General features: G+C 69.7%; 54 protein-coding genes and 1 pseudogene (1 of these 55 cut by a window edge). 25 read left to right on the plus strand and 30 right to left on the minus strand.

Features of this window, described 5'->3' with window-relative positions:
- Positions 1-118: pseudogene (locus tag ACMGFE_RS23495) on the plus strand (carbohydrate ABC transporter permease); the annotation flags it as partial.
- 352 nt (positions 119-470) lie between these two features.
- Here ACMGFE_RS23495 and ACMGFE_RS23500 read toward each other — a convergent pair.
- The 4 genes from ACMGFE_RS23500 to ACMGFE_RS23515 all read right to left on the minus strand — a co-directional run bounded on the left by ACMGFE_RS23500 (position 471) and on the right by ACMGFE_RS23515 (position 5,833).
- Entirely contained in the window at positions 471-1,709 is a 1,239-nt protein-coding gene (locus ACMGFE_RS23500; RefSeq protein WP_436927706.1) for an ABC transporter permease, read from the minus strand.
- Positions 1,710-2,534 (minus strand): ABC transporter ATP-binding protein, encoded by an 825-nt coding sequence (locus tag ACMGFE_RS23505; protein ID WP_436927707.1) that lies wholly within the window; start codon positions 2,532-2,534, stop codon positions 1,710-1,712. It lies immediately after the preceding gene.
- A gap of 25 nt (positions 2,535-2,559) precedes the next feature.
- Positions 2,560-2,919, minus strand: coding sequence for a hypothetical protein (locus tag ACMGFE_RS23510; RefSeq protein ID WP_436927708.1), 360 nt, complete (start codon positions 2,917-2,919; stop codon positions 2,560-2,562).
- A gap of 94 nt (positions 2,920-3,013) precedes the next feature.
- Entirely contained in the window at positions 3,014-5,833 is a 2,820-nt protein-coding gene (locus ACMGFE_RS23515) for a DUF1508 domain-containing protein (protein WP_436927709.1), read from the minus strand.
- A 260-nt stretch (positions 5,834-6,093) separates the two neighbouring features.
- On the opposite strand from ACMGFE_RS23515, the gene ACMGFE_RS23520 reads away from it, so the two are divergent.
- Positions 6,094-7,230: a DUF4367 domain-containing protein gene (locus ACMGFE_RS23520; RefSeq protein ID WP_436927710.1), complete on the plus strand. Its 1,137-nt coding sequence runs from the start codon at positions 6,094-6,096 to the stop codon at positions 7,228-7,230.
- 25 nt (positions 7,231-7,255) lie between these two features.
- Here ACMGFE_RS23520 and ACMGFE_RS23525 read toward each other — a convergent pair whose 3' ends face one another.
- The 4 genes from ACMGFE_RS23525 to ACMGFE_RS23540 all read right to left on the minus strand — a co-directional run bounded on the left by ACMGFE_RS23525 (position 7,256) and on the right by ACMGFE_RS23540 (position 11,408).
- Positions 7,256-8,482 carry a tryptophan--tRNA ligase gene (locus ACMGFE_RS23525; protein WP_436927711.1) on the minus strand — a complete coding sequence of 409 codons (1,227 nt, stop codon included), beginning with the start codon at positions 8,480-8,482 and terminating at the stop codon, positions 7,256-7,258.
- Between the two features lie 226 nt (positions 8,483-8,708).
- A complete protein-coding gene (locus tag ACMGFE_RS23530) occupies positions 8,709-9,533 on the minus strand; it encodes an MBL fold metallo-hydrolase (protein WP_436927712.1) in 825 nt (274 codons plus the stop codon).
- A gap of 71 nt (positions 9,534-9,604) precedes the next feature.
- Positions 9,605-10,564 (minus strand): RodZ family helix-turn-helix domain-containing protein, encoded by a 960-nt coding sequence (locus tag ACMGFE_RS23535; RefSeq protein ID WP_436927713.1) that lies wholly within the window; start codon positions 10,562-10,564, stop codon positions 9,605-9,607.
- 115 nt (positions 10,565-10,679) lie between these two features.
- Positions 10,680-11,408 carry a sugar phosphate isomerase/epimerase family protein gene (locus tag ACMGFE_RS23540; RefSeq protein ID WP_436927714.1) on the minus strand — a complete coding sequence of 243 codons (729 nt, stop codon included), beginning with the start codon at positions 11,406-11,408 and terminating at the stop codon, positions 10,680-10,682.
- A gap of 265 nt (positions 11,409-11,673) precedes the next feature.
- Here ACMGFE_RS23540 and ACMGFE_RS23545 point away from each other — a divergent pair, with 265 nt between their 5' ends.
- Positions 11,674-12,207: a gamma carbonic anhydrase family protein gene (locus tag ACMGFE_RS23545; protein WP_436927715.1), complete on the plus strand. Its 534-nt coding sequence runs from the start codon at positions 11,674-11,676 to the stop codon at positions 12,205-12,207.
- Here ACMGFE_RS23545 and ACMGFE_RS23550 read toward each other — a convergent pair whose 3' ends face one another.
- Positions 12,208-12,594, minus strand: a complete 387-nt coding sequence (locus ACMGFE_RS23550; RefSeq protein ID WP_436927716.1) for an SHOCT domain-containing protein — start codon at positions 12,592-12,594, stop codon at positions 12,208-12,210.
- 145 nt (positions 12,595-12,739) lie between these two features.
- Between ACMGFE_RS23550 and ACMGFE_RS23555 the strand changes: the two genes are divergently transcribed.
- On the plus strand, positions 12,740-13,408 hold the full coding sequence (locus ACMGFE_RS23555) for a DUF2270 domain-containing protein (RefSeq protein ID WP_436927717.1): 669 nt from the start codon (positions 12,740-12,742) through the stop codon (positions 13,406-13,408).
- A gap of 94 nt (positions 13,409-13,502) precedes the next feature.
- Here the strand turns inward: ACMGFE_RS23555 and ACMGFE_RS23560 are convergent, their stop codons facing one another.
- Complete coding sequence (locus tag ACMGFE_RS23560) at positions 13,503-13,952, minus strand: hypothetical protein (protein WP_436927718.1); 450 nt, start codon at positions 13,950-13,952, stop codon at positions 13,503-13,505.
- 296 nt (positions 13,953-14,248) lie between these two features.
- Entirely contained in the window at positions 14,249-14,812 is a 564-nt protein-coding gene (locus ACMGFE_RS23565) for an OsmC family protein (RefSeq protein ID WP_436927719.1), read from the minus strand.
- Between the two features lie 267 nt (positions 14,813-15,079).
- On the opposite strand from ACMGFE_RS23565, the gene ACMGFE_RS23570 reads away from it, so the two are divergent.
- Positions 15,080-16,699 (plus strand): glutamate-cysteine ligase family protein, encoded by a 1,620-nt coding sequence (locus ACMGFE_RS23570; RefSeq protein WP_436927720.1) that lies wholly within the window; start codon positions 15,080-15,082, stop codon positions 16,697-16,699.
- A 184-nt stretch (positions 16,700-16,883) separates the two neighbouring features.
- A complete protein-coding gene (locus ACMGFE_RS23575; RefSeq protein WP_436927721.1) occupies positions 16,884-17,357 on the plus strand; it encodes a DUF6789 family protein in 474 nt (157 codons plus the stop codon).
- A 13-nt stretch (positions 17,358-17,370) separates the two neighbouring features.
- On the opposite strand, the gene ACMGFE_RS23580 is transcribed toward ACMGFE_RS23575, so the two are convergent.
- The 4 genes from ACMGFE_RS23580 to ACMGFE_RS23595 form a co-directional block, all read right to left on the minus strand.
- Positions 17,371-18,432 (minus strand): dipeptide epimerase, encoded by a 1,062-nt coding sequence (locus ACMGFE_RS23580; RefSeq protein WP_436927722.1) that lies wholly within the window; start codon positions 18,430-18,432, stop codon positions 17,371-17,373.
- Between the two features lie 5 nt (positions 18,433-18,437).
- Positions 18,438-19,460: an N-acetyltransferase DgcN family protein gene (locus ACMGFE_RS23585; protein ID WP_436927723.1), complete on the minus strand. Its 1,023-nt coding sequence runs from the start codon at positions 19,458-19,460 to the stop codon at positions 18,438-18,440.
- Positions 19,461-19,906: 446 nt separating this feature from the next.
- Positions 19,907-20,806, minus strand: coding sequence for a Vms1/Ankzf1 family peptidyl-tRNA hydrolase (locus ACMGFE_RS23590; protein ID WP_436927724.1), 900 nt, complete (start codon positions 20,804-20,806; stop codon positions 19,907-19,909).
- A 109-nt stretch (positions 20,807-20,915) separates the two neighbouring features.
- Positions 20,916-21,392 (minus strand): DUF5802 family protein, encoded by a 477-nt coding sequence (locus ACMGFE_RS23595; protein ID WP_436927725.1) that lies wholly within the window; start codon positions 21,390-21,392, stop codon positions 20,916-20,918.
- A 161-nt stretch (positions 21,393-21,553) separates the two neighbouring features.
- Here ACMGFE_RS23595 and ACMGFE_RS23600 point away from each other — a divergent pair, with 161 nt between their 5' ends.
- Entirely contained in the window at positions 21,554-22,213 is a 660-nt protein-coding gene (locus ACMGFE_RS23600) for a DUF1405 domain-containing protein (protein ID WP_436927726.1), read from the plus strand.
- Between the two features lie 95 nt (positions 22,214-22,308).
- Entirely contained in the window at positions 22,309-22,956 is a 648-nt protein-coding gene (locus ACMGFE_RS23605; protein WP_436927727.1) for an ArsR/SmtB family transcription factor, read from the plus strand.
- A gap of 25 nt (positions 22,957-22,981) precedes the next feature.
- On the opposite strand, the gene ACMGFE_RS23610 is transcribed toward ACMGFE_RS23605, so the two are convergent.
- Both ACMGFE_RS23610 and ACMGFE_RS23615 read right to left on the minus strand, forming a co-directional pair.
- Positions 22,982-23,329, minus strand: a complete 348-nt coding sequence (locus ACMGFE_RS23610; RefSeq protein WP_436927728.1) for a hypothetical protein — start codon at positions 23,327-23,329, stop codon at positions 22,982-22,984.
- A gap of 26 nt (positions 23,330-23,355) precedes the next feature.
- Positions 23,356-24,003: a DUF8526 domain-containing protein gene (locus ACMGFE_RS23615; RefSeq protein WP_436927729.1), complete on the minus strand. Its 648-nt coding sequence runs from the start codon at positions 24,001-24,003 to the stop codon at positions 23,356-23,358.
- Between the two features lie 155 nt (positions 24,004-24,158).
- Between ACMGFE_RS23615 and ACMGFE_RS23620 the strand changes: the two genes are divergently transcribed.
- From ACMGFE_RS23620 to ACMGFE_RS23645, 6 genes are all read left to right on the plus strand, one after another.
- Positions 24,159-25,007, plus strand: coding sequence for an alpha/beta fold hydrolase (locus ACMGFE_RS23620; RefSeq protein WP_436927730.1), 849 nt, complete (start codon positions 24,159-24,161; stop codon positions 25,005-25,007).
- 168 nt (positions 25,008-25,175) lie between these two features.
- Positions 25,176-25,952 (plus strand): SRPBCC family protein, encoded by a 777-nt coding sequence (locus ACMGFE_RS23625; RefSeq protein WP_436927731.1) that lies wholly within the window; start codon positions 25,176-25,178, stop codon positions 25,950-25,952.
- A 41-nt stretch (positions 25,953-25,993) separates the two neighbouring features.
- Positions 25,994-27,163 carry a zinc-dependent alcohol dehydrogenase gene (locus ACMGFE_RS23630; RefSeq protein WP_436927801.1) on the plus strand — a complete coding sequence of 390 codons (1,170 nt, stop codon included), beginning with the start codon at positions 25,994-25,996 and terminating at the stop codon, positions 27,161-27,163.
- Between the two features lie 89 nt (positions 27,164-27,252).
- Positions 27,253-28,506: a Glu-tRNA(Gln) amidotransferase subunit GatD gene (gatD, locus tag ACMGFE_RS23635; RefSeq protein ID WP_436927732.1), complete on the plus strand. Its 1,254-nt coding sequence runs from the start codon at positions 27,253-27,255 to the stop codon at positions 28,504-28,506.
- 9 nt (positions 28,507-28,515) lie between these two features.
- Positions 28,516-29,475: a GNAT family N-acetyltransferase gene (locus ACMGFE_RS23640; RefSeq protein WP_436927733.1), complete on the plus strand. Its 960-nt coding sequence runs from the start codon at positions 28,516-28,518 to the stop codon at positions 29,473-29,475.
- Between the two features lie 488 nt (positions 29,476-29,963).
- Positions 29,964-30,359, plus strand: a complete 396-nt coding sequence (locus ACMGFE_RS23645; RefSeq protein ID WP_436927734.1) for a PaaI family thioesterase — start codon at positions 29,964-29,966, stop codon at positions 30,357-30,359.
- A gap of 362 nt (positions 30,360-30,721) precedes the next feature.
- Here the strand turns inward: ACMGFE_RS23645 and ACMGFE_RS23650 are convergent, their stop codons facing one another.
- A complete protein-coding gene (locus ACMGFE_RS23650) occupies positions 30,722-31,723 on the minus strand; it encodes an LLM class flavin-dependent oxidoreductase (RefSeq protein WP_436927735.1) in 1,002 nt (333 codons plus the stop codon).
- 139 nt (positions 31,724-31,862) lie between these two features.
- On the opposite strand from ACMGFE_RS23650, the gene ACMGFE_RS23655 reads away from it, so the two are divergent.
- Entirely contained in the window at positions 31,863-32,381 is a 519-nt protein-coding gene (locus ACMGFE_RS23655) for a GNAT family N-acetyltransferase (RefSeq protein WP_436927736.1), read from the plus strand.
- A 31-nt stretch (positions 32,382-32,412) separates the two neighbouring features.
- Here the strand turns inward: ACMGFE_RS23655 and ACMGFE_RS23660 are convergent, their stop codons facing one another.
- The 3 genes from ACMGFE_RS23660 to surE form a co-directional block, all read right to left on the minus strand.
- Positions 32,413-33,681, minus strand: a complete 1,269-nt coding sequence (locus ACMGFE_RS23660; protein ID WP_436927737.1) for a M24 family metallopeptidase — start codon at positions 33,679-33,681, stop codon at positions 32,413-32,415.
- Positions 33,682-33,788: 107 nt separating this feature from the next.
- Positions 33,789-34,802, minus strand: a complete 1,014-nt coding sequence (locus ACMGFE_RS23665; RefSeq protein ID WP_436927738.1) for a COG1361 family protein — start codon at positions 34,800-34,802, stop codon at positions 33,789-33,791.
- Positions 34,803-34,886: 84 nt separating this feature from the next.
- A complete protein-coding gene (gene surE / locus ACMGFE_RS23670; RefSeq protein WP_436927739.1) occupies positions 34,887-35,678 on the minus strand; it encodes a 5'/3'-nucleotidase SurE in 792 nt (263 codons plus the stop codon).
- A 110-nt stretch (positions 35,679-35,788) separates the two neighbouring features.
- Here surE and ACMGFE_RS23675 point away from each other — a divergent pair, with 110 nt between their 5' ends.
- From ACMGFE_RS23675 to ACMGFE_RS23685, 3 genes are all read left to right on the plus strand, one after another.
- Positions 35,789-36,520, plus strand: coding sequence for an EthD domain-containing protein (locus ACMGFE_RS23675; protein ID WP_436927740.1), 732 nt, complete (start codon positions 35,789-35,791; stop codon positions 36,518-36,520).
- Positions 36,520-37,149 (plus strand): HD domain-containing protein, encoded by a 630-nt coding sequence (locus tag ACMGFE_RS23680; protein WP_436927741.1) that lies wholly within the window; start codon positions 36,520-36,522, stop codon positions 37,147-37,149. Before ACMGFE_RS23675 ends, ACMGFE_RS23680 begins: the two co-directional genes overlap by 1 nt.
- Positions 37,150-37,278: 129 nt before the next feature.
- The gene (locus tag ACMGFE_RS23685; RefSeq protein ID WP_436927742.1) at positions 37,279-38,004 is read left to right on the plus strand and encodes an SIMPL domain-containing protein; all 726 of its coding nucleotides are present in this window, start codon (positions 37,279-37,281) and stop codon (positions 38,002-38,004) included.
- A 41-nt stretch (positions 38,005-38,045) separates the two neighbouring features.
- Here ACMGFE_RS23685 and ACMGFE_RS23690 read toward each other — a convergent pair whose 3' ends face one another.
- The 3 genes from ACMGFE_RS23690 to ACMGFE_RS23700 all read right to left on the minus strand — a co-directional run bounded on the left by ACMGFE_RS23690 (position 38,046) and on the right by ACMGFE_RS23700 (position 42,066).
- Positions 38,046-39,014 (minus strand): NAD-dependent epimerase/dehydratase family protein, encoded by a 969-nt coding sequence (locus ACMGFE_RS23690; RefSeq protein WP_436927743.1) that lies wholly within the window; start codon positions 39,012-39,014, stop codon positions 38,046-38,048.
- A gap of 191 nt (positions 39,015-39,205) precedes the next feature.
- On the minus strand, positions 39,206-40,909 hold the full coding sequence (locus ACMGFE_RS23695) for a thiamine pyrophosphate-binding protein (protein WP_436927744.1): 1,704 nt from the start codon (positions 40,907-40,909) through the stop codon (positions 39,206-39,208).
- Between the two features lie 167 nt (positions 40,910-41,076).
- Positions 41,077-42,066, minus strand: coding sequence for an ornithine cyclodeaminase family protein (locus tag ACMGFE_RS23700; RefSeq protein WP_436927745.1), 990 nt, complete (start codon positions 42,064-42,066; stop codon positions 41,077-41,079).
- 145 nt (positions 42,067-42,211) lie between these two features.
- Between ACMGFE_RS23700 and ACMGFE_RS23705 the strand changes: the two genes are divergently transcribed.
- Together ACMGFE_RS23705 and ACMGFE_RS23710 are read left to right on the plus strand one after the other, a co-directional pair.
- Positions 42,212-42,763 carry a universal stress protein gene (locus ACMGFE_RS23705; RefSeq protein WP_436927746.1) on the plus strand — a complete coding sequence of 184 codons (552 nt, stop codon included), beginning with the start codon at positions 42,212-42,214 and terminating at the stop codon, positions 42,761-42,763.
- A 130-nt stretch (positions 42,764-42,893) separates the two neighbouring features.
- A complete protein-coding gene (locus ACMGFE_RS23710; RefSeq protein ID WP_436927747.1) occupies positions 42,894-43,805 on the plus strand; it encodes an alpha/beta fold hydrolase in 912 nt (303 codons plus the stop codon).
- On the opposite strand, the gene ACMGFE_RS23715 is transcribed toward ACMGFE_RS23710, so the two are convergent.
- A complete protein-coding gene (locus tag ACMGFE_RS23715) occupies positions 43,806-44,333 on the minus strand; it encodes a TspO/MBR family protein (protein WP_436927748.1) in 528 nt (175 codons plus the stop codon).
- Positions 44,334-44,722: 389 nt separating this feature from the next.
- Between ACMGFE_RS23715 and thsA the strand changes: the two genes are divergently transcribed.
- Both thsA and ACMGFE_RS23725 read left to right on the plus strand, forming a co-directional pair.
- Complete coding sequence (thsA, locus tag ACMGFE_RS23720; protein WP_436927802.1) at positions 44,723-46,402, plus strand: thermosome subunit alpha; 1,680 nt, start codon at positions 44,723-44,725, stop codon at positions 46,400-46,402.
- A gap of 361 nt (positions 46,403-46,763) precedes the next feature.
- Positions 46,764-47,189, plus strand: coding sequence for a hypothetical protein (locus ACMGFE_RS23725; protein ID WP_436927749.1), 426 nt, complete (start codon positions 46,764-46,766; stop codon positions 47,187-47,189).
- A 154-nt stretch (positions 47,190-47,343) separates the two neighbouring features.
- On the opposite strand, the gene ACMGFE_RS23730 is transcribed toward ACMGFE_RS23725, so the two are convergent.
- Entirely contained in the window at positions 47,344-49,170 is a 1,827-nt protein-coding gene (locus ACMGFE_RS23730) for a hypothetical protein (RefSeq protein ID WP_436927750.1), read from the minus strand.
- 110 nt (positions 49,171-49,280) lie between these two features.
- On the minus strand, positions 49,281-49,736 hold the full coding sequence (lrp, locus tag ACMGFE_RS23735; RefSeq protein WP_436927751.1) for an HTH-type transcriptional regulator Lrp: 456 nt from the start codon (positions 49,734-49,736) through the stop codon (positions 49,281-49,283).
- A gap of 127 nt (positions 49,737-49,863) precedes the next feature.
- On the opposite strand from lrp, the gene glnA reads away from it, so the two are divergent.
- From glnA to ACMGFE_RS23750, 3 genes are all read left to right on the plus strand, one after another.
- The gene (gene glnA / locus ACMGFE_RS23740; protein ID WP_436927752.1) at positions 49,864-51,234 is read left to right on the plus strand and encodes a type I glutamate--ammonia ligase; all 1,371 of its coding nucleotides are present in this window, start codon (positions 49,864-49,866) and stop codon (positions 51,232-51,234) included.
- A 220-nt stretch (positions 51,235-51,454) separates the two neighbouring features.
- A complete protein-coding gene (locus ACMGFE_RS23745) occupies positions 51,455-52,228 on the plus strand; it encodes an endonuclease/exonuclease/phosphatase family protein (RefSeq protein WP_436927753.1) in 774 nt (257 codons plus the stop codon).
- A 615-nt stretch (positions 52,229-52,843) separates the two neighbouring features.
- Complete coding sequence (locus ACMGFE_RS23750; protein WP_436927754.1) at positions 52,844-53,509, plus strand: CDP-alcohol phosphatidyltransferase family protein; 666 nt, start codon at positions 52,844-52,846, stop codon at positions 53,507-53,509.
- A 30-nt stretch (positions 53,510-53,539) separates the two neighbouring features.
- Here ACMGFE_RS23750 and ACMGFE_RS23755 read toward each other — a convergent pair whose 3' ends face one another.
- From ACMGFE_RS23755 to ACMGFE_RS23765, 3 genes are all read right to left on the minus strand, one after another.
- Complete coding sequence (locus tag ACMGFE_RS23755; RefSeq protein WP_436927755.1) at positions 53,540-54,319, minus strand: PHP-associated domain-containing protein; 780 nt, start codon at positions 54,317-54,319, stop codon at positions 53,540-53,542.
- A gap of 176 nt (positions 54,320-54,495) precedes the next feature.
- The gene (locus tag ACMGFE_RS23760) at positions 54,496-55,026 is read right to left on the minus strand and encodes a ribonuclease BN (protein WP_436927756.1); all 531 of its coding nucleotides are present in this window, start codon (positions 55,024-55,026) and stop codon (positions 54,496-54,498) included.
- A protein-coding gene (locus ACMGFE_RS23765) for a YihY/virulence factor BrkB family protein (protein WP_436927757.1) crosses the window boundary here: on the minus strand, positions 55,023-55,078 show its end. It continues 808 nt past the right edge of the window; the window shows 56 of its 864 coding nt (coding positions 809-864); its start codon lies off the right edge, out of view — the gene reads right to left on this strand; the stop codon is at positions 55,023-55,025. The genes ACMGFE_RS23760 and ACMGFE_RS23765 overlap by 4 nt, the downstream gene beginning before the upstream one ends.

The raw sequence follows: 55,078 nt of genomic DNA on the forward strand, positions 1-55,078 counted from the left end.
GTCGGGGATCGACTTCGGCCTGCGGATGGCCGGCGCGCTGTTCGCCGCGCTGCCGACGATCATCATCTACGTGCTGTTCGCCGAGCAGTTCGCCAAGGGCCTCGCCTCCGACAACTGACTGGAGAGGGCCCAATCGTATCTTTTGCCGTAACATCATACAGATGTGTCAATTCCATTCTCGGCGCATTCGGCAGAAGTCCACCTCTTTCGATCGCGCAGTTTCGTAGAATCCTTATTTAGCCGCTATTGGGCGAATTTTCGGCTATTCTGCGAGCCGAAGTGTGGTTCCGGACGGCTGTCGACCGTGAACGAACACTGGCGTCGATCTATGAACGGAAATCCAATATCGTGGGCTCTTGAGTCGCCTGCGAAGAATTTACTGCAAGGCTGCCATCGCGACGTCCGTTCACCGCCTAAAACCATAATTCTTCTGTACTATTGACGGTTATACCAGATCATCTATTAGAAGATCACTCGTAGCGGAGCGCGTCGATCGGGTCGACGCGGGCCGCGCGCCAGGCGGGGTAGAGGCCGGCCACGACGCCGGTGAGGACCCCGACCGCGACGGCGGCGGCGAACCACCCCGGTGCGAGTGTCAGTGGGATCTCCGCGTAGCGGGTCGCGACCCAGCCACCGGCGACGCCCAGCGGGACGCCCAGCACGGCGCCGAGCGCGCCCAACAGGACCGCCTCGGCCAGGAACAGTCCCATCACGTCACGGCTGCGCGCGCCGACGGCCTTCATGATCCCGATCTCGCGGGTCCGCTCGGTGACGCTGACGAGCATGATGTTGGCGATGCCGACGGCGCCGACGACCAGCGCGATGACGGCGATGCCGGTGACGAAGCGGGTGAGCCGGGAGACGATGCGCTCGATGCGCTCGACGAGGTCGTCGTTGGTCTGGGCCGAGACCGCGTAGCCGTCGGGGACCAGCTGCGCGGCGTCGGACTCGTCGCCCGCGAAGTACTCGCGGACCCGCTCTTTGGTCGCCGTGGTGTCGCCGGGGTCGGTGACGACCGTCACCTGCGGGTAGACGAACTGGTTGCCGACGGCGTTCGGGCTCTCGACCACCGACTGGTAGAACGGGTCGGCGGGCAGGAACACGCGCGGCCGGTCGCTGAACGAACTGAACGGGAGCTGGCCGCCGGTGCCGTTGACGACGCCGACGACGGTGACGTTCTCGCGGCCGCCCGCGGCGAGGGTCACCGTCAGCCGGTCGCCGGCGGAGAGGTTCCCCTCGAACAGCCGCGCCGCGGGGCGGTTGACGACCGCCTCCCGCTCGCCGTTGCGGAACGATCGGCCCTCGTCGAACGTCGCCGTCTCGAACGCGGTCGCGTTGGTCGCAGTCACCTGGCTCCTGGCGACGGTCTGGTCGCCGTGGCCGACGGCGCTGACCGGCACGATCCCCCGTGGGACGACCCGCTGGACGCCCTCGATGTCGCGCAACTGCCCGAGGTCGTACTCGGTGAACACCGGCTGGCCCGCGCCGCCGAAGCCGCCCTCCTCGGCGTCGCCGGCGACGAGGTAGATCTCGTTGGCGCTGGAGCCCTCGATCTCCGAGACGACGTCGGCCTTCAGGCTCGCGCCGAAGGTGGCGAAGGTGACGACCGCGGCGATACCGATGACGATTCCCACGACGGTCAGCGCCGCGCGCAAACGGTGGGCGCGCAGCGAGCGGACGCTGATCCGGAGCGTCTCGACGAGGTCCATCTATTCGGTCTCCGCTCCCGTACCCGCCCCTCCACCGTCCACGTCCCCATCCCCGCTCTGGGTACCATCCGCCACCGTCTCGACGCCCTCGATCTGGCCGTCGCGGACGTGGACGATCCGATCGGCGTGCTCGGCGATGTGACGCTCGTGGGTGACGAGCAGGATCGTGTTGCCCGCCTCGTGGAGTTCCTCGAACAGCGCCATGATCCGTTCGCCGGTCTCCGTGTCGACGTTGCCCGTCGGCTCGTCGGCCAGCAGGAGCGCGGGGTCGGCCGCCAGCGCCCGGGCGATGGCGACGCGCTGGCGCTGGCCGCCCGAGAGCTCGGTGGGCCGGTGGTCGAGTCGGTCGCCCAGTCCGACGTCGGCCAGCAGTTCCTCGGCGCGCTCGCGGCGGTCAGCGCGCCCCCACCCCTGGAAGACCAGCGGGAGGGCGACGTTCTCGACGGCGGTGAGGCGCGGCATCAGGTTGAACGTCTGGAAGACGAAGCCGACCGTGCGTCCGCGCACCCGCGCGCGATCGTCGTCCGACAGCGACGCGAGGTCCTGTCCGTCGAGGCGGACCGTTCCCGCGGTGGGGGTGTCCAGTCCGCCGACGAGGTTGAGCAGGGTGCTCTTGCCCGACCCGCTGGGTCCCATGACGGCGGTGTACGAGCCCTCGGCCAGCGAGAGCGAGACGGCCGACAGCGCCTCGACCGTGGCGCCGCGCTCGTAGGCTCGCGTCACGTCCGCGAGTTCGACCACCGGCTCGGCGTCCCGGGGTTCCGGCCGTCCGGCTCCCGACGGCGGGTCGGCCCGTGCGTCCGTCGTCTCGGTCGCGTCGGTCACACCCGTTTCAGGTGCCCCACTCAAATCAATCATCGGTCGCGCGGAGGGTCGCGCCGGCGACGCCGGCGACGAGACAGAGGGCGATGCCGCCGTAGAGTCCCAGATGCACCGGGCTGTCGGGCGCGATCGCGACGGCGATGGTAGCCATTCCGATGGCGTACGCGATCGTCGCACCGAGGGCGAACTCCCGTAGTCGAACGTCCGTGATCGTCGCGAAGGCACCGCCGAGACCGACCGCCAGGGCGACCACGACTCCCAGCGTCGGTCCCTCGCCGATCCGTTCGGCTACAGCGGTCCAGTAGACCGCACGCGGCGGCCACAGTGCGACGCCCGCGACGGCGGCCACCGCCCCGCTGACCGCGACCGCCCGGAGGTTCACGTTCACGGCGTCGGGTTCGACGCCGCCGCGGAAAGTAGTTGGCGGGGTCGTCCAGGACGAGACCCGGTGCGCGGCGATATTCGGCCGGAGACGCACCCACCTACTCGGCGGTGGAGACCCAGGCGTCCGGGCCGAGCGATTTGATGGTCGAGAGGTCCTCCTGGGCCTCGACGCGGCTCGAGAAGGTCGCGATGCTCTCGGCGAGTTCCTCGCCGTGGTCGTCGACGAGCCGCCAGGTCCAGCCGTCGTCCGTGCGGTGGAACTCGAAGGCGGCGGAGTCGATCTCGAGGACGCTCGCGTCCGCGAACGCGTCGCGGGCCGCCTCGACGTCCCGTTCCGCGGCCTCCCGGGACTCGTGGTAGCCGGCCGCGGCCCCGATGACGCGCTGTTCCTCGTCGACGAGCCGCCAGGTCCAGCCGTCGTCGGTCTCCTGGAGTTCGAAGGCCACGTCGTCGTAATCGAGGACGTCCGCGTCCGGGGCGAGTCCGCTCACCCGGCTGACCGCGGACTCGACAGCCTCGCGCCCGTCGTAGGTCGCCGACGCGCGAGCGATCGGCTCGTGGTCGGCGTCGACGAGCCGCCAGGTCCAGCCGTCGTCCGTGCGGTAGCAGTCGAACGCGGCGCTCCGGATCTCGTAGACGGTCGTGTCCGCCGCCGAGGCCTGCAGATCCGAGATCGCCGTCGAGACCGCCTCCCGGTCGTCGTAGGCCACGCGGCCGGTCGCCACCGGTTCGCGGTCCGCGTCGACGAGTTCCCAGTGCCAGTCGTCCGGGTCGAGGCGGACCGCGAGACTGCCGACGGTCGCGACCGGCGCGTCGGTCGCGTCGGCCGTCAGCGACTCGACGGCCGCTTCGGCCTGGTGGCGGGTGCCGAACTCCGTCGGCGATTCGGCGGCGATCCGACCGTCGGGGCGGACGAACCGCCACCACCACTCGTCGTCGCCGTCGGCGTACACCTGGAAGATGCCCTCGCCCATCCGGCGCTCGTCGATGTCGCCGACGGAGCCGACGAGCGTGTCCATCGCCTGTCGGGCGGCCTCCTCGGAGTCGTAGCGCGTCGCGCTGTCCGCGACGGTGTCGCCGATGTCGTCGACGAACCGCCAGCCCCAGCCGCGGTCGTCCTGGAACAGCTCGAAGGCCGCGTTCTCGATCTCGAGGTGCTCGGCGTCGGGCGCGTTCTCCTGCAGGGTCAGCATCGCGCTCATGGCGTCGTCTTTCGACTCGTACTCGCCCTGCCCGCTGTCGGCCATGACGTTGCCGTCCTCGTCGATGAGGCGCCAGCGCCAGGCGCCGCCCTCGGCCTCGTACACCTGGAAGGCGGCGTTGTCGAACTCGATGAGGTCCGCCTCGGGCGCCTCGGTGCGGACGCGCTCGACCGCCGCGGCGGCCTCCTCCTCGGACTCGTAGTCGTCCGTGCTCCGGCCGTGGACCGCCCGCTCCGAGTCGACGAGCCGCCAGTGCCACGCGCCGTCGTGCTGGTACGTCTCGAACTCGCGGTCCTCGATCTCGACGACCTCGGCCGACCCGGCGTGTGCCTTCAGCTCTCGGGCGCCGGCGGCGGCCGTCTCCGCGTCGCCGACCGGTTCGGTGCCGCGAGCCACGGGCGAGCCCGCGTCGTCGACGAGCCGCCACGCCCAGTCGCTCCCGGTCCGATAGACGTCGTACGACGGCTCGCCGGCGACGACGGTGGTCGCGCCCTCGACCCGTTCGAGGAGGTCGTAGACGGCCTCTTCGGCGACGCCTTTGGACTCGTAGGCGGCCGTGCTCGACGCGAGCTGGCGGTGGCCCTCGTCGCGGAGATGCCAGCGCCAGCCGTCGTCGGCCGAGCGGAGCTCCACGCCGTAGGAGTCGACGACGAGTTCGGTCGCCTCGCCGACCCGGTCGCGGAACGCGTCGAGGTCGTCGCGCACCCCCGAGCGGTCGCTCCGGGTCTCGATGCATTCGGCGAGGGGCTCGCGGTCCGCGTCGACGAGTCGCCAGGTGAAGTCCGAGCCCCGCTGCTGGATGTCGAAGGCGGCCTCGTCGCGGACGATGACGTCGGCGTCCGGGCCGTGGTCTTTGATCAGGTTGATGGCCGACTCCGCGGTGTCTCGCGACTCGAAGTCGCGCCCGCCCTCGGCCACGGCGCCCCCGTCGTCGCGCAGGAGGTGCCACTGCCACTCGCCGTCGCCGCTCTCGTACAGCCGGAAGGCCGCGTGCTTGATCTCGAGCAGGCCCGCGTCGGCGACCTGCTCTTTGACCGCCTCGACCCGCTCCTCGGCTTCGAGTCGGGAGAGGAACGACCCCGTGCTGCCCGCGACCGCGTTCTGGTCGATGAACCGCCAGCTCCACTCCGTGTTCCGCTTGAACACCGCGAACAGCCCGCCGCGCTCGGTCTTCCCGACGGCGATGTCGGGGTGTTCGTACTCGTGGCCGACCGTCGTCTCCGAGAAGTAGCTCCGCTCGCCGGTGACGACCGGGACCATGATGACCACCCCGGCCACGACCGCGACACCCGCGGTGTAGACGGCGATGATCTGCCCGCTGTAGCTCGGCGTCCCGAAGTGCCAGTTCCGCGGATAGTACATCCCGAACATCGCGACCGCCGCGAGCCCGATGATCGTCCCGGTGACGGCCGCGTAGAGGCTCCGGTTGGTCACCGGTAACAGCGACACGATCCCCAGTAACGAGATCAGCAGTCCCGGTGCGGCCAGCAGCACCGCGACCTTCCGCACCAGGTACACGGTATCGGTGGACGCCCCCGACCCGCTCGGTCCCAGCAGGTAGACGAGCATCCCCCCGATCGCCAGGAGGTACCCCGTCACGAGCAGGGTGTACCCGTAGACGTCTATCTTGGAATCCGGTTCGCGCACGTACTTCGTGTACAGTTCGAACAGCTGCCCGTCGTAGGGCGTCCCCCCACTGTTCGTTTCTGTCGCCATGGCCGACCGCACAGCGGAGCTACTAATAAGTCTTCAGACGGTTCATCCCGCTCTGGGACTGATTGTAAATCTCGAATATCCGGGACACAGCCGATCAATAACTGATATCGATGCGCTCGGCTCCTGACCTCGTCCGTCCAGGTTCATCCGCGCCCGGGAGGGCTCTCGGGTCGATTCCCTGGCGGCCGGTCGCCGACCGGGTCACCGGCGACCAGCCGCTCGACCGGGCCGTTAAGCCGTTCCGGGCCTAACCCGCGACAATGACGGACGAACGAGGGTCCCTGGGGACGCGGGTCGCACCGCTGGCCGTCGGCGCGGTCGTCATCGCCCTCCTGGCGGTCGTCGCGGCCGGCGCCTTCCCGACCGGCGAGGCCGCGCCCGACGGGGAAGACGTCCTGGAGCGGGTCGAACAGCGCTACGACAGCGCGGAGACGGTGGCCGGCGACGCGACCGTCACGGCCGAGAACGCCACCGCCGAGCGCTCGCTGAACCTCTCGTTCGTCGTCGAGAAGCCGAACAGCACGCGCGTCTCGGTCTTCGGAAACGACAGCGAGCGCGTCTTCGGGACGAACGGGACGGTCGCGTGGGCCTACGACCCTGCCAACGACACCGTCCGCGTCCGCGAACTCCCCGAGAACGAGAGCGCGTGGAACGGCTCGGACGCGGCCGGCAATCACTCCTGGAACGGGACCCACGCCTGGAACGGAACTCGTACCTGGGCCGACGCGAACGACACCGGCCACCCGTCGAATTTCTCCGTCGAGCGGCTCCTCGCCGAGAACGTGAGCGCCGAGGTGCTCCGGACGACGACGCTCGACGGCGCGGAGACGTACGTCGTCGGTCTCGAACCCGAGAACGAGTCCCACCACGGCAACGCGACGCTGTGGGTCGACACCGACGACTACCGCGTCCACAGATTCCGCGCGAGCGACGGCGAGAACCGGACCACCGTCGACTTCGACGGCGTCCAGTTCAACGCCACCGTCCACGAGAGCACGTTCCGGCCGCCGAACGCGTCCTCGGTGACCACCGTCTCGCAGGAGCGGTACGACAGTTTCCAGGCCGCGCAGGACGCGACCGCGCTCGAACTCCAGCGCCTCGACGCCGCGGGCTACGACTTCGACGGGACGACCGTCGTCACGCGGAACGGGCAGACCGTCGTCGCCCAGGCGTACACCGGCGAGGCGAACGTGACCGTCGTCGCCACGGCCGACGACCTCCCGTACGAGTTGAACGCGAGCGACGGCGAGACCGTCACCGTGAACGGGGCGAACGCGACCTACGTCGAGCGCGACGACCGCTCTGCGGTCGTCTGGGAGACCGACGGCGTCACGCGGGCAGTGGTGGGCGACCTGCCGCGCGAGGAGCTAATCGGGCTGGCCGAAGCGGTCCGGTAACCCCGCGGCAGTTGTCGTCGGCTCCTCACTCGAACACCGACGGCCGCAGCCGCGCCCGCTCGTCGTCAGTGAGTCGATACGGTTCGAGTTCTGCTTCCAGGTCTCCGAGCGACGCCCGCCGCTCTCGATGCTCGGCCAGGAAGTCACCGATACGCTCGGCGGCGACCTCCTTCAGCTCGCCCGTCAGCAACTCTCCCGACCGATACCGGGCGGCCAGGTCCTCGACGCGCTCGTCGTCGGGCTCGAAGAACGTGTGGAGGTACTGGTAGGCCACGTCCACGGACGGGTCACCGCCGTGCTCGCGGTGCTCGTCGATGTCCACTCGACCGCCGGAGTGAGCGTACTGCATGATCTTCTCGCGGACGGTCTCGCGGTCGTCGGTCAACTCGATCGCGGGCGCGTTCGTCGAGGTGGACATCTTTCCGGGCCCGTCGAGCGCGGGGAGGAACTTCCCCAGTAGCGCGCCGGGCTTGTCCACCGCGAAGCGCTCCTTGGCGGCGACGTCGCGACAGACCCGGACGTGCGGGTCCTGGTCGACGGCGATGGGGACCAGCGTCGGGTGGCGCCCGTGGACGAGTTGCGGGAGGAGCAGGTGCGTGGCCTGCATCGCCGGGTAGAACGAGAGGCCGACGTTGTCGGGGTCGCCGTAGGTCGCGTCGACGGTGGACTGGGTGATGTCCGCCGCGACGCGGGCGGCCTGCGGATACAGGACGTCGGCGTCCAGCCGGTCGACCACGATCCGGGTGCGTTCGGGGTCGAAACCGACGGCGAGCAGGTCCCGGAGGTTGCTGCGAGTCGCCGCCTCGATCTCCGAAAACGAGAGGTCCTTGGCGTAGAACTTCTCGTCGTCGGAGAGCGGGACGTAGACGTAGGCGCCCGTCGCCTCCTGCAGTCGCTTCGCGAGGTAGAAGACGAGGACGTGGCCGAGGTGCATCGGTCCCGACGGGCCGACGCCGGTGACGACGGAGTGGGTTTCGCCCGCCTCGGCGGCGGCGAGATACCGGTCGACGTCTCGGCCGGCGTAGAAGACCCGCCGCCGGAGCATCGGGTGGTCGGGGAACCCGCGGATCTGCTCGTCGGTGAGGCGGTCGGCGCCGAACTGCTCCAGCAGACGGTCGTAGTCGACCGTCCCCTCCACGTCGTAGGGCGTGACGGTGAACTCGTCGGTGGCCGCCGAGCGGTCGGAGCCGCCCGTTTCGGTGGTGGCGTTCTGATCGTCGGGCTGTGCGTCGGTCGCTGTGTCGTCGTGCATGTGTATCTGTGGGGGCTGCGGTGGCTGGCGGGCGAATCGGTCGGGAGAACGAGTGAGCACCGCGCCCGGCGCGGCCGGGTTAGGCCCGGACGCCCGCGGTCGCGACACTGTCCGCTCTCGGAGAATGCGGGCGCCAGCGCCACGCGAGAGCGGGCTCCATTCACCGCTTGGTACGCCGCTGGTGCGAAAAAAGATTTCGACCCGAACGGAGCCGGAGCCCACCCGCTCAGAGCTCGAACCGCTCGCCGTCGACGGCCAGGGGGTCGTCGAACGCGCGGTCGGCGTTGAGGAAGTGCGAGACGTGGACGACGCGCGTCTCGTCGGCGTGCAGGTCCTCGCCGAGCGCCTGCGCGCCCTCGACGGTCATGTGTTTCGTGCCGAAGGTCCGCGCGACGCCGTCGTCGTCGAAGTGCGCGCCGCCGGCGGGGTGGTGCTCGCAGTACGCGGCGGGCACGATCCCGTCCGCGAGCAACAGGTCGGGGTCGTCGAGGACGGCGCGCGACGCTTCGCCGACGCCGTAGGTCGTATCGCCGGAGATCGAGAACTTCGCGCCGGTCTCGGGGTCCTCGACGGCGAGGCCGTAACAGACTAGCGGCGGGTGGTCGACGGGGACGAGCGTCACCTCGAAGCCGCAGGTCTCGACGGGTTCGAACGGGGTGGTCGGGAACACCTCGACCTGGTCGAGGTAGTCGTAGCGGCGGCGGACGGTCTCGGCGACGCTCTCGCCGGTCTCGGGGTCGGTCTCGTCGGCGGCGTAGACCGGGAGGTGGTCGAGCAGGCGGTAGGCGTGGCCGAGGCCGTCGAGGTGGTCGAAGTGGATGTGCGTGACGACGGCGGCGTCGGGCAGGGGGACGTCGCGGGTGAGGAACTGGTGGCGGAAGTCGGGGCTGGCGTCGACGAGGAGCGATTCGCCGGTGCGCTCGTTGCGGACGTGGACCGAGAACCGGGAGCGCTCGACGCCGAGTCTCTCGGCGCGCTCGCAGGTGTCGCAGTCGCAACCGGGGGTCGGCGTCCCCGTCGTGTCGCCGGTACCGAGGAGCGTGACGTCCATCGCCCGAGCCAAAGCGAGCGACGGGCCTAAAGGGTGCGGTCGACGGCGAGGTCGGGCCCGACCACCTGCCGCTACGGCCGCCGCTCGATGCTGACGGCGAACGCGTTGGCGTGTGTGAGGATCCGGTCCGTCTCGGTGCCGAACTCCCGGATCGCGGCTCCGAAGGTCGGGGGCACGAGCGCCGGTTTGCCGGACGTCTTCTTCCAGTCGGCCAGCGCCGGGTCGACGCGATCCCTGACCGCCGGATCGACGTCCGAGAGGCGGAGCGTCGGCGGATCCGCTGCGTCCTCGACGGGTGACAGCGAGAGGACGTACCACGCCTCGGTGCTGAAGAACACGGCGTCGGTCCCGTGGACTTCCCTGCAGCGGTAGGTTGTCCCTTCGTAGCGGACGTACTCGCCGAAGCAGTGCTCGCGGACCCACTCGCCCCTCTCGGTCTCCGGATAGACCGAGGGACGGTCGCCCGACCCCTCCAGGGCGTCGACGACGAGGTCGCGGTACGCTTCGGGGAACGCCGAGACAGGCGTCGCGGACTCCCCGTCGGGCACCTCCGCCTCCTCGGCGTCGAGGTACATCTCGTGGCGGGGGCCGCCCTCGGCGTCGACCTCGTAGACGCCGCCCGCGTCGCCGTCGGGGTCGACGAGTTCGACCGCGTCGAACCCCGGGAGGACGGGCGTCGGCGCGTAGACGAACGCCTCGGCGCTCGCGCGGACCGTCTCCCCGGACGTCGCCGCGTCCCTGAGGATCTCGACGAGTTCCGCCGGGTAGACCGTCAGTGGGACCGCGCTCGACGGTTCGACCGGCGCGAGCACGAGCGACGGCTCGACGGGCGAGGGCGTCCCGCTCGGCTCCTCGGCCGCCGTTTCGGTCCGCGTCGCTCCCGGCGGCTCCGTCGCCTCGGGCGTGGCGGTCGGAACCTCGGTCGACTGCTCGCCGGTCGGCGTCCCCTCGTCCCCGCGACCGAGACAGCCGGCGACTCCCGCCGCCGCGCCCGCGAGCAGTCCGAGATAGCGTCGTCGGTCGGACTCCATCGTGTCCGGAGTCGAGGGGGGACGGAAAGTACTTTCAGGTGACTGAAGCGGTCGTTTCATCGTCGCCGAGCCGTCGCCAGGCCCGCTCACGGCGTGCGCGGGCGCCCGACGGCGCCTAACAGAGGTCGTTCGTCCGCGACCCCGCGCGCTCCAGCGACGCGAGCGGGTCCGCCCCCTCGTACTCGTATATCAGCCAGTCGCTGTCGTTCGCTGCCACGGCGTCGGCGATCCCGTCCAGGTCGAGGTCGCCCTCGCCGACCGGGACGGACTCGCCCGCCTCCACGTCGTAGTCTTTCAGGTGGACCAGTTGGGACCGATCGCCGAGCGCGCGCAGGCGCTCGACCACGTCGTCGCCCGCCGCGAGCGCGAGGCCCAGGTCGAGTTCGATCCCGAACGAGGTCTCGTCGACGAACGCGTCGAAGCCCGTCTCGTCTCCGAGGTCGGTGAACTCGTGGTCGTGGTTGTGGTAGTGCAGCGCCATCCCGTGGGCGGAGAGCTCGTCGGCGAGTTTCGCGAGGCGCGCGGCCGCGGCCTCGACCGCCTCGACGGACTCGAAGTGCTCGGCGTCGAGCCACGGGACGACGACGTTCTCGACGCCCAGGTCGTCGTAGAACGCGACGGTCTCCTCGAAGTCCTCCTCCAGCTGGTCGATGGGAACGTGGGCGCCGGCGACCTCCAGCCCCGTCTCGTCGAGCGTCTCGACGACCTCATCGGGGTCGGCCTCCGTGACGCGGTAGGCGAACTCGACGCCCTCGAACCCGGCGTCGGCGACGAGTTCGAGCACTTCGGTGAACGGCCGGTCGACGTCGCGGAGCGTGTACAGCTGGACGGCGGAGCGAGTCATATCCGAAGCGTCTGCCGGCTGGCTGAAAGGCGTTCGCGTCCCGGTGGGCCGCTCCGGTTCCTCCTCCGGGTCGTTCCGACCGCGTCCCGCACTCGCCGGCGGCCCCGCCCGTCGCGGACTCGATCGACGCCCCGCCCGGAACCTGTCAACTCGACCGGTTCCACTCGAAACGAGGGGCGGTCCGGCGCCGTGAACCGCGAGTGCGGGCCCGGCCGGCGCGCGCGACGGGTCAAGAGTTTAGGTGTGCGAACCCGTCGCATACTGCATGGACAGTCGCGAGTACGCCTTCGAGGGAGCGCAACCGGACGTCCACGGCTACGCTCACGTCAGTCGCGAGGCGACCGTCGTGGGCGACGTGACGGTCGAGGCCAACGCCAACGTCTGGCCGGGCGCGGTCCTCCGGGGTGACGTGGGGCCGGTCCGCGTCGGCCGGCAGTCGGCCGTCGGCGACAACGCCACCGTCCACGTCTCGGCGATCGGCGAGAAAGTGATGGTCGGCCACGGCGCCGTCCTCAACGACGCCACCGTCGAAGACGGCGCCCTCGTCGGCTTCAACTCCACCGTCAGCGACGCCACTATCGGCTCGGGCAGTATCGTCGCGATGGGCACCGTCGTCCCCCCGGGGTACGAGGTCCCACCCGAGTCGTTCGTCCGCGGGATGCCCGCTTCCGTCACCCCGCTCTCCGAGACGACCATCGACCCGGAGGCCGTCTTCGAGGCGTTCAACTCCGGCGACTACGCGAATCTCGCCGAGCGCCACGAAAACCTGTTCGCGCCGTCGGACGGAGACGACGAGTAGTCACTCCCGCTCGATGGATAGCTCTCGCTCCGCCGCACTCGAATCGCCGCCGCTCACGTCCACGTCCTCCACCTCGATCAGTCGCTCGACCCGGCGCTCGAACTCGACGTCGTCGATCTCGCCGCGTGCGTAGCGCGCTTTGAGTTGCTCCAGCGGGTCGTCGGCGTCGTCGTCGGCCGACGCTCGGTCAGTACTCCCCGACCGCTCGCGGAGCGCCGGCCAGATCTCGTTGCCGACGATCGGGATCAGCGGCGTGAGGAGGAACCACCCGACGATGAACACCACGGCCGCGGCTTCGAAGCCCACGAACAACCCGGCGAGCAGTCCGAGCGGGAGCGTGAGGATCGCGACGACCGCCGCGACCCCGCCCAGTAGCCGGTGGTCCATACGTGACAGTTCCGACGACGATCTGAAAACGATTGTTGTCAGGTACCAACGACCACTGACGGGTCCGTGCGGAGCGCCGGCGGCCTCGAACACGCCGGTAAGGACCCGCTAGCTTTGCGGGTGGCGGCCGAACGCGACCGCAGCGATGGCCGAAGACGGCACCGACAACACAGAGGACCAGTTCGATTCCCACCCGAAAATCATCGACACGGAGGAGGCGATGGCAGGCCTGACCGGGAACTTCTACCGCGGCGAAGTCGAACGGACGGCCTCCTGGCGGGGGCGCCTCGACCAGACGACGAACTGGGCCGTCGTGGTCGTCGGCGCGATCCTGACCTGGGCGTTCTCCAGCGGCGACAACCCACACTACGTCATCCTGATCGGGGTGTTCGGCGTCTCGGCGTTCCTCGTCATGGAGGCCACCCGGTACCAGGAGTACGACGTCTGGCGCAACCGGGTCCGAATGCTCCAGACGGGCCTCTTCGCCGAGATGTACTCGCCGTCGGCGGAGGGGCCGGACTGGCAGCGTCACCTCGGTGACGACCTCCGGGACCCCGAGTTCCACCTCTCCATGCGCGAGGCGCTCACCCACCGACTCCGGCGGTCGTACCTCGCGCTGCTCCTGATCCTCCTCGCGGCCTGGGTCGCCCGCGTCACCGTCTACGAGGCCTCGGAGTCGTGGACGGAGACGGCGTCGATCCTCGGCGTCTCCGGCGTGATCGTCGCGGCCGTCGTCGGACTGTTCTACGCCGTCGCCGTCCTCGTCGCGGCGGTGTCCATCCGCGGCGAGACGGTGATGGAGTTCCAGGAGTAACCCGCGGCGACGCGGTCGGATGCTACGCTCGGTCGCGATTCGGTCGCGGAGAAATCGGTCGGTTGGGCGAGCGTCCGTACGGTGAATCCGCCGCTCAGAGCCCGCTCTTGTTCATCACGCTGGACACGTCCCGCCAGTTGCGGACGGTCCAGTAGCCGAGGCCGGAGGCGATCATCGCCGCCGAGAGCAGGTACGCAGAGAGGTGCGACGCGACGACGGCGTCGGGGTTCGTCAGCCCGTAGACGACGCCCTCCGTGCCGAGGCCGATCATCACGAAGCCGACGACGCCGACGACCGCCGCGGTGACGAGCGCCTCGCGGCCGTAATACTGCGAGTGCTCGGCGGCGAGCAGGGCGGCGACGAAGCCGACCGACCCCGCGAGCACGTAGATCGGGAGTCGCCCGACGAGGCCCCCCGCGTTGCCCGACGCGATCCCGACGATGCCCAGAAAGGCCGCCGTCAGCGCCAGCGTCGTCGCGCAGATCAGCGGCCCCGCCTGTACCAGTACGTCCCGTTCGAAATACCCGTTCGCCGACGTAGCCATCGCCCTAACAACGGCCGTTCCCCCACAAAAACACCCGTCAGCCACACGTCCGACACCATCTTTTTCGCTGGGGGGTCGCCTGCGGCGACCCCCCAGCCAAAAACATGGGTGAAAAAGGCCGGAATCTCGCTTCGCTCGATTCCGGTGTCCGCGGGAGTGAGCACCGCGAACGACTGCGGGCTCGTCAGAGCTTCGCTCTGACAGTGAATTGCGCTCGCTTCGCTCGCGCGAATGCGCGGTACAGACTCCCCACAGAGCGTGGACGTCTTCGTGTACCCTCCCGAAAAGAAGTGAGATTATTCGACGACGAGTCGAGTTTCGAGTGGTACCTCGTTCGTGATCGCGTCCACGAGCGGCGAGGTCGCCTCGACGTGTTCGCGTAATTCTGAGAGGTCGTCCGCAGAGCTATCGGACGTTACGTACGCCGTACAGGTGACCGAATCGAAGCCCGGGCGCACGTCTTCAGAGATGCCGAGGAAGCCACGGAGGTCGACGTCACCCTCCATCTCGAAACGCAGGTCGTCGAGTTCGATTCCCATTGCGGCGGCGTTGGCCGCGTAGCCGACGCTCAGGCACGACCCGAGCGCACCGAGCAGCAGTTCGACGGCGTTCGGCCCGGCCCGCTCGCCGAGGATCTGTTCGGGTTCGTCACCCTGGAGCGTGAACTCGCGGGTGTGGACGGTCTCGCCCGCCTGGTCGAACTCGTCGATACTCGTCACGGACTTGAGCGCGTCTTCCCACTCGGTTTCAGCCCGGAACCTGAACATCCCGACGTCGGGATCGTCGCCTATCGTCTCGATTGCGCCCTCGAGGGCGGAGACGTCGACGCCGTTGACTGCCGTTGGTTCGGTGGTTGCCATTCTGGAACACCGCTACTCTGTACGACCCGCGAGAGATTAATTCCGTATTGACAAACGATGCCCACTTTCGCAACGATGCATGAGATATGTTCGCACGATATTGCACTCCCTGTGTCCGACAGTTGGAGGTGTTTCAGGTCGGAATCGGGCACCTCGCAGACGGACTGCGCATTCATCCGGCGAAGCGGGCCCGACTCACTGCTCGCGACGACGGCGCGAACGACATTTCCACCCATGTTTTTAGCCGCGGTGGTCCACCTCACACCAATGACCGACCACGTGTCGCTCGTCCGGCGCTCGCTCGCCGGGACGGACGAGTTCGACCGCCGCGTCCGCGACCAGGGCGACCGCCTCGCCGCCGCGCTCGAGGAGGGCGCCTTCGACAACGACGCCGCGACGCTCGGCCTCGAACTCGAAGTGTACGCCCTCGACCGGACGGGCGAGTCGCCGACGGTCGCGCCCGTCCCCGACGCCGTCTACGAGGGGCCGGCCGACAAGGAACTCGGCCTGCACAACGCCGAACTCAACGCCTCCCCCAGCCGGTTCGACGACGCCGGCATCGCCGCGCAGGCCGACGAGATCGCCGCCGACCTCGCGGCGACCCGCGAGCGAGCGCGCGAACACGGGCTGGAGGTCGTCCTCGACGCGATGCCCGCCGTCGCCCCGGAACCCGGCACGCACGCGTACCTCGACGACGTGGAGATCCGCGGCACTGAGACCGGTGAAAACGCCGGTGAAGCTGCCGACCGTCCGGTCGTCGTCCCCGGAAGCGGGCCCGACGACCCGGTGCTCGTCGCCAGGAACATGCGCAAGGACCCGCGGTACGGCGCGCTCGACAACGTGGCCGTCCGGCGCGCGGGCGGCGAGATCGAGTTCACGGTGCCCGGCGCGACGGCCGGCTATCGAACGATCCTCTTCGAGTCGCTCGCGACCTCGATCCAGCCCCACGTCCAGGTGCCCGACCCGAGCGAGTTCCCCCGGTATCACAACCTCGCGGTCCGGACGCTCGGGCCGCTGCTGGCGCTGTCGACCAACTCGCCGTTTCTGCCCGGCGACTGCTACGGGGACGGCGTCGACCCCCGCGAACTCGTCGAGGAGACGCACCACGAACTCCGGATCGCGGCCTTCGAGCAGTCGATGAACCAGGGCTGCCGGAAAGTGCGCGTGCCCGACGACCTCGACGACGCCGCCGACGCGGTCGAACACGTCGTCGCCGACGACTCGTTCGCGCCGTTCCTGCGCGAGTGGATAGAGGACGAGGACGACGTTGAAGAGGAAGGACAGAAGGGCGGTGACCCCACCAGCGCGGCCTGGGAGTTCGACTACAAGCGCGGGACGTTCTGGCGGTGGGTCCGCGGGGTCGCCGGCGGCGACGCGGTCGAGGGCGCCTGCGACGAGCGCTCGCTGCGCATCGAGTACCGCCCGCTCCCGACACAGCCGACCGTCCGCGACATCGTCGGCTTGCAGGTGCTCACCGCTGGACTCTTGCAGGGGCTCGTCGCCGCCGACCACCCGCTCGGCGACTTGCCCTGGGACGCCGCCGAGGCGAGCTTCTACGCGGCCGTCGAGGACGGTATCGACGCCGATCTCGCGTGGGTCACCGCCGGCGGCGAGCGGACGAACGACTCCGAGACAGTGTTCGCCGAAGTCTTCGAGTTCGCCCGGCGCGGCCTCGACGAACAGGGCGTCGCCGCCGAGACCCAGGATCGCTACCTCGACCCGATCGAGGCGCGCTGGGAGGCGGGCGTCACGCCGAGCGTGTGGAAGCAGCGGCGGGTCCGCGACAACCTGGACGACGGCGCCGACCTCGAACGGGCCCTCGCGTCGATGCAGGAGGAGTACGTCGAACTGAGTCGAGAGCGCGAGTCGTTCGCCGAGTGGATCTGAGGGCGGAAGGTGCTCGCCGGGTGGATCTGAGCACGGAGGCCGCCGATCCGCGGGTTTCGTGCCGCATTCGCGCCGATCCGTTGCGGGATCGTTGTCCGCCATAACCGTACCGCGTTCGTGCGCCGTGACGTCACGGACACACGCTCGCGCCGGCTATTTTCGGTCGTCGGGAGTCGCTTCGACCATGTCCACTGCAACCGAGACAGCGGGACAGACCGAGACGACGAACGAGTCCTGGCAGGCGGGCGTCGTCGGGGGGATCCTCGGCGCGCTCGCGATGGGTGCGCTGATCCTCGCCATGAACGAACCGACGCTCGCGGTCGCGATCCCCTCGCTGTACACGCTGGCGCCGCCGCCGAACGTCGCCGCGGGGATGTTCGTCCACGTCTCCCACGGCGCCGTGCTGGGCGTCGCCTTCGCCGCCATCGTCGGCGCGCTCGACCTCGATTCGACGGGGAAACTCGTCGGCGCCGGCGCGGCGTGGGGCGCCGTCACCTGGGCGGTGTTCGCCGCGCTGGTCATGCCCGTCTGGCTCTCCGCGGTCGGATCGCCCGCCTCGCCGCCGTTCCCGAACTTCGCGCCGCCCTCGCTGCTGTGGCACCTCGTCTACGGGGTCGTCCTCGGCGGCGTCTACGCCGCGACCGTCGACCGGCTGTAACCACCGGGAGGCCTCAATCGTCGGCTTCGATCGCGCCGGTCCCCGGACGGTCGGTCGCCGCGAGGTCGATGTCGCCGCCCGGCATCGGCACGCCGTCGAACGGGTCCGCGGCGAGCAGGAGCGAGCCGTCGAGGTCGACGTAGTCGAACAGCGGTGCGAGGTGGCAGCTAGCAGCGATCGCGGCGTCGGACTCGACCATACAGCCGAGCATCGCTTCGCACCCGTGAGCGTGCGCGACGGCCGCGACCTCCCGCGTCGCCCGCAGACTCCCGCACTTCTGGACCTTCGCGACGACGACGTCGACCGCGTCGGCGACGCGCGCCACGTCCGCCGCAGTCTCGACCGACTCGTCGGCCGCGACCGGGACGGCCCCGTGTTCGCGGACGTGTCTGAGCCCGTCGACATCGTCGGCCGGGACCGGCTGTTCGAGGAACTCGACGCCGTGGGCGGCGAGCGCGTCGGTCTTCGCGACGGCTTCGGCGGGCGTCCAGGCGCCGTTGGCGTCGACCCTGATCCGCGCCTCGGGCGCGCCCTCGCGGACCGCCGCCAGTCGCTCGGCGTCTCGACCCGTCCCCAGTTTCACCTTGAGAACGGAGTACCCCTCGGCGACCGCGCGCCCGGCCTTCGCGCGCATCTCGTCGGGGTCGGCGGACCCGATGGAGAACGACGAAATGGGGGCCTCTGCGGGGTCGAGCCCCCACTGGCGATACAGGGGCACGTCGAGGCGTTTGGCGGCCAGGTCCGCGAGCGCGATGTCCACTGCGGCCCGCGCGGCGGGATTGCGGCCGAGGACTTCCCGCGTCTCGCGCTCGATCCGCTGGCGGGCGTGCAGGTCGCCGACGGCTTCGACCACTCCCAGCAGGTCCGGCAGGACGGCCTCGACTGTCTCGGGCGTCTCGCCGTAGTACGAGGAGGGCGCGGCGGCACCGATCCCTTCGTAGGTCCCGTCCGAGATCCGGACGAGGACGTTCTCGGCGGTCTCGGTCGTCCCACGGGCGATGGTGAACGGGTCCGCCAGCGGCAGGGAGAGCCGTTCGAAGTCGGTGTCGAGACCATCGTCGGCGTTCGGAGCCATCGGATTCACTCCTCCCCCAGCGCCGCGGGCAGAATCTCCGCCGCGTCGAACCGGACGGGATCGGTCGCCGGGGCGCCGATGGCCTCGCCGTACTCCTCGACGGCCGCGCCGGCCGCGTCGTCGTCCAGGCGCTGGGTGTTGAGCGAACCCGCGACGACCTCGGCGGGCGCGACGGGGCCGGCCATCGACTCGTACAGCGCCGCGTACTCGCCGGGCGGCGGGATCGATACGTGCTCGTAGCCGTGGACCGCCTCGCGGTCGGCGACGTGACAGAGCACCAGCCGGTCGGGCATCGCGCCGTGCAGGATGGCCGTCGTCACACCCGAGTAGGCCGGATGGGCGATGGCTCCCTGCCCCTCGACGAACAGCACGTCGTACTCGGCGGCGCGCTCCTCGACCATCCGCTCGACCGCGCCCGCGGCGAAGTCGGCGACCACTCTGTCGACGGCGATGCCGTAGTTCTCGATGGCGATCCCGGTCTGGCCGGTGGGGACGACGCCGGCGTCGACGCCCCGCTCGCGGGCCGCTTCGGCGAGTTCGAACGTCGTCGTCATCTTCCCCGACGAGCAGTCGGTGCCGACGGTGAGGACCACCTCGGCGTCGACCTCGCTCGCGGTGCCGTCGCTGACGGTCAGGTCGTCGGGTGGCCGGCGCAGGTCACGGAGTTCACAGCCGTGTTCGTCGGCCAGTCGGGCGAACTCCTCGTCGTCGGCGAGGAAGTGGTGGAGCCCAGCGATCACGTCACAGCCGCGTTCGAGCGCGCCGCGCACGTCGGGCCGCCAGGTCTCGTCGAAGCCGCCGCCGATGGGCGCGATGCCGACGAGGAGGGCGTCGATGGGTTCGTCCACGTCGCCGATACCGGCGACGATGGGCGCGTCCTGGACCTCGGTGACGTGGTCGCGGACGCGCTCGCCGGCGCGGGTTCGATCGAGGACCGCCGCCACCTCGTCGTCGCCGTAGCGCAGGACGCCGACGGCCGTCTTCGCGCGGTCGGGAAACTGCTCGTGGGCGAGGATGGCGACGCGCATGGACGTGTGTTGGTCGTCAGGCGATTTAATCGCACGGTGGTTCGAGGCAGTAGATCTACGGCTACCACGGCAACCGACAGCACCGCTTACTCGATGGTGGCCAGGAACAGCGTGAAAGCCCCGACGCGTTCGACTCGCGCGCCTCGCTGCGCGCGCTCCCTACGGTCGCGTGCTTACGTCGTCGTGCTTCGCCGAACGCGTCGCCCCTTTCATTCCCACCCGTGTCGGTCGGTTCAACAGTCTATGTGGGTGGGAACGAAAGGGGCCGTCCGTTGCGGGAACCCGGGCGACGTAAGCACCACAGCCGAGCGCAGCGAGGCGAGGAGCGCAGCGAGCCCCGGGACCGCAACGGACGGGGGCTTTCACGCTGTTCGCGGTAGCTCTCGCAGTCGCGTCGACCGCCGTTCACCCCGAAGTAACAGAACCCTCGTCCCGATCGCGTTCACCTACAACGATCGCAACTGCACCCGCCAGAACTCCCGGAAGGCCTTCTCCAGCGCGGGTTCGGGGTCACCGCTCGCGGACACGGACGACACCGTGTCGGCCACGTCCTCGAACTCGTCGAGGACGGTGCGCTCGCCGACGACGATCAGCCGGTCGGTCTCGCCGTCGTCCAGCGCGACCTGGCACCGTTCGAGATGGTTGTCGATCTGCTCGTCGCGCAGGCGCTCGAAGCGGGCCTGCGAGTAGCCGCCCTTCGAGTGTTTGCTCTTCAGGTCGGAGTCGAACCCCTGGAAGGCGACCCGCTCGGCGCCGTCGTACTCGCCCATGGCGAAGAGATCCGAGCGGACCAGGGCGAAGGTGAACGAGCCCGCGGGCTCGAACCACGACCGTTCGAACGCGAACGCGTCGTCCCACGTCGCGAAGGGCTCCGGCGGGTTCGGGACGGAGAGGCAGGCGTCGACGAGCGCGGCGTCGTCGGTGACGGCGAGGCAGGGCGCAGCCCGCCCGACGAGCGCGGCGCGGTCGCCGAAGGCCTCCCGCACTGACTCCGAGAGGTCGTGGCCGTCGGGGACGTAGGCGGTGAAGGCGCCTTCCGGGTCGGTCTCCACGGACTCCAGGCGGTCGAGGACCGCCCGGAGCCGCCCGTCCTGGAGCGTCTCGGTGCGGGCGAACGAGCGGTCGACGCCGGCCTCGTCCGACCGGCGGCGTTCGACCTCGCCTTCGAGTTCGGCGATGCGGTCTTCGAGGCGGTTGACCCGCTGTTCGGCCTCCTGGCGGTCGCTAGCGGCGTCGGCCCGCCGCTCCTGCTCGGCTTCGAGCTGGCGCTCGCGGTGTTCGAGCTCCTCCTCGAGTTCCTCGATGCGCTCTTTGAGCTGGGCCCGGCCGAGCACCCGGTCTAACATCACCGGATGGGGGCGCGGCTGGCGGTTAAAACTACAGGTCTCCGGCGAATCCCTTCTGGGGGTGCGGTCCGCTGGGGGAACCGCCCGATCCCGGGAACGGCGCGGCCGGTCAGATCCCGGTCGGGTCGTCGAACGAACCGTCGTCGAACGAACCGTCGTCGAACGAACCGTCGTCGAACGAACCGTCGTCGAACCCGCCGCCGACGGGGTCGTCGGGGACGAACTCGTCGATCGCCTCGTCGCTGGTGGGCGTCCCCGCCGCGACCGAGAGCAGTTGCCTCGCCCGCTCGGCCTTGGCGAGGAACACCTCCCGGAGCGAGGGCGGGTTGCTGATGCGCGTCTCCTCGACGAGTTCCTCGGGCACGGCGACGGTGTCCGCGGGGACGCTGTCGTCCCCGTATACCGTGAAGTGTGTGTTCTCCAGTTTCATCACCAGGGGGAGGTCCGTCCGCTGGATCCCGCCGTCCGCGTACAGTTGCCGATTGACCTGCTCGTGCTGGGCGCGCGAGATGACCGCCGCGTCGCCCTCGCTGGGCTCGACGTAGAGTCTGCCCAGGTAGTAGCCGCTGGAGAACTGTTCGAACATTGCTGTGCGAGTGTATCACACGCATGGATGCTGATAAGGCTTGCCCGGTACGCTTATATCGGCGCGCTTTCAGACCGCCCGACGCGGCGTTGACGCCGCCGTTTCACGGCTCGCCCTCCCGGTTCGACACGGCTTTGTGTCCGGCAGCCTCCTCGTCGGGCATGGAGTGGCCGCTGGCCGCCGACGGCCGAACGGACGTGATCCCGCGGCGGTGGGCGCGGTACTACCTGGAGAACGCCCCCAGCCTCGTCTGGCTGATATTCGCCAACGTCGCCGGGATCTTCGTCGGCGTCTTCTTCTACCTCGAAACGCTCCCGGAGGTGGAGACCCTCCTCTGGCCGCTGTACATGGACTCGCCGGTCGCGACGCTGCTGATGGCGCTCGCGCTGGCGACGCTGCTGCCGAACCTCGGTCGCCGCCTCGACGCCGCACCGAGCAATCTCGTGCTCGCCTACCTCCACACCGTCACGTTCGTCTGGCTCGTCGAGACCGGCCTGTGGACGGCGCTGGCGCTCAACCTCCACGTCGGCCTGTACTTCCCCGACCTCTGGCGGTACTTCGGCGTCCTCGTCACCCACGTCCTCTTCGTCCCGGAGGCGTACCTGCTGCCGCACTTCGGCCGGACGACGCCCGGCGCACTGGGCCTCGCGCTCGCACTCGCGCTCGGCAACGACGTGCTCGACTACGGCTTCGGGCTCCACCCGCCGCTCCGATACGAGCCGGGGGTCGTCCTGATCGCCGGGAGCGTCGCGACCTCTCTGCTTGCCGTGGGGCTGGCCGCCCACGCGTTCGGACGGCTACCCGCAGGGACGGGGGAGTGAGAGCCCTCCGGCGGGCGCCGCGGGTCACGGACGCCGCTGGACGGCGTCGACGCGGTGGGATACGCTTATCAGGCTCGACCGCGAACCTCAGGTGAATGGACTCCGCCGAACTGCTCGACCTGCTCGGCAACGCCAACCGTCGGCGGATCCTCCGACTGCTCGCGCACAAGCCCTGTTACGTCACGGAGATCAGCGAGTACATCGGCGTGAGCCCGAAGGCGGTCATCGACCACCTCGAACGCCTGGACGACGCCGGCCTCGTCGAGAGCAGCGTCGACGACCAGCGCCGGAAGTACTTCCGCATCGCCCGGAACCTCCGCCTGGAAGTCACCGTCTCGCCGTACCAGTTCGGCACCAAGAGCGCCTATCCCGGCAGTTCCATCGACGTCGCGTCCTGCCGACACGTCTCGATCGACGCGGAGGTCGAGGAGGGCCGCGACGCCCGCGAACTCGCCGCGGAACTCGACCGCCTGCAGGACCTCGACAGGGAGCTCTCGCTCGCCCAGCGGTGGGTCCACGGCCGGCTCTCCGAGGTCATGGAGGAGCTCACCGACCAGTTCGAGGGGGAGGACGCTCGCCTGCTCGGCGACGTGGTCTCGGCGCTCGCGACTCGGTCGGGGTCGGTCGCGGAGGTCAGCCGCCGCGTCGAGGCGCCGCCGGAAGTCGTCGAGGAGGCTCTCGAACGGCTGGCCGAGGAAGGTATCGCCGAGCGCGACGGTGACGAGTGGCGACTGCCCGAGTGAGGGCCCGTCGCCGACAGCACCGCGGTCACGCGTTTTCGATTTCGTATTCGCGCTCTGCGTCGCGTGGGAAGACGTTCCGTTCGACGAGTTCCGGGACCATCTCGTCGTCGTCAGCCCCGGTGACGGACACGACACCGACGAAGACGACACCGCCGGCCACGCCGATCAAGAGCGAATCAGTGAGGACGCCGTAGCCGAGGCTAGCAATCGCGACGACGCCGGCGACCAGGTACCGCAGGAGCCGGCGCTTGCGGAGTTCTCGTTCGTGCGCGTCGACGACGACCTCGCCCCGGCCCGCCTCGATCGTCCGGTAGACCGGTCCGTCGCCGGTCTCGTAGCGGAGCACGTCGACGGGGCCGCCGTCGGATACCATGGGCCGACCGTGGTCGCGCCGGTGAATTAAACGTCCCGGGTGAGCCCGTCGCGCAGGTCCCGGCCGAAGTAGTGGCCGAGCACCGCGACGAGGATTCCGGTCGTGGCGCCGACGGCCGCGAACTGCGTCAGGCCCACGTCCGAGAGGAGGGCGAACCGGACGAACGCGCCGGACATGACGGAGATGACGGCGGCGGCCGCACCGGCGACCGCGACCGGGAAGTACCGGCGGGCGCCGCTGGCCAGCCCGAGGACGAAGGCGCCGAGGAAGATCCCGGCCACGCCGGCGATCGACCCGACGAGCGGGACCGCGCTCCCCGCCAACATTCCGCCGACCACGGGGACCAGCGCGAGCAGGAACGAGCGGGCGGAGGGCACGTCGGGCGCGAGACTCGGTAGCGAGAGCGACGGGCGACGCAGGGAGGGGGTCAGCCGCGACAGCAGGCCCGGTCCCGACGCCGAGTCGGATTCGGCCGCGGCCGGATCTGCTGCGTCCGCTGTCGACCCCTCGCTCGCGCCCACGTCGCTCGTCAGCGCGTCGACGTCGACGCCGAGTTCGTCGTCGCTGAATCCGACGTCTTCGCCGCCGCTGGCGTCGACGTCGCCACCGAAGTCGTCGCCGAGGAGGTCGTCGACGTCGTCCCCGGACGTCCGTTCGTCCGTCCGCTCAGACATACCCGCAACTCCGCGCCGAGGGCCCATGTGCCTTTTCCTCCCGTCCTCGATGCGGGGACACAACCGGCGCGGCGTCGGTCGCGTGCCGACCGGCGGGGCCCCCGTCGATTTCCGGCGCCCGCACGTTTTTGCGGTCGATCCGCGTACGGGGTGACATGACAGTCGAGACGCGACTGCCGGAGGCGTGGACCGAGGGATTCGTCGAGGTCGAGGACGGGGTGCGGCTACACTACGCGCGGACCGGTGGCGACGGCCCGCCGCTGGTCGTCGCCCACGGCGTCTTCGACGACGGGCTCTGCCGGATCCCGCTGGCCCGCGACCTCGCCGACGAGTACGACGTGATCCTCTACGACGCCCGCGGCCACGGCCAGTCCGACGCACCGGAGGCGGGTTACGGCCCCGACGACCGCGCCGCCGACCTCGTGGGACTGCTCGACGAGCTCGACCTGCAGGACCCGATCCTCCTCGGCCACTCGATGGGCGGCGACACCGTCCTCGCGACCGCCGCGAACTACCCCGACCGCCCGCGGGCGGTCGTCGCCGTCGATCCGGCGGGGCTGCTGGGGCACAACCGGGAGAACCGCGGCGACGACGGCATCGGTGAGGAGGAGGTCGAGGGCGTCCGCGAGCAGATACTGTGGTGGCACGACCACTCGAAGGCCGAACTGCTGGAGGCCGACGACGAGCTCGCGGGCCACGTCGAGGCGGGCGAGGAAGAACTGGCGAGTCTGCTGGCCGACGCCCGACTGCGCGTCAGCGCCAACATCACCGCGGTGTTCCGGAGCGGGTGGGCCGACCCCGAGGACCACTACCCGGACGTCGAGGCGCCGACGCTCGTTCTGCGCGCCGACGTCGACGAGGAGGCCCGGGAGCGCGACCGCGAGAGCGTGGCCCTGATCCCGGACGGGCTGCTGGTTCACGTGGACGACGCCGGTCACTGTATTTTCCGCGATCAGCGTTCGGTCGCGACCGAGGAAGTTCGGTCGTTCCTGGCCGACCACTGAGCGTCTTCCGCTACACCCGGACGCGTTGCCTGCTGGTGCAGGGCGGAGACTGACGGGGAGACCGCCCGAGGATCGGAACCGAGCGTCGTCGCCTGCACGCGACGCGGACGGCGTCGGCGCGCCAGCGCACGGTCACGGCGACTCGTGAGCCGTGCGGGTGAGCTTTCCATGACCAGTCAGACCACACAGCCGGGCGAACGCGAGTCCTCGGACGCCGCGAGATCCGGCCGTTCGACCAGAGGAACCGACACACGACGACGGAACCGCGCCGCGGCGGCCATCACCGGCGGGGCACTGCTCCTCTACGGCATCACGCGGCGGTCCGTTCGGGGTATCGCGGCGGCCATCGCGGGGGGATGGCTACTGAGCCGGGCGGTCCGCCGGAGCGAGTCCGCCGGCGGGTCCGGGAACTGGACCGCCCAGCGGGACCAGTCACCGACGGGTGCACCCAGGGACGCGCCGGACGTCCAGCGTTCGATCACCGTCGAGCGCCCCGCCGAGGAGCTGTACGACCGCTGGCGGGACCCCGAGACCCACGAGCAGATCTGGGCGCACTTCGCCGAGGTCGAGCAGGTCGGCGAGGACCGCCAGCACTGGGCCCTCACCGGCCCCGGCGACGTCACCGTCGAGTGGGACGCGGAGGTCGTCGCGGCCGAGCCCGGGGAGTTCCTGCGCTGGAAGTCCCTCCCCGGCGCGCGAGTGCCCAACGAGGGGTCGGTCCGATTCAAGTCGCGCGCCGACGGCGAGGAGACGGAGGTGACGCTCCACCTGCGCTTCGATCCGCCGGGCGGGCGCGTCGGCACCGCGCTGCTGGAGCGGCTCGACCTCCTCCCGGACGCGGCCGCCGGGACGGCGCTCCGCCGGTTCAAGAGCCTCGTCGAGACGGGCGAGATCCCGACGCTCGAACGCAACCCGTCGGCCCGCGGCGAGGGCGATCTGCTGTGAGCGACGCCACCAGCGGGGCAGACGCGACGGGAATCGGGTCGATGCGGGCGCTGTGCTGGCACGGCACCGACGACCTCCGCGTCGACTCCGTCCCCCGGCCGTCACTGGTCAACCCGAAGGACGCGGTGGTGCGGGTGACCGCCTCGACCGCCTGCGGCTCGGACCTCCACATCGTCGACGGCTACGTCCCGACGATGCGCGAGGGGGACGTGCTCGGCCACGAGTTCGTCGGCGAGGTCGCCGAGACCGGCGAGGCCGTCGAGGGCGTCGAGGCCGGCCAGCGCGTGGTCGTCCCGTCGTTCATCGGCTGCGGCGCCTGCGCCTACTGCCAGGACGACCTCTGGTCGCTCTGTGACAACACGAACCCCAACGCCGAGATGCAGGAGCCGATCCTCGGCGACTCGACGGCCGGCATCTACGGCTACACGCACGCCTTCGGCGGCTACGCCGGATCGCACGCCGAGTACATCCGCGTGCCCCACGCCGACGAGAACTGCTTCGAGGTGCCCGACGAACTCGACGACACGCAGGCCCTGTTCGCCTCCGACGCGTGGCCGACGGGCTACATGGGCGCGGACTTCTGCGATATCGAGGACGGCGACACCGTCGCCGTGTGGGGCTGTGGTGGCGTCGGCCTCATGGCCCAGCACAGCGCCTCCCTCATGGGCGCCGAACAGGTGATCGGCATCGACCGCTTCCCCGAGCGCCTGAACGCGGCCCGCGAGCACGCCGGCGCGGAGACCATCGACTACACGGAGGTCGACAGCGTCGTGAAGCGACTGGACGCGATGACCGGCGGGCGCGGCCCGGACGCCTGCATCGACGCCGTCGGGATGGAGGCCCACGGAACCGGCGTCACACACGCCTACGACCGCGCGAAACAGCAGTTCGGCCTGCACACCGACCGCGGCGAGGCGCTCCGGCAGGCCATGGTCGCCTGCCGGAAGGGCGGCACCCTGTCGATCCTGGGCGTCTACGGCCTGATGGACAAGTTCCCCATCGGCGTCCTGATAAACAAGGGGATCACCGTCCGCACGGCCCAGCAGCACGGCCAGCGATACGTCCCCGACCTGCTCGACCTCGCCGTCGAGGGGGAGATGGACCCCTCCTACCTGGCGACCCACGAGTTCGCGCTGGAGGACGGACCCGAGGCCTACCGGATGTTCAGAGAGAAGGAAGACGGGATGATCCGGCCGGTGTTCCGGCCGTAGGCGGTCGGGGCGACCCGGCCGGTGTTGCGCCCCTGACCGGGGGCGGCGAAACGAATGGGTTCAAGTTGGCGGCGGCGGTACGGCGGGACATGAACGCAGGAGACCGCGTCCGCGTGGAACGCGCGGACCAGACCCACGAGGGCGTCCTCATGCCCTCGACGACCGGGGAGCATCTGGTCGTCAAACTCGAAGGGGGGTACAACGTCGGGATCGACCGCGACGAGGCCGACGTGGAAGTCCTCGAATCCGACGTGTACGACGTCGAGGAGGCCCAGGCCGAGAGCGAGCAGTCGACGATCGAGTTCGACGACGACTTGCCCACGGTCTCGCTCATCTCGACCGGCGGCACCATCGCCTCGACCGTCGACTACCGCACGGGCGCGGTCACTGCGCAGTTCGACGCCGAGGACGTCCTGCGCGCCGTCCCGGACCTGGCTGGCATGGCCAACTACCGCGGCCGCGTCGTCGCGAACATCCTCTCGGAGAACATGACGCCCGACGTCTGGCAGGACCTGGCGCACGCGATCCACGAGGAGATCGAGGCCGGCGCCGACGGCGTCGTCGTCATGCACGGCACCGACACGATGCAGTTCACCGCGAGCGCGATGGCGTTCATGCTCGACACGCCGGTCCCCATCGTCTTCACGGGGAGCCAGCGCTCGGCGGACCGCCCCTCCTCGGACAACGTGATGAACGCCGTCTGCGCCGTCGAAGCCGCGAAATCCGACTGCGCGGAGGTGCTCATCTGCATGCACGCCGACGAGTCCGACGACCGTTGCGCCCTGCATCGCGGCGTCCGCGCCCGGAAGAACCACACCTCCCGCCGGGACGCCTTCGAGACGGTCGGCGCGAAGCCCCTCGGCGAGGCCGACTACAGCATCGACGGCGACCCCGAGATCACCTTCCGTCGCGAGCACCGCGAGCGCGACGCGACCGACCTCGACATCGATCCCGACGTGGAGACCGACGTGGACCTGCTGAAGTTCACGCCCGGCACCGACTCCGCCTTCCTCGACGCCCTCGACGGGAAGTCCGGCGTCGTGCTGGAGGGAACGGGCCTGGGCCACGTCCACACCGACTGGATCCCGCGCATCGAGGACCTGGTCGACGACGGGACGACGGTCGTGATGACGAGCCAGTGTCTGGAAGGGCGGGTCTGCGACCGGGTGTACGACACCGGGCGCGACCTGCTCGAAGCGGGCATCGTCGAGGGCGAGGACACCCTGCCCGGCACGGCGAAGGTCAAGCTGATGTGGGCGCTCGCGAACGTCGAGAGCGTCGAGGAGGCCATGTCGACCTCGCTAGCGGGCGAGATACAGGACCGCTCGGTCCCCTGGACCTGAGTGGTCGCGATGGAGGTCCGTCAGGCGCGCGCCGCCGACCACGAGGACATCGCGGCGTTCACCAGTGACACCTGGAGCGACCGGTTCGACCGCGGCGACTACATCGCCGACGTGTTCCCCGAGTGGGTCGAGAGCGACGGCCCCGGCCAGCGCACCGTCGTCGCCGCGGAGGACGGCCGGGTAATCGGCGTCTGTCAGGTCGTCCTGCTCTCCGAGCACGAGGCCTGGGCCCAGGGGATGCGCGTGGCCGACGACGCCCGGGCGAAGGGCGTCGCCGAGGCGATGAACGACGCCTGTTTCGACTGGGCGCGCGAACGCGGCGCGACCGTCTGCCGGAACATGGTCTTCTCGTGGAACGTCGCCGGCCTCGGCGCCGCCCGGGGCGTGGGCTACGACCCCGCGACGGAGTTCCGGTGGGCCCACCCTGATCCCGACGTCGACGCCCGGACAGACGAGTCGGTGGGGAAGCGGGACGGCGCGGGCGAATTCGACGTGGTTCCGGACCCCGACGCGGCGTGGAGCTACTGGCAGCGCAGCGACGCGAGCCGCGAACTCGCCGGACTGACGCTGGACCCGGAGGAGTCGTGGGCGCTCTCGGAGTGCTCCCGAGAACGGTTCCGCGAGGCCGCCGCCGAGACCGCGGTGTTCGCCGTACAGGACGCCGATGGGACGCGCGGCGCCGCGTATCGAACCCGGGACTACGAGCGCGAGAGCGGGGACGGGGACGGTGAGGGCGACGGAGAGACCGATCTGTGGGTCGAGTACGGCGTCGGCGCGTGGGACGACGTCCCCGCCGCGCAGGCGTTGTTCGCCGCCATCGCGCGGGACGCCGCGGAGGTGGGGGCCGACCGGACCAGAGTGCTGATCCCCGAGACGCCCCGGCACGTCTCCGACGCCGCCTACGCCGGCATCCCCGTCAGCGAAGACCCCGACTTCGTCATGGCCGCGGATCTGACTGGTCGAGTTTGAGTGAGGAAGTTTCTGCATGTAGTGCCGCGAGTGACTGATGGACCGCAAACAGCGTGAAAGCCCCGACCCGCTGGACTCGGGCGGCTCTCACGGTTCGCTTCGCTCATCGTTCGAGCGACCGTGGCGCTCCCGTCGGTCGCGCCACGCGCTCGTTGCGCTCCTCGGCTTCGCCTGCGGTGCTTCCGTCGCCGGCCTTCGTCCAGCGGGTCGCCCCTTTCATTCCCACCCGTGCCAGCTGACTCAAGAATCTTAGCGGGTGGGAATGAAAGGGGCCGCTCTCTCCGGGAAGATGGGCGACGCAAGCACCGCAGGGAGCGGAGCGACCGAGGAGCGCAGCGAGCCCCTCGACCGGAGAGAGCGGGGGCTTTCACGCTGTACTGATCCACGATCACGAGTGCGGTGCTGTCTCCAGCGACGCGATCGATTTCATCAGACACACCCCCTGATCGCCCGGAGATTTACACAGAGTCGGCCCGAACCACTCGCACATGGACGTGGAGACCTTCTTCGAGGAGATGCCGTTCGCGGATCTGCTCGGGATCGAATTCACCGAGATCGACGACGGCCACGCCGAGGGACGCCTGGAAATGCGCGAGGAACTGTCGTGGCACAGCGAGCGCGTGCTCGCTCACGGTGGGGTGACGTACACGCTGGCGGACACCGTCGGCGGCGCGGCGCTGGTCTCGCTGGTCGACCAGCCCGTTCCGACGGTGGACATGCGGATCGACTACCTCGAAGCCGGAACGGGCGATCTGACCGCCGAGGCGGACGTGCTCCGCCAGGGGAGCGACGTGGGCGTCGTGGACGTGGACGTGTACGCCGACGACGGTGAAGCCCACCTCGCCAGCGCCCGCGGCGTCTACAAGACCGGCGCGAGCGAGTGATAGACTTTGCGTGCTCGATGGTGGAGGCGGGACCGCACGAGACAGCAGGCGGTGAAAGCCCTCGACACGCTCGCGGTCGCTGCGCGGGATATCCTCGCTCCGCTCGGATAGGGGCCGCGCAGACGACTGAAATAAACGCGACCGCGCCTCGCCCTTTCAATCCACCAGGAGAGCGAGCTCTCCTGAGCCCTGGCTCGCTTCGCTCGCCAGGACACCGGGAACCGCGACCGCACAGCACCGCAAGAGCCACACACCTCCCCAGCCGATTCGCTCGCACGGTCCTGTCGCGGCACGAGAGCCGCGACAGCGCGCGCCACCGCACTTCCACCCACTAACTCCGGTCCTCCAGGCCCTCTAGACACCTACAGCTGCGGTACGACCTCGTCGCCCAGCCGTCGAATGCACTCCGCCATCGCGTCGGTGCCGATGCCGGGGTAGTACGTCCGCAGGATGACGTGGATATCGTCGCCCAGCGCCTCGCCGTACTCCGCTAACTCCGCGACTACCTCGTTGGGCGTGCCGAAGACGGCCCCCCGTTTCAACTCCGCACGCCGGTCCTCGGAGAGTTCGTCGACCGGTTCGCCCTCGTACCACTCGGCGTAGCGACGCTGCAGGTAGAAGTACCCCTCGCGCATCGTCTCCCAGGCGCCCTCCCGGGAGTCGCCGACGAACCCGTGTTTGATGACGTACACCTGAAAATCGCCGTCGAGCCCTTCCTCGTCGCGGACGCGTCGGATGTCCTCGACGCGCTTCTGTACCCCGTCGAGCGAGAGCGAGGAGGGCGCACACCAGCCGTCGCCGATGCGGGCCGCCCGGCGAACTGCCGGCTTCGCGGCGCCGCCGAGGAATATCGGCGGGTCGTCCGCGGGTTTCGGCGTCACGGTGGTCTCCGGGTCGATGGCGTGGAACTCGGGATCGACGCCGAGTGGGCCCTCCGACCACGCGCCGCGCAGGACGTCGACGGCCTCCTCGGTGCGCGCGGTGCGTTCGGCCTTCGGGACGCCGAAGTTCTCGAACTCGGTGTCGCGGTAGCCGATGGAGAGTCCGACGGCGAGGCGGCCGCCGGAGAGGAGGTCGACGGTCGCCGCGTCCTCGGCGAGGCGGACGGCGTCGTACAGCGGCGCGAGGGCGATGCAGGTCCCGACGGTGACGTCGTCGGTCGCGCTCGCGAGCGCGCCGAGGGCGGGCATCGTCCCCGAGAGGTAGCCGTCGTCGGCGAAGTGGTGTTCGGAGACCCACGCCGAGTCGAGGCCGGCGTCGTCGATGACTTCCCCGAGCGAGAGCATCTCGTCGTAGACGGCTTCGCGGGGGCGGTCGTCGTCGGGGCGGCGCTGGCAGGTGAACAGCCCCGTGCCGAGGTCCATGCCGGTCGTTCGGCCGCCGCGGTGAAATAGCCGTGGCCGGGTCGGGTCACCGCGCGGCCCGTCCGGCGACGCGCTCTCCGCGACGTGTAACGAGGGCAGACAAAAGACGGATTCCCGGCGCGCGCGAACCTCCAGCACTGTGGTTCAACCAGCGTATCGGCGGGCCGAACGAGGGGACGCGACCACCATCAGGGAGATCGCCGAGGACTGCTGGCAACACGATTACCCGGACGTGATCAGTCGGGAGAACATCCGCGCGGGGATCGCCGAGTGGTACGACACCAGCCGGATGCGCGGAGAGATCGAGAGCGACGACGCCGTCGTGCTCGTCGCCGAGGACGACGCCGGGACGGTGTGTGCGTTCGCGCACGGCGTCTGGGACGACGCGGCGGGCGACGTCTTGCGACTCTACGTCGCCCCGGACTGCCGCGGTCGGGGGATCGGGACGGAACTGCTCGAACAGATCTGCGTCGAACTCGCGGACGAGGCCGAGGTGTCGACGATCCGGGCGATGGTGCTCGCCGACAACGAGCCGGGCAACGCGTTCTACCGCGCGGCCGGCTTCGAACCGGCCGGCGAGAGCGAGACGACCATCGCCGACGAGTCCTACGACGAACGCGTCTACGAGCGGCCGCCGCCCGAGGGGAACCGTCGATAGCCGTCTCGGGGCCGACACCCCGCGAGACGGGTCAGTAGCCGATGCGCGTGATCTCTTCGACCGGCCACTGACTCAGCACCTCGACGCCGTCCTCGCGGACGACGACCATCTCCTCCACGCGGACGCCCTGTCGGTCGGCGGGTTCCTGCGTCTCGACGGCCATCGTCATGCCCTCCTCGATCTCGATGGGGTGGTCGGGCGAGACGCCGCGCCAGATCAGTGGAACTTCGTAGAGCTGGAGCCCAAGGCCGTGGGCCCAGTGATTGGTGGTCAGTTGCCAGTGCTCGTCGGCGCCGTACCACTCGGCGTGCTCGCCCTCCATGTCCGGAAACGCCTCGGCCACCTCGTCGGTAGTGACGCCGGGCTCGATTCTCTCCAGCACCCGATAGAGGTTGTCGACGGCGGTCTCGTAGGCGTCGCGCTGGGCGTCCGTCGGTTCGCCGAGGGAGAACGTGCGGTAGTAACAGGAGCGATAGCCCAGATAGCCGACGTTGTAGAAGTCGGCGTAGACGAGGTCGCCGGGCCGCATCGCGCGGTCGGTCGTGTTGGCCTGGTGTTTCGGCCAGGTGTTCGGGCCGGAGGTGAGGTAGCCGCCGCCGACGGTGGCGCCGTGGCGCCAGAGCTCCCTGACCGCTTCGCCCCAGACCTCGGATTCGCGCTGGCCGGGGCGGGCAGTCTCGGCGATCCGCTGGAACCCTGCCTCGCAGATCGCGGCGACCTGCCGGAGACACTCGACTTCGTCGCGGGTCTTCGTCTTCCGGGCGTCGTGCATGAGGTCGAGGGCTTTCTCCGTCCGAGTCTCGACCCCCCGCTCGTCGAGGGCGTCGTGTAACGGTCGGGCACCCACGTCGACGCCCAGGGGCAGGTCGGCGACGCCGTACTCCGCCATCGCATCGGTGACGAGGTCGGCCATCTTGCCCACCAGGAAGGCTCGTGCGGAGTCGCTGCCCGAAGCCCGGGGGACGTTCCCCAGCCCCGGCGCGGCGTAGCGGATATCGTCCAGCCACGGGCAGTTGTACCGCTGGTTGGAGGCGTGGTCGGCGGTGTCCCAGTGGACCACGTCGCCGTCTTCGGTCAGGAGGGTGTAGTGGTCGGCGCCGCTCCCGCCGGTCATCGCCAGCCCCGTCACGTACCGGATGTTGGGATCAGAGACGAGCAACAGGGCGCCCAGCGACGACTCCTCCAACCTATCGAGCGCCCGCTCGTAGCGCTCGCGGCGCAGCCGCTGGGTGTCGATGCGCTCCTCCCAGTCGACGGCCATCGTTCCCCGCGTCCCCGCCATGAACTCGCGCTCGTGCATGGGTCCGGATACGGGCGGTCGCCCCATCAAGTTACGGCAACATTTGCGACCGGCGATCGAGGCCATGCCCCTCCGTCACGCCGACGCGCCGATGACCGTCAGAAACTTTACTCGTCGAGCGGCGTGGGAGTCCCGGTCCGTGTCCCGCGCTCCGCCCCGCCGGTCGCCGTCCTGTCGTTCCGGCCGTCTTCCGTCCGAGTGTCCGCCGGCCCGGTCCCCTGCGTTGGCGTCCCGTCGGGCGAGTCCGTCCCCAGGTCGACCGTCACCTGCCGGTCCGTGGAGTCGTCACGCCAGTACACCCAGAACCGCAGTTCGCCGCTCCCCTCCATTCCAACGTCGTCGACTTCGACTTCGTGTTCCCAGGTCGCGGTCTCGCCGGCCGCAGCCGGCAGTCGGATCGACGCTACGGGCGTGTACGCCGGGAAGTCCCGGTTCACCGCGCCCACGAACGTGCCGTCCACGTCGGCGGTGTTCCGGACCGTGAGCGAGAGGGTGAACGTCTCCCCCGCCGTCGCCGTCGCGGGCGCCTCGAACGACTGGACCTCGAACGACGCGGGCGGCCGGGCGAGGTCCGCGAGCACGTCGTCTCCGAGCGGGTACTCGCCGCCGGGCCAGGTGATCGCCGCTTCCGCGACGTCTAGCGGATCGGACACCTGGAAGACGACCCACCCGGACGGGTTGTCGACCGGGAGGTACGCGCCGCCGTAGTCGAACAGGGCCCAGCCGCCGTAGCCCACGCTGTTCTGCGCGTCGTGCGAGGTCCCGTCCGCGACCAGCGCGACCTCGTCGACGGCCGGCCGCCCGGCCGCCGCGCCGTCCACCAGTGCGACCACGTACTGCTCGTCGCGTGCGCCGTAGACGCCGAACGAGTCCGGCGAGTTCGGCGCGGCCAGTTCGGGGACGGCGAACGCCTCGCGGACGAAGTCGCCGGACGCGGTGCGGGCGTCCGTGCGCGGCTCGTCGGGCGTCCCACCGTCCGTGCTGTCCGAGACCGTCTCGGTCGGCGTCTGCGTGGGCGTGGGCGTCGGCGATCCGCCTCCCGCGCCGTCGCCCTCGTCGAGACAGCCCGGGACAGCGACCGCTCCCGCAGCGAGAGCGGCCAGGAGTTCGCGTCGGTTCATATCTTTCTCGCCGGTCCGTCCAGATAAGTGCCTTCAGGAGGATACGACGACCGTTTGAGCCACGGATCGGGGACGTACTCCCATTCAGGCGAGTTCCATCCCGTCGAGGGCGTCGGCCAGCGCGTCGCTCTCGGTCACCTGGTCGCGGACGCCGAGCGGCGAGACGCTCACGTCGCCGTCGGCCAGCGCGCGCCGGTCGGTCTCACCCTCGTCCGGCGGGAAGTCGATGTCGAGGTCCGTCCGGAGCGGGTCGTAGCTGTGGTCGCGGAACCGGAGGGTGTCGCCGTCCGCCGAGACGGACACGTCGAAGGCGTGCGCGGGTCTGGTGATCCGGATCGCCGGTGAGTCCGCCGTCTCGGTGGGGACGTGGACGTTCAGGTAGTCGACGGCGGCGAACGCGCCCGAGTCGGGGAGGCGTTCGCAGAGGGCCGCGGTGAACGCGGCGGTGCGGGCGAACGACCCGGGTGAGGGGTCGTCGACACGGCCGTCGGCGGGATCGTACGTCGAGACGGCGACTGCGGGCGTCCCGAGGTGGGCCGCTTCGATGGCGGCGCCGACGGTCCCCGACCGCCCAAGCCGGTGTAGCCCGAGGTTCGGCCCCGGGTTCGCGCCCGAAACCACGATATCGGGGTCGGCGTCGAGGCCGCGCAGGCCGACGGCGACGCAGTCGGCGGGCGTCCCCTCGACGACCCGTCCCCATTCGTGGTCCCGCACCGTCACCTCGTGTGAGTGACGCCGGCCGACACCGCTCTGGTCCTCCGCGGGGGCGACGACCGTCACGTCGACCGTCTCGGCCAGGCGATCGTAGAGGACTTCGAGCCCCAGGCTGTCGATCCCGTCGTCGTTCGTCAGGAGGACGTGCGCTGATTCGCCCATCGTTCGAGATCTGTTCGCCCGAGTAACGTGCCTACCGGAGGAGACGAAGCTTGCCGCGGCCGGCAATTATCGCCGGAACATACATCCGCCGTCCGGTCCCTTTGTGAGTCATGTACAAGCACATCGCGCTGCTCGTCCGTCGGGAGGGGACGACCCACGACGAGTTCCGCGAGCGCTGGCTGGAGGAACACACGCCAATCGCCCGCGACATCGAGGGGGTCGTCCGCTACCACACGGTCGTCCCGACCGATCCCGAGCACGCCGAATTCGACGGGATCGCCGAACTGTACTTCGAGTCGCTGGCGGACCTCCACGACGCGCTGAGATCACCGGGATCGCGGGACGACGACCCGACCAAAGCGATCGCCGCGAAAGCTCGGGAAGACATGGACGACTTCCTCGCCGTCGAGAAGCGCCCCCGGTACATCGGCGAGGAGGTCGTCCAGCGGGACGAGACCGGCGGCGACACGGACGGCCTCTACAAGCACTCGGCGTTCCTCGTCCGCAAGCCCGGCATGACTCACGAGGCGTTCCGCGAGTACTGGGAGCACCAGCACACGCCGCTGGCCCGCGACATCGAAGGGGTCGTCCGCTACCACACCGTCTACCCCTCCGATCCCGAGCGTGCCGAGTTCGACGGCGTGGCCGAGCTCTACTTCGAAACCCTCGAGAAACTGCACGACGCGCTGGGGTCGCCGGGGTCGCGGGACTACGACCCGACGAAGGAGATCGCCGCGAAAGCTCGCGAAGACGTGGACAACTTCCTCGCCGTCGAAGAGCGGCCGCGGCTGATCGGCCGAGAGATAGTCCAGAAAGACGAGACGGACGCCGAGGGATACTGATGGCCGACGAGGACTCCGCCGACGAGGCGGCGCGGGACGACTTCCCCGACTACGAGGCGCAGGTCCGGGAGGCCTTCCCGGAACTCGACGCGATCGCAGACGAGGGGCTCCGCGACCGGGTCGTCCGGGCGTGGACCCTCGGGCTCCGGCGGGGTGGCTGGCGCGACGTCCGCGACGTCCCGTACGCCTGGAACATCCACGAGGTGAGCAACGTCGAGCACACGCGCGGTGTGACCGAGATCGCCGCCGAGTCGGCCGCCGTGCAGCGGACTCGCCACGACGCCGACGTCGACACCGACACCGTGATCGCAGCGTGCTTGCTCCACGACGTCGGCAAGTGCTACGAATACGTCGGCCACGTCGACGACGACATCGTCGACCCGGACCCGACGTACGCCGGCGAGGTGATCCCCCACTCGCTGTCGGGCTACGCGCTGGCTCACGAGGTCGGCTGTCCGCTCGCCGTCCAGCGGGCGATCCCCCACTTCATCGGGGAGATCCCCGCCCGCACGCTCGAAGCCGAACTCGTCGTGAGCGCCAACGCGGCGTCGTCGAACGCCATCACGCAGGCGACGATGGGGCTCTCCCTCGACGAGTGGGTCGAGGAGTACTCCCAGACGAGCGACTGACCCGCCGGCCTGCGCCGGGTCGCCCCAGATTTCCGGCCGTCGAGAAGCGAGGCCTTACCGGGGGGTTGGCCGGCCGTACCGTCGATAGCAGATAGATTACAATCCGAACGCGGGCCGTCCGTCCGAGCCATGGACCGGAACCTCACCGCGATCGCGCTGACGAGCATCGTCCTGTTGAGCGCCCTCGGCGTCGCCGGGGCGGGGACGCTCCAGAGCCAGAGCGCCGGTAACCAGAGCGCTACGGTCTCCGTGTCGGCAACCGGGGCCGTCTCGGCCGAACCGGACCGGGCGGTCGTCTACGTCGCCGTCACCGCCGAGGGTGACAACGCCAGCGAGGCGACCGGCGACCTCGCGGCGAACGTCTCAGACCTGCGAGCGGCGCTCGACGACGAAAACCTCTCGGTCGCGTCCGTCCGCACGACGGACTACTCCGTCAGCGAGCGGCGTCCCGGTGATGGGGAGGGACAGGGCAACGCCCCGACTTCCTACGTCGCTCGGCAGTCGTTCGCGGTGACGACTACCGACACGAGTGAGGCCGGGGCGGTGATCGACACCGCCGTCGCCAACGGCGCGACCGAGGTCGGAGGCGTCCAGTTCGCACTCTCCGAGGACCGCCGCCAGGAACTCCGTGACGAGGCCATCGACCGGGCGGTCGACGACGCACGGAGCCAGGCCGAGGCCCTCGCCGACAGCACCGGACTCTCGCTCGGTCCCGTCCGATCCGTCTCAACGGGTGACGCCGGCGGGTTCCCCGTCGGACGCGTCGCGGCCGAGGACGCGGGGACAACCATCGACCCCAGTCCCGTCACCGTCTCCGCGACCGTCGACATCACCTACAACGCGACCGCAGACTGAATCTCAGCCGCGTATTCGATAACTTACGTCGAATACGCCACTCAGAGCGGATCCAGGCCGTGTTCCTCGCGGAGTACGGAGACGTACTCGCGGACGCCCGCTTCGAGGTCGTACTCGGGGTCGTATCCGAGGTCGTCGCGTGCCCGGGACGTGTCCAGCGTCTGCGTCCACGGGAGCTCGCCCTCGTCCGAGACGGAGACGTCGGCGTGGGGGACGACGGATGCGACGGTCTCGGCGGCCTCGCGGATCGTCGCGCACTCCCCGCGGACGTTGTAGATCCGCTGTGACAGGTCCGATTCGGACGCGAACGCTGCCTTCCGGACGGCCTGTGCGATGTCGCGGACGTACTGCCAGTCGATCACCTGGTCGCCGTACTCGACGGCGAACGATTCGCCCAGCGCGGGCTTCTCGATCAGGTCGACGAGGAACGCCGAACCGCCCGTCTCCCGGTAGGGGCCGTACGCGACGGTGGGGCGCAGGCCGACGTGTGAGACGCCGTACTCCTCGTGGTAGACGCGGGCCTGGTGTTCGTTGTACTCCTTGGTCGCGCCGTAGAGGGTGTCCGGGTAGACGAGGTCGTCCTCGGTGACCCAGCCGTCGCGGTCGTTGTCGGCGTAGTTTTCGGGCGGGGCGTAGACTGCGGCAGAGGAGGCCCAGGCAACGCGTTCGACCTGGTCCGAGAGGGTCCGCGCCGCCTCGAAGACGTTGTTCGTCCCGCCGCAGTTGACCTCCAGCGCGGCCCGGGGGTTCGCCCGCGCCCCGTCGGTCAACAGCGCCGCCAGGTGGACCACGTGCGTGGCTCCCGTCTCCCGCACGGCACGGACGACCGCCGTCGGGTCGGTCACGTCGCCGCGGACGACCTGCACGTCGTCCGCCACGCCGAGTTTCGACAGCCGCGTCTCGTCGGTCGAGAGGTCGAACGCGACCGGGTCGTGGCCGTGTTCGACCAGATCGGCCGCGACGTACGCGCCGATGAACCCGGTCCCGCCGGTCACGAGTGCCGTTGCCATACGTCCCGTTCGCTCACCGGCTGGAAAAAGTTGCCGCTAAATCCCGTACAGACATTTATCCGCGAGGGCGCGACCACCGCCGTCCATGTCCTGACGAGCCGGCGCGGAGCGGTCAGCGGGCGCGTGGCACGCCGCTTCGTGGGTCGGAGTTCGCCACCTGTTCGCCCCCGGAAGCCCACCGAGCGCCGCGTTCACTCGTGGAGGCCGCCGACGTCCTCGTAGAACGACGAGGCCAGCTGGTCGGCCATCGGCTCGTCGCGGTCGATGCGCACGTCGACGACGGTCGGGCGGTCCGCCGCGCGTCCGACTTCGAGCGTCGCTTCCAGGTCGGCGGGGTCGGTGACTCGCTCGCCGCGGCCGCCCATCGCCTCCGCGACCGCGACGAAGTCGGTGTCGTGGAACTCCGTCCCGGGGAGGTCGTCGTCCATCTGGCGGACCATCCCCAGCGAAGTGTCGTTGAGGACCACGAACAACGGCGCCACGCCCTGTTGGACGGCGGTCTCGACGGCCGTCATGGTCATCGCGAAGCCCCCATCGCCAGCGACTGCGACCGCCTGGCGGTCGGTCACCAGCGCCGCGGCGACGGCCGCCGGCGCGGCCCACCCCATCCCGCCGACGCCGCCGCTCCCGAAGTACGTCCGACGCGCTGGCGTCTGGAGGTAGTGGAGCAGCCAGAAGCGGTTGTTACCGGAATCGGCCGTCACGACCGTCTCCCCGTCGACGACCGACTCGACGGCCGCGACCGCTCGCTGGGGTTTGATCGGGACCGCGTCTGACTCACAAGCGGGCGCAGTGAAGTCCTCGCGCGCCTCCCGGGCCCGGTCGAGCGCCCAGCTCGCGCCGGTCGACACACTGTTCCGGGCAGCTAACGCCTCGGCCAGCGCACCCAGTGTCGCCCTGGCGTCGCCGATCAACCCCACGTCGGCGGGGTAGACCCACCCCGCGTTGCGCGGGTCGACGTCCGCGTGGAGGATCGTCTGCTCGTCGGGTCGGATGAACGACGCCGCGCCCCAGTTGGTGTCCATCGGGTTCAGCCGGCAGCCGGCGACGAGCAACACGTCGGCCTCGCTGACGACCTGGTTGGCACCCTCGTGGCCGAACGACCCGACGACGCCAGCGGCTCGCTCGTGCGTCTCGGCGATCGTCGACTTCCCGAGGTACGAGGTGACGACGACGGCGTCACCGGCCGCGGCGACCGCTTCGAGTTCGTCGTAGGCGTTCGCGGCGTGGACGCCGTTGCCCGCGAGCACCACGGGGCGGTCCGCGTCGGCGAGCGCGTCGGCCGCCCGCGACAGGTCCTCGTCGGTCGGTCGCGCGTCCCAGGTCCGGGTCTGGGCCGCGTCGTCCCACAGCGGTGGCGTCGGGTCGTCGGGCACTTCCTCGGTCACCGCGTCGCCGTCGAGGACGACCGCGCAGGGCCCGGGCCGCCCGGCGGTGGCGTGTTTGAACGCGAGCTGGAGGCTCCGGATCGTCTCGACGGGCGTGCGTGGCTCCCAGTGTTCGGCGGTCACGCCGTCGAGGATCGACGGCAGGTCGAGCCCGCCGTAGTCGCCGCGGGCCTGCTGGTACGGCGCGAGCGTCGAGTAGTCGCCGCGCTCGCTCATCTCGGTCAGGACGACCATCGGCGAGGAGCCGAGCCGCGCCTCCATCTGGCCGATAGCGCCGAGGCTCCCGATCCACGGCCCCTGACCGGTGAGTACGCCGGGATCGCGGGTGATCCTCCCGGTCGCCTCGGCCATGACGCTGGCCTCGCGCTCGTCGCGCGGGCGGACGACCTCCACGTCGGAGTCGGCGAGCGCGTCGAACACCTCGATGACGCGCCCGCCCGGGTAGCCGAAGACGTACTCGACGTCGAGCGCTTCCAGCGCGGCGACGATCCGTTCGGCCGTGTCCATGCACCGTGGTACCACGGCGACCGCCTTGGTAGTTCCGCGGCCGCGGACGGTCGGTCTTCAGACGGGTCGACGACGCCGCTGTCGTCGAGACGGGCGACCCTGACATCCTGCTCGACGGCCACACGCCCGCAGACCTCGACCGACTGGGGTGAGCCCGTCGTCGCCCCTCAAAGGACGTCGGTGTCGACCAGCGAGACTGGTTCGCCGACGCCGTGTTCGTCGGCGTACTCGTAGACGACGTGACTGGTCGCCACGTCCTGGATCGCCAGCCCGGTCGAGTCGAAGACGGTGACGCCCGTCTCGGGCGTACGGCCGGGTTTCTCGCCGACGACGATCTCGCCCAGTTCCGCGTGGAGGTCGTCGTCGCCGAGGACGCCCGCGCTCCAGGGAACGTTGATCTCGCCGGAGTGGGTGCACTGCTCGTAGTCGTCGATGACGAGCGTGGCGTCGAGCAGGACCTCGTCGGCGATCTCGTGCTTGCCGGCGGCGTCGGCGCCGATGGCGTTGACGTGCGTGCGCTCGCCGACGCTGTGGACGATTGGCTCCTCGACGGGCGTCACCGTCGAGAGCACGTCACACTGTGCGGCCTCCTCGATCGACCCGCCGCGGACGTCGAACCGGTCGTCGAACGCGTCGACGAACTCGGCGACCCGCTCGTCGTCGCGATCGGCGACGACGACTTCCTCGATGGCGCGCACCGTCGCGACGGCTTCCAGTTGCGTGTACGACTGGACGCCGGCGCCGACGATGCCCATCGTCCGGGCGTCCTCGACGGCGAGGTGGTCGGTCGCGACGGCGGCCGCGGCGCCGGTCCGTTCGCGGGTGATCGTCGTCCCGTCGAGCAGCGCGAGGGGGAACGCCGTCTCGGGGTCGGAGTAGACGACGGTGCCCATCACCGTCGGGAGGGCGTGGTCCGCGGGGTTGTCGGGGTGGACGTTGACCCACTTGACCGCCGCGGCGTCCCACTCGCCCGCGTCCATGTAGGCGGGCATCGAGCGGAAGTCACCGTTGTACTCCGGAAGGTCGATGTAGGACTTGGCCGGCATCTGGACGTCGCCGCGGGCGTCGGCCGCGAACGCCTCCTCGACGGCGTCCACGACTGCCGGCATCTCCGCGGCTTCCTCGACAGCGTCTGGGTCCAGTAGAAGCGTCTGCATACCGTTCCTTCCGGCGCCCGGCACTTAGAAGTTCGACCGACCGCGACCGGGTCCGCGCCGGAGCGGGGGAAACTCGCCCGACGGGACGGCCCCGGGGGAACAGTTTAGGCGACTCTTGCCGTATCTTCGCACGGGTGACACACCCATGTACACAGTCCTGTTGCCGGTCGACACGGCGGAATCGCGGGCGACGGCACAGGTAGAGACGGCGATCGAGTTACCGAACGCCGGCGCGGAGGTCGAGGTGGTGCTCCTGCACGTGTTCAGCGAGGCCGATCGCGCGGAGAAAACGTCGCCGCTCCAGCTCAGAGCGGGAGAGCGGGCGCACCAGCGACTGCGGGACGCCGGCGTCGCGGTCGAACCGATGAGCCGGCACGGCGACCCCGCGACGGAGATCCTCGAGGCGGCCGAGGAGGTCGACGCGAACTTGATCCTGCTTGGCGGACGCAAGCGGTCGCCGCTCGGGTCCGTCCTGTTCGGAAGCGTCAGCCAGGAGGTCACGCTCGACGCGGATCGACCGGTCGTCGTCACGGGGGACCGACGACAGCAGCGGGCCCCGAGTCACCGCTGTCAGAGCTGCGGCGAGGAGTACTACACCGACCACGATCTGGACATCCCGTCGTGTCGCAACTGCGGCGGGACGAAGGTGGAACCAGTGAGCGGCCGCGAGTCCGACGAACCGACGAAGGCGGCCTGACGCACCAGCGGGTCCGGGCCCGTCGGTTCTGGTTGGCCCGGGATACTCGGCGCGGGCCCGACCGGGGTCCGCCAGGTCGATCCGTCAGTCGACCAGAATCTACACGGTCCGTCCGTACGGAGTGTCACGTATGACCGCAACGGACGCGACGCTGCTCGAGTTGCCCTCCATCGAGTCGGTGCGCCGGACCGTCAACGGCGTCGACCTGCACGTCGTCAGGGCCGGCGACCCCGCCGACCCGCTCGTCGTCCTGCTCCACGGCTTTCCCGACTTCTGGTACGGCTGGCGCCACCAGATCCCCGCGCTGGTCGACGCGGGGTTCTCCGTCGCGGTCCCCGACCAGCGCGGCTACAACCTCAGCGAGAAACCGAGGGGCCTCGACGCCTACCGCATGCGGGAGCTCTCGCGTGACGTCGTCGAACTCGTGGCCGCCGAGGACCGCGATCGCGCGCACGTAATCGGTCACGACTGGGGCGCGGCGGTCGCCTGGGACCTCGCGCTTCGCCACCCCGAGACCGTCGACAGACTCGGGATCATCAACGTCCCGCACCCGACGGTCATGCGGCGGGCGCTCCGGTCGAACCCCCGGCAGCTGTTCCGGAGCTGGTACATGTTCGCGTTCCAGCTCCCGCGCGTGCCGGAACTGTTCCTCGGCCGCGACGACGCTCGCGGGATGCTCGACGTCCTCGAAGAGAGCGCCAATCCCGGTGCGTTCACCGACGAGGACCTGAAACATTACCGCGACGCCTGGCGGCGACAGGGCGCGGTCCGCGGCGCGGTGAACTGGTACCGGGCGCTGATCCGCCGCCCCGACCGGCCGCCGCGCGAGACCGTCGACGCCCCCACGCTCGTCGTCTGGGGCGACGAGGACGTGGCGCTGCTCCCGAAGCTCGCCACCGAGAGCGTCGGCTACTGCACGGACGGCCGGCTCGAACGGGTCCCGTGGGCTTCCCACTGGGTCCACGACGAGGAGCCCGACCGGGTCAACGACGCGCTGATCGCGCACCTGAAAGCCGAACCCGAGTCGGGGTCGGGCGACTGATCAGTTGAGCCGCCAGAACTGGTAGTTGAGGACCGCGGCGAAGGTGACCCAGGCGAGATACGGGACGAGCAACAGCGCTGCGCGGCGGTCGACCCGGTCGAAGGCGAGGATCGTCGCGAGCACCGCCGGCCACAGCGCGACGATGACGACCAGTCCCGCAAGCAGGTTCTCCGCCGCGAAGAACGCCGGCGTCCACGCGACGTTGAGGACCATCTGCCCCGCGAACAGCGCGAGCGCGACCCGTCGAGCGCTCCAGCCGGTCCGCTGCTCGCCGCCGCGGCCGTCCGCCAGCCAGACCAGCGCGACGGCGGTCCCCATGAGCGTGAACAGGAGCGTCCAAACGACCCCGAACAACCACGGGGGCGGGTAGATCGCGGGCTTCGCGAGCGCCCGGAACCACGCCGAACCCGGCCCCGACAGGACCGCCGGCGCGGCACCGACGACGTTCACGAGAACGATCCCGGCCACGACCGTCAGCGCGGTCCGGCGGCCGTCACGGTCCGAGCCGAGCGTCGGCGTTTCGGTCATGCCGTCGATTTGGGCCCACGCACGCAAATCTCCCCTCCCTGGCGTGCCACCTGCCCGTGCCGTTCGCAGGCGCGCCACCTGCCCGTGCCGTTCGCAGGCGTGCCACCTGCCCGTAGCGGTCCCTGGTGTGCCACCAGTCCCGCTCTGTTCCCCGGCGCGCCACCAGCTCCGCCTGCGCTCCCCCACTCGTGGCGACGCGCCGGTGTTCGCCCCGTTCACCGGCGCCGGACCCCGAATCTCGCTCCGAAGCGGTGCCGCACCCCATATAAATGCGAGTTTGATACGGATTCGCACACATCTCTCGGGCGCCCAGCGAACGGAACGTCGGCCACCACCGCCACCTTTATATAGAATCGCAATCAACCTTTCTCTTGATTATGGCTCAGCAGATGGGTAACCAACCCCTCATCATCATGTCCGAGGACTCGCAGCGAACCTCGGGCAAGGACGCACAGTCGATGAACATCACGGCCGGGAAGGCCGTCGCCGAGTCCGTACGGACGACACTCGGCCCGAAGGGGATGGACAAGATGCTCGTCGACGACGCGGGCTCCGTCGTCGTCACGAACGACGGCGTCACCATCCTCGAGGAGATGGACATCGAGCACCCGGCCGCCAACATGATCGTCGAGGTCGCCCAGACCCAGGAGGACGAGGTCGGCGACGGCACGACGACGGCGGTCGTCATCTCCGGTGAACTGCTGGGCAAGGCCGAGGACCTCCTCGACCAGGACATCCACGCCACCATCCTCGCGCAGGGCTACCGCCAGGCCGCCGAGAAGGCCAAGGAGGCCCTCGAGGACATCGCCATCGACGTCGACGCGGAGGACACGGAGATCCTCGAATCCATCGCCGCCACGGCGATGACCGGCAAGGGCGCGGAGAACGCGAAGGACACCCTCTCCTCGCTCGTCGTCAACGCCGTCCAGGCCGTCGCCGACGACGAGGGCGTCGACACGGACAACATCCAGCTGGAGACCGTCGTCGGCGGCTCCATCGACGAGTCCGAGCTCGTCGAGGGCGTCATCATCGACAAGGAGCGCGTCCACGAGAACATGCCCTACGCCGTCGAGGACGCCGACGTCGCGCTGCTCGACACCGCCATCGAGGTGCCCGAGACCGAGCTCGACACCGAGGTCAACGTCACCGACCCCGACCAGCTCCAGCAGTTCCTCGACCAGGAAGAGGAGCAGCTCAAGGAGTACGTCGACGAGCTCGACGAGGCCGGCGCCGACGTCGTCATCGCCCAGAAGGGCATCGACGACATGGCCCAGCACTACCTCGCCCAGCGCGGCATCCTCGCCGTCCGCCGCGCGAAGAAGTCCACGATGAAGGCGCTTTCGCGGGCCACCGGCGGCCGCATCGTCTCCAACATCGACGACATCTCCGAGGACGACCTGGGCTACGCCGGTAGCGTCGCCCAGAAGGACGTCGCCGGCGACGAGCGCATCTTCGTCGAGGACGTCGAGGACGCCAAGGCGGTCACCATGATCCTCCGCGGCGGCACCGAGCACGTCGCCGACGAGGTCGAGCGCGCCATCGAGGACTCCCTCGGCGTCGTCTCCGTGACTCTCGAAGACGGCCAGGTGCTGCCGGGCGGCGGCGCACCCGAGGCCCACCTCGCCCTCGAACTGCGCGACTTCGCCGACTCCGTCGGCGGCCGCGAGCAGCTGGCCGTCGAGGCCTTCGCGGACGCCATCGACGTCGTCCCGCGCACGCTCGCCGAGAACGCCGGGCTCGACCCGATCGACTCGCTGGTCGACCTTCGCAGCCAGCACGACTCCGGTAACCACCAGGTCGGGCTGGACGCCTACACCGGCGACACTGTCGACATGGTCGAGGAGGGCGTCGTCGAGCCCCTCCGCGTGAAGACCCAGGCAGTCGAGTCCGCGACGGAAGCGGCCGTCATGATCCTCCGCATCGACGACGTCATCGCTGCCGGCGACCTCAAGGGCGGCGCCACCGGTGACGACGACGACGGCGGCGCACCCGGCGGCCCCGGCGGCGCGCCCGGCGGCATGGGCGGCGGCATGGGCGGCATGGGCGGCGGCATGGGCGGCATGATGTAAAACCACTTTTTCGTTCGGGGGTGTCCTCACTCGCTCCGCTCACGGCGCTTCGCGCCGTTCACATCGAGGTGCTCCCTGCGGTCGTACCTCGCTCCGCTCGTTGCGGGCACCCCCGAACGAAAAACGTGGGGAAAAAAGCCGGACGCTCGCTCCGCTCGCGTCCGGTGAACCGCGCGCCTTCGGCGCGCGGATGCTTACCCGTCGACCCCTGCACTGCCGTCGACCACTGTGGATAATTCTCGATTCTCCGTCCGCAGTTTCTCTCCGTTCCTGACCGGTGAGCGACGGCTCCGGCCGCGCTGCTGGGTACGCTGCGGTACGTTCGTAGAAAGCTTATGCCGGACTGACAACAGTGGCCGGTATGCGCAACGCGTCGCTGTCCGTCGCCGATCGGGTCGTCGCCGTCGGACTGGCGGTACTCGTCGTCGGCGTGTATCTCCACTGGGGGCAGAAACTGGTCGGGACGCTCGGGCTGCGAGTCCCGTGGGACGCGAACGGCTTCTATCCCGCCAGAGCGGTGGTACTCCTCGCGCCGGCCGTCTACGTCTTCGTCCGAGCGGGCCGTTCGCGCCCCCGGGTCGAGGTGGCGATTCTGAGTTTCGCCGCGGTCGCGTGCGTCGTCTATCCGCCGGTCAGACTCCTGCAGGCTCCGGGCGGATACGCGCCGGATGTCGGCTTCTTCCTGACGACGCTGAGCGGTCTGCTGTTCGCCGTCGCGGCAACGGCGCGCTACGCCGCGACCGCCGGGCTCGGAGACGGTGACGCACCCGCAGAAGCCAACGTATAGATGTCGAAGCAGCCGTGACCGCTGGTACGCGACGACCAGGGACGAAGCCGACGGCGCGTCACGGGCGCGCTCCGTCGTCACCGCGAACGAGGCCACGCGCGTTCACGGTGACGAGATAACACCGTGTTGACCGACGATCGAAGTCGAAAATTCGTCAGTCGCAGATCGCTTCGAGGTCGTTTCTGAACCCTTCCACGGAGTCGTAGCGCTTGAGCTTCTCCTTGGCCATCGCCTTCCGGACGACGCTGTCGAGGGCCTCCGGGACGGCGTCGGTGACGACGCTGGGCGAGGGCGGCCGGCGGTCGAGGACGCCCTCGCGGACCTCCGCGTAGGAGCCGTCGAACGGCGGCCGGCCGGTGAAGAGGTAGTAGCAGGTCGCGCCGAGGCCGTACACGTCGGTCGCGGCGTCGACTTTCCCGTACTCGCCGTCGAAGTACTCCGGCGCGGCGAAGCGCGGGTCGAGGTAGTTCGCGGGCTGGAAGTACGACCGGAAGGCGTGCATCAGGCCGACGTTGTCGAGCATCGGCCGGTCGAGCCCCGAGAGGGCGTCGCCGCGGAAGACGACGCTCCGCGGGTCGATCCCGGCGTGGACGGCGCCGTGGCTGTGGCAGTGGGCGACGGCGTCGGTCAGCTGGATGGCCTGCCAGAGCGCCTGGTCGACGGGCGGGCGGTCGCGGTCGGCGAGCGACTCGTCGACCGGCTGGGTGGCGACCCACGGGCGGGGCCGATCGCCCCACTCGATCACGTCGACGACGCGCTCGCCGTCGCCCAGCGCCTGCCAGCGCGCGAGGCGCTCTTTGAGGTCCGCCGCGAACTCGAGCCGGTCGCTCTCGTCGGGCCGGTCGAACAGCCGGGCGGCGACGCCGCGCTCGTCCTCGTCGGCGACGGCGCGACACCGGTACCCCGTCGCGAAGCGCGACTCGCACCCCTCCGCGACGGCGGAGAGGCGGTCGAAGCTGCTCAGCGCGCCGATGGCGGCGAACGTGTCCGGCGTCTCCGGCCGCTGTCGCCGGTCCGTGGCCGGCGGACCACCGGTGTCGTCGGGCGTCGCCGGTTCGACGTCTGTCCGGCTTCCCGCGGGCGCCGGCGACGTGGACGAGTGCGATGCGGGGGAGCGAGACGAAGGCGATTCTGCCGAAGATGGGGTAGACGAGGGCGACGCTGGTGACGTCGACGACGCCGACGCAGTAGCGTCGTTACCGTCGGCGGACTCCTCGTAGTCCGGGTGCGTCGGGTGGCTCGGAGGCGGCGAACTGTCCCGGCGGGCGGGGGGCCGCGAGCCCGCCCGCGGAGGCGCACCACCGGTCGAACCCGTCGGCGCGTCGCCCGGTTGCCGGGGTCGTTCGGGTTCGGCGGGGCGCTGGTGGACGCCGCCGGACCGGCCGGACGGTCTGACGACCTGCCGCCCGTCGCCCAGGTCCGCCACGGCGCCCGCGGGGACACCACCGTCAGTCTCGATGCGCTTGCCGCGGTCCGGCCCGGCGTCGACCCTGGCGGGTGAGGCGGCGTCGTCGTCGCCCGACGCGCGGGGCGCGGACTTCCGTTCGTGGCCGTCGGCGTCGAGCGCGCCGCGGGCCGCCGCGGAGTCGATCGCGTCGGCGACGCGGCCCGGGTATCGGCCGCGCAGGTAGGCGAGCACCTGCCCGACCTCGAAGGGGTCGTCGTCGTCGGCGCGCTCGGCGAGGCGTTCGGCGAGGTAGCCGACCGCGGCCGGCTGGTCGTCGGCGAGCGCGCAGAGCGTCCAGGCGGCACCGATCCGCACCGCCGTCGCGTCCGCGTCGAGGGAGGCGAGCAGTTCCGGGACCAGGCGGTCGCTCCCGCCGGCCGCGCGCGCGATGGCGCGCAGCGAGTCGTCAGTCCGGTCGCCCTCGCTCACGACCAGCTGCGAGAGCACGTCGCGCAGGTCGCGGTCGGTTCTGTCGGCCCCTCCGGTATCGTCGTCGATAACGGCGGGGCGGTCGGCGTCGCGCGGGCTATCCATATCCTCGATGAGGATGCCTATCACACAAGAAAACCCGTCAGACCGGCGTCTGACGGGCGCCCGCTCCACACTATCGAACGCGCGAACGGCTCGTCGCGTCCGGCGGGTGGTTACTCGGTTTCGAGTTCGAACTGCTCGTGTTCGGAGGCGGCGTTGAGCACGACGCTGGTGTTGGACTCTTTGATCTCGGGGTCGACGAGCAACTCCTTGATGTGCTCGTTCATGCCATCGGTGTCGGTGAACTTGCCGATGGCGATGATGTCGTAGTCGCCGGTGACCTCGTACACCGAGACCATCTTCTCGTGGTCGCGCAGCGACTCTGTGACCTCCGGCAGGGAGCTCCCCTCGACTTTGAGCTGGAGGATCGCGGTCACGTCGTAGCCGAGTTTGTCGTAGTCGACCTTCGGAGTGTACCCCTGGATGATGCCGTCGTCTTCTAGGTCCGAGAGGTGATTCGAGACGGTCGTCACCGACACGTCGAGGTCTTCACCGAGGCTCCGGAGGCTCGCCCGTCCGTCGCCGAGCAGCGCATTCACCAACTTGCGGTCGAGATTTTCGTACGTCATTACACCAAGCAACTCTCCCCGGGCATTAGAATTTTACGAATATTCAATTCCGTTCGCAGAAGGGGAAGAATTGCGCAGATGGATAGGATTTTAATACTATGGGTCTACCCTTCGGGTGTCGATAAACATGACAAGCGAACACGCGAAACCGGACGGGGGTCTCTCCGCAGAGGCACAGGACGTGCTCGACGAGATTGAGGAAGAGAACGTCGACTTCCTGCGTCTGCAGTTTACTGACATTCTGGGGACAGTCAAGAACGTATCAGTCCCGGCCGACCAGGCCGAGAAGGCGTTCACAGAGGGTATCTACTTCGACGGGTCGTCGATCAACGGCTTCGTCCGCATCCAGGAGTCGGACATGCGCCTGGACCCGGACCCGTCGACGTTCGCCATCCTGCCGTGGCGCAACGACGACGACAGCGCGGCCGGTCGCCTCATCTGTGACGTGATCGACACCTCCAGCGGCCAGCCCTTCTCGGGCGACCCGCGCGGGGTGCTCAAGCGCGCTATCTCGCGCGCCGAGGAGATGGGCTACACCGTCAACGCAGCGCCCGAGCCCGAGTTCTTCCTCTTCGAGGAGGACGAGGAGGGTCGCGCGACGACGAAGACCAACGACGCCGGCGGCTACTTCGACCTCGCGCCGAAGGACCTCGCGCAGGACGTCCGCCGCGACATCATCTTCGGGCTGGAGGACATGGGCTTCGACATCGAGGCCTCCCACCACGAGGTCGCCCAGGGCCAGCACGAGATCAACTTCACCTACGACGACGCGCTGGCGACGGCCGACAACGTCGCCACCTTCCGCTCGGTCGTCCGCGCTATCGCCGCCGAGCACGACCTGCACGCGACCTTCATGCCCAAGCCCATTCCGCGCATCAACGGGTCCGGCATGCACACGCACTTCTCGCTGTTCGCCGACGGCGAGAACGCCTTCCACGACGAGGACGACGAGTTCAACCTGAGCGAGACGGCCAAGCAGTTCACCGCCGGCATCCTCGACCACGCCGAGGCCATCGCCGCCGTCTCCAACCCGACGGTCAACTCCTACAAGCGACTCGTCCCGGGCTACGAGGCGCCCGTCTACGTCGCCTGGTCCGACCGGAACCGCTCGGCGCTCATCCGCAAGCCCGCCGCGCGCGTCCCGGCCGCCTCGCGCATCGAGGCGCGCTTCCCGGACCCGTCGTGTAACCCGTATCTCGCCTTCGCCGCGCTCATCCACGCCGGCCTCGACGGCATCGAGCGCGGCCTCGACTGCGACGACCCGGTCCGCGAGAACATCTACGAGTTCGACGAACAGAAGCGCGAGGAGTACGGCATCTCCACGCTGCCGTCGAACCTCGGCGAGGCTCTGGACGCCCTCGAATCTGACGAGGTCATCCAGGACGCCCTCGGCGAACACGTCTACGAGAACTTCGTCGAGGCGAAGACCCAGGAGTACGACGACTACCGCGTCGACGTCTCCGACTGGGAACTCGACCGCTACCTCGAAACCTTCTGAGGCGCTCGACGGCCGGTTCCGTTTTGCCGATCTCTCGGGCCTGACGCCCCGACGGGCCGTCGGCTCGACTGCTTTCTCTCTAAAGGTCGCTGCGCGCGCCGTTCTCGCTACCTCCAGGTCACCCACCAGCGGGTCGACAGGTCACCGCCGGCTTTATACGTCCTTACCGGTTCTATCCCCTCAACGACGGTCGGTCGCCTCCACGGGCGACGGAGAACGTGTGAAGATACTCTCGTGTAACGCCGGTTACCTGCTCGACTACGACGGATCGCTCCGCGAATACGCGCTGAAACCCCATCGAGGGTTGCTCGGCAGCCACGCCGCCGAGGAGCGCGCCACCGAGCGCCTCGCGGACGTCATCGCCGACGAGAACCCGGACGTGGTCTGCCTCCTCGAGGTCGACCAGGGTTCGATGCGCACCATGACGGAGGGGCAGGTCACCCGTCTCGCCGAGATGCTGACCGAACGGGGCCTGGACTATCACGCCCGCGCCGACGCGAAGTACGGCGACGGCAACGTCCTCGGCCAGTTGCCGGTCCTCTCGCACCTCTCGAACGGCCTGCTCGTCCGCGACGACCTCGACGCGACCATCGAGGCCCACTACCTCGACACCGGCCCCAAGCGCCTGGTCACCGAGGTCACCCTGAACGGCCTCTCTATCTTCGGCGTCCACCTCGCGATGAGCGGACGCGGCCGGCGCAAGCAACTCGACGAGATCGCCGCCATCGTCGCCGAGCGCGAGCGCGTCGTCGTCTGCGGCGACTTCAACGCCTACGAGGGCCTCGGCGAGGTCGAGGACGCTCTCGAAGAGACGGGCCTGATCCTCCACAACCCCGGCGAGACCGTCCCGAAGCGCCCGTTCGACACCATCGTCTCCGAGACCCGGACGCTGGATTTCTTCCTCGCTTCCCCCGACATCCAGCCCACCCGCTGCGACGTCATCGACGTGCAGATCTCCGACCACCGCCCCGTCGTCTTCGAGTTCGACGAGTGAGGATGGGTCGGGTTTTCGAGGTCTCCTTCTGTCGTGGCGCGCGCTGTCGCGGCCGCGAGTCCACCTCGGACGAGCGGCCGCGGCGGAGCCGTGCGAGGGATGAGCATCGCAGCGGAGCGAGAAGCGCAGTCGGCTGGGGAGGTGTGAGGCGCGGTGCTGTGCGGTCGCGGTTCCTGGTGTCCTGGCGGACTGAAAGGGCGAGGCGCGGTCGCGGCGACTGAAAGGAGTGGAGTCGCTGGTCGGGCACTATCCGAGGGAGCGTGGCGACCGAGGATATCCCGACCAGCGACCGCGAGCGGGCCGAGGGCTTTCATCGCGTGTGGTCGGCTGCGGTCGAGATTGTTCCTCGCGAGCGGGCCGAGGGCTTTCATCGCCTGCTGTCGACGACTCCAATTGCTAGCGAGCGGGCCGAGGGCTTTCATCGCCTGCTGTCGACGACTCCAATTGCTAGCGAGCGGGCCGAGGGCTTTCATCGCCTGTCGTTAGCGACTGGAATTGTCACTGCTAGCGGGCCGAGGGCGTGGACGGTTCACAGCCGATTCCGACCGCAGCAGCACGAACACCTGGCGAGACAGATCGGTGGACACATGCACCACCGAAGAGCAATCCAGCACCATGAGTATCGAGTGGCGGGAGCGGGCGGGCGAGGTGTGGACCGTCCCCAATCTCATCTCCCTCTCTCGGCTACCGCTGGTCGCGGGGATACTCTTCACCCTCGACTCCCCGCTCCGCTACGTGCTGTTCGCGCTGATAATCCTCTCCGACGGGATCGACGGCTGGGTGGCCCGCAAACTCGACCAGACGACGGAACTGGGCGCGCTGCTGGATCCCGCCCTCGACAAACTCACGGCGCTGGTCCTGGTCGCGATCCTGTTCCCGCGGCTGGACCTGCCGCTCCCGTATCTCGTCCTCTTTTTCGCCCGCGACATCTTCGTCGTCTCGCTGGCGCCGCTGGTGCCGCTGTACGGCTTCGACACGAGCAAGGTGCAGGCGCGGCTCCCGGGGAAGGTAGTCACCAACCTGCAGTTCCTGGCGATGGTGGCGATGCTGGTCCCGGCGGTCGCGGCGACCGAGGCGCTCCTGTGGGCGCTGGGGCTCGCTTCGGCGGTGGCGATCGTCGACTACGTCGTGTTCGTGGCGAGAGAGCTCAGCGACCGCGACTGGGTCCACGACCGGCGGGGGACCGCCGCCGCGGCGGTCGCGGTGTCTGGCGCGTTCGCGCTCGTCGTTCGACTGCTGCTGTACGACGAGTTCCGCGACGCGCTGGCGACGCTGGGGTGACTCGCTGGAGTGGCCCGGTCAGAGAGCCGCTCACCGATAGGCGTTCATCTCGGCGAAACGGTCGGGGTAGTCGCCGGCGGGGTGGGTGGGTTCGTCGCCCTCCAGGACGACGCGTTTGAACTTGTCGTAGGTGTTCTCCCAGCCGAGGTGGGCGAACTCGACGCGGCGCTTGAGGAAGTGTGTCAGGCCGTCGCGGTGGTACATCCGTCGCGGCGCGTCCGAGCGCAACGCGTCGACGAGGTCTGCGGCGGAGTCGATGGGGCGGTCGAATTCGACCCAGGCCTCGCCGATGGTGGCCGTGAGGTGGGCGTACGAGGAGATAAACGTCTGGAGGCCGGAGTCGCGGGCGATCTCGCGGGCGCGGCGGTCGTCCCAGGGCCAGTGTTTCGGGTTGTACACCTCGATAGCGTCGACGCGGTCGGCGTAGGTGGCGATGTCCGACTCGGTCATGCTGAGGGTGAGGAACTCGGGGTGGGGGACGAGGATACCGGTGTTCTGGTCGGCTATCTCGGCCATCGTGTCTTCGAGAGTGAGGAAGTCGGGGACCGGCTCGTCCGGGTCGACGGCGAGGACGTGCTTGCGGTCGGTCCACGTGCCGGTGAAGAACTCCCGGCCGGGGACGACGAGCAACTCGTCGTCGGAGAACCGGGCGGCGCGCTCGCGGATGGTCGAGAGGTGCTCGAAGTGGGGGGCGTAGACGAGGGTGTCGAGGCCGACGGCCTTGGCCCGGCGGACGACCCCTTCGTCGAGGATCTTGACGTGGAGGTCGACGCGGGACTCGCCGTCGGTCGATACGCCACCCTGAGCCATGCTTTTGAGTACGCAAGGCGAACTTTAGGTGTTACGAAGGGGCGAGCGACGCCGTCGGGCGATCGAACCGTGAAACCACCGTCGAGGGACCGAACCGTGGAACCGCCGTCGAGCGATCGAACCGTGAAATCACGGTCGGGCGATCGGGGGGACCGTGTCCCGGGTGCGCTGCGTCGTCACCGGAACTTGCCGACGAGGTCGCGCAGGCCGGCGGCCTTGCGGCCGGCGGCGAGGAACGACCCCACCACGACCATGAAGACGTAGAGACCGAGCGTGGAGAGCCAGACGACGAGCATCGCGGCGACGGCGGCCCAGTTACCCAGGTAGTAGAAGGCGGCGACGGTCATGGCGGTCCCGTAGAGGAGGACGACGTAGGGGCCCCAGCCGGTGGCGTGACCGCGGCGCTGGCGCTTGCGGACGTAGCGGCGGAGCTCCGCTCGGATGTCGTCGCGGTGGACCGTCTTCTCGTCGATGCGGGTGCGCAGGGCGTCCAGCTCCTCGCGTAACTCCGCGACCTCGTCGCCCGCCGTTTCGGGGTCGGACCGCTCGCGGTCTCTCGAAGTCCCGCGTGTTCCCGGGCTCTCCCGCTCCTCCGCGCTCCCCCCGTCGGCCTCGGTCGCGCGATCGGCGGCCGGGCCGGGGTCGGAGGACGGGCTCCGTTCGTCGTCCCCGGCGGACACGTCGTCGTCGGCACCAGTGTCGGTCATATGCGCGTATCCGGAGTGTCGCCTGGCTCCCCCTTGGTGTTGGTGGTCGCAC

Origin of the sequence: Halosimplex amylolyticum, assembly GCF_051414035.1 — an archaeon.
Taxonomy (GTDB): domain Archaea; phylum Halobacteriota; class Halobacteria; order Halobacteriales; family Haloarculaceae; genus Halosimplex; species Halosimplex amylolyticum.

Coding starts and splice junctions, on each gene's coding strand:
- ACMGFE_RS23500 (WP_436927706.1), bottom strand. CDS start 1,709: ATGGACCTCGTCGAGACGCTCCGGATCAGCGTCCGCTCGCTGCGCGCC.
- ACMGFE_RS23515 (WP_436927709.1), bottom strand. CDS start 5,833: ATGGCGACAGAAACGAACAGTGGGGGGACGCCCTACGACGGGCAGCTG.
- ACMGFE_RS23520 (WP_436927710.1), top strand. CDS start 6,094: ATGACGGACGAACGAGGGTCCCTGGGGACGCGGGTCGCACCGCTGGCC.
- ACMGFE_RS23525 (WP_436927711.1), bottom strand. CDS start 8,482: ATGCACGACGACACAGCGACCGACGCACAGCCCGACGATCAGAACGCC.
- ACMGFE_RS23530 (WP_436927712.1), bottom strand. CDS start 9,533: ATGGACGTCACGCTCCTCGGTACCGGCGACACGACGGGGACGCCGACC.
- ACMGFE_RS23535 (WP_436927713.1), bottom strand. CDS start 10,564: ATGGAGTCCGACCGACGACGCTATCTCGGACTGCTCGCGGGCGCGGCG.
- ACMGFE_RS23540 (WP_436927714.1), bottom strand. CDS start 11,408: ATGACTCGCTCCGCCGTCCAGCTGTACACGCTCCGCGACGTCGACCGG.
- ACMGFE_RS23545 (WP_436927715.1), top strand. CDS start 11,674: ATGGACAGTCGCGAGTACGCCTTCGAGGGAGCGCAACCGGACGTCCAC.
- ACMGFE_RS23550 (WP_436927716.1), bottom strand. CDS start 12,594: ATGGACCACCGGCTACTGGGCGGGGTCGCGGCGGTCGTCGCGATCCTC.
- ACMGFE_RS23555 (WP_436927717.1), top strand. CDS start 12,740: ATGGCCGAAGACGGCACCGACAACACAGAGGACCAGTTCGATTCCCAC.
- ACMGFE_RS23560 (WP_436927718.1), bottom strand. CDS start 13,952: ATGGCTACGTCGGCGAACGGGTATTTCGAACGGGACGTACTGGTACAG.
- ACMGFE_RS23565 (WP_436927719.1), bottom strand. CDS start 14,812: ATGGCAACCACCGAACCAACGGCAGTCAACGGCGTCGACGTCTCCGCC.
- ACMGFE_RS23570 (WP_436927720.1), top strand. CDS start 15,080: ATGACCGACCACGTGTCGCTCGTCCGGCGCTCGCTCGCCGGGACGGAC.
- ACMGFE_RS23575 (WP_436927721.1), top strand. CDS start 16,884: ATGTCCACTGCAACCGAGACAGCGGGACAGACCGAGACGACGAACGAG.
- ACMGFE_RS23580 (WP_436927722.1), bottom strand. CDS start 18,432: ATGGCTCCGAACGCCGACGATGGTCTCGACACCGACTTCGAACGGCTC.
- ACMGFE_RS23585 (WP_436927723.1), bottom strand. CDS start 19,460: ATGCGCGTCGCCATCCTCGCCCACGAGCAGTTTCCCGACCGCGCGAAG.
- ACMGFE_RS23590 (WP_436927724.1), bottom strand. CDS start 20,806: ATGTTAGACCGGGTGCTCGGCCGGGCCCAGCTCAAAGAGCGCATCGAG.
- ACMGFE_RS23595 (WP_436927725.1), bottom strand. CDS start 21,392: ATGTTCGAACAGTTCTCCAGCGGCTACTACCTGGGCAGACTCTACGTC.
- ACMGFE_RS23600 (WP_436927726.1), top strand. CDS start 21,554: ATGGAGTGGCCGCTGGCCGCCGACGGCCGAACGGACGTGATCCCGCGG.
- ACMGFE_RS23605 (WP_436927727.1), top strand. CDS start 22,309: ATGGACTCCGCCGAACTGCTCGACCTGCTCGGCAACGCCAACCGTCGG.
- ACMGFE_RS23610 (WP_436927728.1), bottom strand. CDS start 23,329: ATGGTATCCGACGGCGGCCCCGTCGACGTGCTCCGCTACGAGACCGGC.
- ACMGFE_RS23615 (WP_436927729.1), bottom strand. CDS start 24,003: ATGTCTGAGCGGACGGACGAACGGACGTCCGGGGACGACGTCGACGAC.
- ACMGFE_RS23620 (WP_436927730.1), top strand. CDS start 24,159: ATGACAGTCGAGACGCGACTGCCGGAGGCGTGGACCGAGGGATTCGTC.
- ACMGFE_RS23625 (WP_436927731.1), top strand. CDS start 25,176: ATGACCAGTCAGACCACACAGCCGGGCGAACGCGAGTCCTCGGACGCC.
- ACMGFE_RS23630 (WP_436927801.1), top strand. CDS start 25,994: ATGCGGGCGCTGTGCTGGCACGGCACCGACGACCTCCGCGTCGACTCC.
- gatD (WP_436927732.1), top strand. CDS start 27,253: ATGAACGCAGGAGACCGCGTCCGCGTGGAACGCGCGGACCAGACCCAC.
- ACMGFE_RS23640 (WP_436927733.1), top strand. CDS start 28,516: ATGGAGGTCCGTCAGGCGCGCGCCGCCGACCACGAGGACATCGCGGCG.
- ACMGFE_RS23645 (WP_436927734.1), top strand. CDS start 29,964: ATGGACGTGGAGACCTTCTTCGAGGAGATGCCGTTCGCGGATCTGCTC.
- ACMGFE_RS23650 (WP_436927735.1), bottom strand. CDS start 31,723: ATGGACCTCGGCACGGGGCTGTTCACCTGCCAGCGCCGCCCCGACGAC.
- ACMGFE_RS23660 (WP_436927737.1), bottom strand. CDS start 33,681: ATGCACGAGCGCGAGTTCATGGCGGGGACGCGGGGAACGATGGCCGTC.
- ACMGFE_RS23665 (WP_436927738.1), bottom strand. CDS start 34,802: ATGAACCGACGCGAACTCCTGGCCGCTCTCGCTGCGGGAGCGGTCGCT.
- surE (WP_436927739.1), bottom strand. CDS start 35,678: ATGGGCGAATCAGCGCACGTCCTCCTGACGAACGACGACGGGATCGAC.
- ACMGFE_RS23675 (WP_436927740.1), top strand. CDS start 35,789: ATGTACAAGCACATCGCGCTGCTCGTCCGTCGGGAGGGGACGACCCAC.
- ACMGFE_RS23680 (WP_436927741.1), top strand. CDS start 36,520: ATGGCCGACGAGGACTCCGCCGACGAGGCGGCGCGGGACGACTTCCCC.
- ACMGFE_RS23685 (WP_436927742.1), top strand. CDS start 37,279: ATGGACCGGAACCTCACCGCGATCGCGCTGACGAGCATCGTCCTGTTG.
- ACMGFE_RS23690 (WP_436927743.1), bottom strand. CDS start 39,014: ATGGCAACGGCACTCGTGACCGGCGGGACCGGGTTCATCGGCGCGTAC.
- ACMGFE_RS23695 (WP_436927744.1), bottom strand. CDS start 40,909: ATGGACACGGCCGAACGGATCGTCGCCGCGCTGGAAGCGCTCGACGTC.
- ACMGFE_RS23700 (WP_436927745.1), bottom strand. CDS start 42,066: ATGCAGACGCTTCTACTGGACCCAGACGCTGTCGAGGAAGCCGCGGAG.
- ACMGFE_RS23705 (WP_436927746.1), top strand. CDS start 42,212: ATGTACACAGTCCTGTTGCCGGTCGACACGGCGGAATCGCGGGCGACG.
- ACMGFE_RS23710 (WP_436927747.1), top strand. CDS start 42,894: ATGACCGCAACGGACGCGACGCTGCTCGAGTTGCCCTCCATCGAGTCG.
- ACMGFE_RS23715 (WP_436927748.1), bottom strand. CDS start 44,333: ATGACCGAAACGCCGACGCTCGGCTCGGACCGTGACGGCCGCCGGACC.
- thsA (WP_436927802.1), top strand. CDS start 44,723: ATGGGTAACCAACCCCTCATCATCATGTCCGAGGACTCGCAGCGAACC.
- ACMGFE_RS23725 (WP_436927749.1), top strand. CDS start 46,764: ATGCGCAACGCGTCGCTGTCCGTCGCCGATCGGGTCGTCGCCGTCGGA.
- ACMGFE_RS23730 (WP_436927750.1), bottom strand. CDS start 49,170: ATGGATAGCCCGCGCGACGCCGACCGCCCCGCCGTTATCGACGACGAT.
- lrp (WP_436927751.1), bottom strand. CDS start 49,736: ATGACGTACGAAAATCTCGACCGCAAGTTGGTGAATGCGCTGCTCGGC.
- glnA (WP_436927752.1), top strand. CDS start 49,864: ATGACAAGCGAACACGCGAAACCGGACGGGGGTCTCTCCGCAGAGGCA.
- ACMGFE_RS23750 (WP_436927754.1), top strand. CDS start 52,844: ATGAGTATCGAGTGGCGGGAGCGGGCGGGCGAGGTGTGGACCGTCCCC.
- ACMGFE_RS23755 (WP_436927755.1), bottom strand. CDS start 54,319: ATGGCTCAGGGTGGCGTATCGACCGACGGCGAGTCCCGCGTCGACCTC.
- ACMGFE_RS23760 (WP_436927756.1), bottom strand. CDS start 55,026: ATGACCGACACTGGTGCCGACGACGACGTGTCCGCCGGGGACGACGAA.